Origin of the sequence: Aurantibacter sp., from assembly GCF_039941195.1 — a bacterium.
Classification (GTDB): domain Bacteria; phylum Bacteroidota; class Bacteroidia; order Flavobacteriales; family Flavobacteriaceae; genus Aurantibacter_A.
Map to the genome: position 1 here is coordinate 1 of NZ_JBDVFA010000013.1, position 57,671 is coordinate 57,671.

A 57,671-nucleotide genomic window follows, 5' to 3' on the forward strand; every position below is an offset into this window, starting at 1 on the left:
CCTTTTGAAGCATATTCTTTAAAGCTATCGGAAGCTATTATTTCAGCTTCCGTTTTACGAAGTAATTTCAAATTATTATCATAGACTTCTGAATAAACTTCCATGCGCCTGGCATCCAAAAGGGGAATAACAAAATCCACCTCATTGGCCACACATTGCTGTGCCATACTTTCTAAAGTGGCAATACTAATTAGTGGAACATCTAATGCAAAACAAAGTCCCTTAGCCGCCGAAACTCCAATTCTTAATCCTGTATACGACCCAGGGCCTTTACTAACAGCTACAGCATCTATATCATCTAATGAAAGTTTAGCTTCTTTAATTACCTCATCAACAAATAAGTGCAGTTGCTCTGAATGAGAATAGCTAGGCGTATCGTGTTCTTTTAGGGCAATTAGTTTACCATAATGAGAGACACTAACCGAACAGTTAGTTGTTGCAGTTTCGATATTTAAAATTGTTGCCATTGTTTGCAAAGATACTGCCAAATAAAAAAACCTGCTAGTTTCTATAGAAGTCTAGCAGGTTAATATTTAAGTTGCTTTGTTTAATTTAAACTAAGGGGAATACCAAAGTAAAATTCTAATACTTTAAGTCTAAAGATATAATCATATTTTGTGCGCACGGCATCTGCTTCTGCATTATCAACTCGAGATTGCGCTTGACTAAAATCAAAGGCGTTCATTAAGCCTACATCAAATTTTTCTTTTGAATAATTATAAGCCAATCGTGTAGCTTCTAATGTTTTCTGTGCTGCTTCATAAGCTTTTGCAAAACTTTTTACATCAACATAAGCTTGGTTAATATTGGTTTCAAGGTCCAATTTATCTTGCTCAAATTGTAATTCTGCTTTTTGAACATTAATCTCCGAACGCCTGATATTATTTTTATTTACAAATCGACTAAAAATAGGAACGTTTAATTGCAATCCATAAGAAATACCATCATTCATCCATAACTGATCTTTAAAACTATCCGTTTCAAGCAAGCCCGTTATATTATTAAAATTTTCCTGGTCAGAATAACGCGTATTATAGTTAAAAAAAGCACCCAAGGTTGGCAATAATGCACCTTTAGAGATTTTTAAATCTTGTTCAGCAAGTTCCACATTGCTTTCAGAAAATTTAATATCGTTTCGAAAAGTAAGTGCCGTTGCAAAAATCTCTTTTGGAGATTTATTTAATACTTCAGAAGGTGGAACTTCGATATCAACTTCAGCTACATCAAAATTTTCATAATCTGTTAGTTGTAGCAATTGTGCCAAATTTATTCTTGAAATCAGTACTAAATTTTCAGTATTTACAATTTGCTGTTCTTGACTGGCCGCAGTTGCTTCAATCTCTAACAAATCTCCTCTTGGAATTACACCAGCTTCAACCAACTCGGCGCTCCTTTTTAAATCTTGATCTGTAACCGCATATTGAGCCTTTAGAGTAACTAATGTTTCTTTATTTGAAATAATATTTAAGTATGCATCAGCAACTCCTAAACGGATGTCATCTTTCAAATCATCTAAACGATATTGATTCGCCATCGAATTCATTCTTGCTCTGCGAAGCCGATTAATATTACGCATTCCATTAAAAATACTAACACTAGAAGTAAAACCTCCACTTGCTGATATAATGGTAGTTGTTACGGGTTGATTATTTGTTGGATCAAATGACAGACCTGTACTTGCTTGAGAATTTAAACTTACACTAGCATCAGGCAGAAAATTACCAAAAGCATCAGACTCGTCAATTATTGTGCTTTCCAAATCGAGTTCATATTGTGCTATAGAAATATTATTTTCCTCGGCGTATAAAATACACTCTTCTAGTGTCCATTTCTTTTCTTGGGCAAAAATTACACCCACAGTGAACACTAGCAGTATTGCTGTTAGTTTAAGTTTCATTTTTTTTGATTTTATATTTTTGATTGATGATTACTATTCTTCTGCCCCATCTTCTTCATCCTCTTCCTCTCCTATTTTAATAGGCTCAGTTTTATTCCATTGTTTTACCAAATCCTCTTCAGAAAGTCCTGAAAGAATTTCAACATTAACCCCATCAGAAATTCCAATTTCAATATTCTTTCGTTCAAATTTTTGTTCTTCAACATTACCAACTGCTACTTCAACAAAAGGCTTATCTGTTTTCTTATCAAATTGTAGCAATGCCTCAGAAATAGCTAATACGCTATCTTTCTTTTCTAGTATCATTGATGCATTTGCACTATAACCTGCCCTGATAAAAATACTATCATTAGTTTCTACTTCACCTTCTATTTTAAACTGTACTGCACCTGTTTCCTCAATACCTTTTGGAGCAATAAATCTTAACTTCGCATTTAACTCTTGCCCCTCAATAGCTCCAAGGCTAATTTTTAAAGGTGTACCCACTTTTAATTTACCAACTTCTCCTTCATCTACTTTGCCTTCAAAAATCATACTACCTAAGTCGGCAATAGTTGCAATTGTAGTACCATCATTAAAATTATTACTTTGAATCACTTGATCACCAACCTCTACTGGTATTTCAAGAATTGTTCCGTCTACAGTCGCTCTAATATTCGTATTTGCAGAAGCAGAACCTCCAGATGACCCTTTTCGAATTATTTGGTAATCAGCTTGTGCATTTTGCAATTCTTGCTTTGCTTGATCAAACTGCAATTGCAAACCATTAAAATCTTGACTTGATATCACACCCTTTTCAAATAAAGTCTTATTCCTATTATATTCAGTGGTTATATTATTTAAACCAATTTCTGCATTTTTCACTCTACCTCTTGCTTGGTTTAATGATTGCTCATTAGGTACAACTTTTATTATTGCTATTAAATCACCTGCCTTTACTTTTACACCTTCTTCTAAAAATATCTCTTGAATAATTCCGGAAATTTGCGGCTTTATTTCAACTTCATCTTCAGGCACAACTTTTCCAGTTGCCACTGTCTTCTTTTCAATATTTGTAACAAAAGGGGCTTGGGTATTATAAGTAGTTGAGGACTTGCTATTCGATTTTATAAAAAATGCCGTCGCCCAAAGAGCTCCCAATATTAAAAGGCCAATCAATGAATACTTTAAAATCTTGTTCATTTTAAGTTTAATTAAGTGTTTACTGTCTTTTATTCTTCTCTTAGTGCATCTATTGGTCGAATACTCACCGCTCTTTGAGCTGGAATCAACCCTATTAATGTACCTAGTACTACCATAATTACCAAGGCGCCTAAAACATAAGGAATAGGCACTGTTGGGTTCGTATATGGAAAATCAATATCCTTTGTTAATGAATTTATTAATGAAAGCAACCCTGCACCCAAAATAATTCCAATGATACCTGCTAAAACTGTTAAAAAAATAGATTCGAGAATTATTTGATTACGTACTTCTGCAGGGGTGGCTCCTAATGCTCTACGAACACCCAACTCCTTTGTTCGCTCTTTTACTGAAATTAAAAGTATGTTTCCAATACCTATAACACCTGCCAAAATTGTCGCTATACCCACTATTAATGACAGAAAAGTTAATCCGTTCGCGAACCCAGCTACTCTAGTGAATTGTTCCCCAAGATTAAAACCTCCAATTGCTCGTTCATCTTTAGGGTTTATTCTATGAATGTTTTTTAACAGGGCTCGTATGTCTTTTTCAACTTGAACAACGTCAACATCATCATAGGCAGCAATACATAAATAACCCACATTATCACCTGAGTTATATAATTTTTGAAATGTTGTAAATGGAATAAAAATAGAATCATCACTATCAAAACTTACTCCTTGTGCCACTTTATGAACACCAACTACCTGAAAATACACATCTCCAATTCGAACATATTGACCAATTGGATTTTCATCTTTATCAAAAAGCTCTTGAAGGTTACGTTCACCAATAACGCAAACCTTCCTAGCTTGTTCAATATCTTCCTCATTAATAAATCTACCGCCATCAAATATTTTTTTTGTAGCAATTTTCGTGTAAACCGGGTAATCTCCATTTACAGGATATGTTCCAGACTTTTGACCACGAACAATATAAACAGGCTCACTTCCAAAGCTACCAAGATTAATACGTGGTGCAATATGTTGAATTTCCGATATTCTATTTTTTAAAGTTGTAACATCTTTTAATTTCAACTGTACAGGCTTACCAGTTTTAAAACCTTCATAAGGCATACTTGTACTTTGACCCCATACAAACATACTATTCATAGATACCGTTTTAAACACTTTCTCAAAACCATTATCCATACCTTTTGCCGCACCCGAAAGACCTATATAAACAAAAATACCCCAGAGAACCCCAATCATTGTTATTATCGTTCGGGTCTTATTCTTACTGATTGAACCAAAAATCTCTTGCCAGGTATTGCTATTGAATATAAATCTCATACTATTCGTCTCTTAAGGCTACAATTGGTTTAATTTTAGACGCACGTTTTGCCGGAATATAGCCTGCAATTGCACCGAATAAAATCAATATAAAAGTTGCAAAAAATGCTAAACCGATATTAATATATGGATCTGTAATAAAGAAATCTTTTAACTTTTCACCCAACGAACTTAAGATTGCAATACCAATCACCATACCAATAACTCCTGAAATTGTAGTTATAAAAACTGATTCTAATAAAATAGAACTAATAACCGCTCTAGGAGTCGCTCCTAATGCCTTTCTTATCCCCAATTCTTTGGTTCGTTCTTTTACAACAAAAACCATAATGTTACTAATTCCAATAATGCCTGCCAGTATGGTTCCGAACGCAATAAACCCAGCTATATAAGCCAACACACTTGCAAATTGTTGATTTTGTTTAAACTGATCTGCTACATTTCTAATATAGATTCCGTTTTGATCCGCTGGACTGATATACTTTTTATCTCTTAAAAACTTATTTAAACTAGACTCAAAAGCCATAGCTCCAACATACCCTATTTCTGGCTTAAAACCGATTATTAATATATCAACTTTGTCTGTATTTTTTTCAATCAATTGCCTAGTTGTATACGGTATATAAATCTGTCTTTCCTCATCGTCACCCCCTTCATCTTGGAAGACTCCTACCACCTTAAAAACACTACCAGCAATATCTATGTATGCTCCAATTGCATTTTCAGAACCAAACAAATCCTGCTCCACAAGCCTTCCAATAACAGCAAACTTGGTCTTCTGTCGAATATCCTCCTTATTCAAGTATCTTCCTTTCATAATTAAGGTGTTCGCCGCAAATTGAAAAGATTCACTTACTCCTCTTATATTGTAATTATTAAACTCACTCTTATATTTAACAACCCCTCCCCTATCAATTCTTGGGGTAATATATTCAGTCATCAATGAGAAATTCTTTTCAATATCTTTTATATCACTAACATCAAATTCTATTTGACGACCACTCTTATAACCCTTATATGGTACTGATGTCCTCCCAGGAAATAAATAGAGCATATTGTTTGAATTGTTGCTAAAAAACTCGTTAAAAGTATTTTGAAGTCCATTTGTTAAGCCCACTAATGAAACAAAAATCAGTATACCTAATGCAACCGTAAACCCCGATAAAAATGTACGTAGTTTATTTTTTTGAATGGTTTCAAATATCTCATGCCAAGTGTCTCTACTAAACATACTGCGACGCTCTTACTTGATCTACTTTTTTATCTTCAACAATCACCCCATCTTTTAAATGCACAATACGTTTACACATATCAGCAATATCAGGCTCATGGGTAACTACCAAAATGGTATTTCCGTCATCATTTATTTTCTGAATAAGATCCATTACCTCATAGGAAGTTTTACTATCTAAAGCCCCTGTAGGCTCATCAGCCATTAATACTTTAGGCTCTGCAGCTAATGCTCTTGCAATGGCAACTCTTTGTTTTTGCCCACCAGATAATTCACTTGGCAAATGACCTGCCCATTCTTTTAAACCTACTTGCTCTAAATACTTTAATGCTTTTTCTTGGCGTTCTTTTCTTCCTACCCCTTGATAATACAGTGGGAGTGCAACATTTTCTACGGCTGTCTTATAATTTATAAGGTTAAATGATTGAAATATAAATCCTAAAAATTTATTTCGATATTGTGCGGCTTTCGTTTCGTTTAGATTTTTGATTGGTACACCATCTAGTGTATAACTACCCTCATCCAATTCATCCAGCATTCCCAGAATATTCAGCAATGTTGATTTTCCTGAACCAGAAGAACCCATAATTGCTACAAGTTCGCCTTCTTCTATGTTAAAATTTAGTCCTTTTAAAACATGTAGCGAATTGCTTCCCATTTTATAAGACTTGTGAAGATCTTTTATCTCAATCATTTTGTTAGTGTTAGTTGTTTCTTGGATTTAGAATCCATAAATAAGACATTTAAGTTCTAATTTTGTTACAAGAACTTGTACAATATTTTGTTAAATTAGGTTATCCACCGAATTCTTCTTTTTTCAAAGCATTCCACACTTTGATTTTATCTTCAGATTTTATACCTGATTTTACTTCAACATGAATACCATCGCTAATACCCAAAACAATATCGCGTCGCTCAAATTCTTGATCACCAGTCGCGACCTCTACATAGGGTGCTTTGGTTGTAGAATCGAATTGTACAAGTGCTTCTTTTACGGAGAGAACACTATCTGCCTTCCCTAGAATTATTGATGCATTCGCACTCAAACCGGCACGAATAAATGTTGTGTCACTCTTTTTCAAAGTTCCTTTAATTTCAAATTGTATGGCTCCGTTTTCAGCATTGCCCTTTGGTGCTATATAATCTAAAACAGCATCAAAAACCGTATTTTCAATTGCCCCTACAGTAATTTCTAATGGCAAATCTTCTTTGATTTTTCCAACTTCGGACTCATCTACCTTTCCCTCAAAAATCATTTTCTCAACATCAGCAATAGCTGCAATAGTAGTACCTTCATTAAAATTATTACTTTCAATAACTTGGTTACCAACTTCTACTGGTACTTCCAAAATCATTCCGGTAACTGTAGATTTTATCAACGTATTTGCCGAACCACTAAGCCCAGATGTTGTTCCAGTTTTTACAATATCGTATCGCTTATGCGCTGCTCCATACGCTTGTTTCGCTTGATTAAAACCAACTTCCGCCCGCTCCATATCTACCTTTGAAATAACACCTTTATCAAATAAAATTTGCTGACGGTCTAAATTTCTTTTTTGATCGTCTAATGCAATTTTGGCTTCATCAATATTATTTCGGGCATCATTTAATGCATTTAAATTTGGAACTACTTTTATCTTAGCCAACAAATCACCCGATTTAATGTAGTCTCCACCTTCTACATAAATTTCTTCAATAACTCCCGAAATATTAGGCTTTATCAACACCTCCTCAAGCGGCAAAATACTACCTGTTGCAACAGTCTTTTTAACTATATTTTGCTTGGATGGTTGCTCTGTTTCATAAACTACAGGATCCTCCGCGTTCTTTTGATATAAGTAATACATTGCGGCACCGAAGGATACTATTATGAGTAATAAGATGATTACTGTTATTCTCTTTTTCATTTTTGTTCGTTTGATTGATTGATGATTTTTCTATTCTGTTCGTAATGCCTCTATCGGTCTTACTCTTATAGCACTATTTGCAGGGATGAAACCTGCAAACAATCCCGTAATTATTAAAATGATTAATGCTATGGAAACAACACCTAAGTTTACACTTGGATTAGCAAACATGGGCACTGGACCATTTGAATCTAAAATAAAATTGACTCCATAAATTGTTAAGGCACCCATTACAATTCCCGCCATTCCTGATATAATGGTCAAGAAAATAGACTCCATTAAAATCTGCTTTTTAATAGACCACGGACTCTCGCCTAATGCCCTTCGAATTCCTATTTCTTTAGTGCGTTCTTTTACCACTATGAGCATTATATTACTCACCCCTATTACTCCAGAAAGCAATACCAAAATACCTACAAAGTATCCTATAAAACGTAAGGCACCGAACAATCGCTGTACACGACTAAACTCCTCAAATAAATCGAAATGCCCAATAGCTCTTGCATCTTCAGGGTGAATGCGATGACGTTCTTTTAATAGTGCAAATATTTGTTCTTTAATATCCGTAATTGGAGTGCCATCTACAGCTGTTATGGCCATCCACCCAATATTATTACCACGATTAAAAACCTGAGAAAAAGTTGTAAAAGGCGTATAAATCTCTTTTTGCGCCTGATTATTCCCGTTATTCTCATTCTTTTTATAGGTGCCAATTACCATAAAATTGACATTGTTAATCTTTATATAAGTACCTAAAACTTCTTCATCTTTTTCATATAGACTATTGCGAACATCAATACCTATTATAGCAACTTTTCGTTTTTGTTCAATATCCAATTGATTGATAAACCTACCGGAAGTAATATCCATAGGTTGTTGTTTAATAATTTCAGGATAATCGCCATAAATGCTAAACGCACCAGTTTTTAATCCTCTAACAACATTTCCCCCTCCATTAAAACCACCAGATTGATTTCTTGGTGAAACAAACCTTAGACCGTCTATATTATTCCAAAGTGCAGGCACATCATCAGTATCATAATAATATATTCGATCTTTCGGTAAACCTTTGTATGCTTTCGTGGCTTTCTGAGTCCATGTAAACATCGTGTTCGTTGCAATGTCCCCGAAATTTGAGCGTATTCCGTTTTCCAAACCTTTTCCTGCAGACAATAAGAGAATAAGTATGAAGATTCCCCAGAATACCCCAAACGCAGTTAAAATAGTTCTAAACCAATTTGTGGTTAGCACTTGAAGTATCTCTTTCCAACGATCTTGATTAAACATAATTTATTTTTATTCGTCTCGTAAGGCCTCAATAGGTTTTATACTTGCGGCTCGCCACGCAGGAAAAAATCCTGCTACAGCACCGGCCACAATTAATAAGAAAACGGTTGTTATTGCCACACTAAAATTTATTGAGGGATTTAATATATAGTCTACCTCCACATTGGGACCAACAAGTTCGAGTAAACCCATACTTAATATTAAACCTGCAAAACCCGATACGGCTGTCACAAATACAGCTTCATGAAGTATCATTGCAATTATGGACCAAGGCTTAGCTCCTAAAGCCTTTCGCACACCAATCTCTCTCGTTCGTTCTTTTACAATGATTAACATAATATTGCTAACCCCAACTATGCCTGCGATAATTGTGCAAATACCAACAAACCAAAAAAACATTTTTATGCCATAATTTAAATTATGAAAACGTTGTACTCGCTCTAAAGTATTGAATGAATTAATTGCACTTGCATCATCTGGTGCTACCGTATGGGCCTGTTGAAGGTAGCTTTTCATCTCTGCAGAAAATTGCTCAGAATCGGCCAAAGACTCCTCAAAGGTTGCCGCTGGTTTTAAAGTAAAAAATACCATATTTAAACTATCACCTCCATTAAAAACAACCTGGGAGGTAGTTACCGGCATAAAAATTTTCTCTTCCTCACGCTCACCTCCAGCATCACTATAAACACCAACAATTTTAAAACTTAAATCGTCAATCTCGATTTGTCTACCAACAGGGTTTTCAACATTATCCATCAATTCACGATGAATCTTATTACTAATGACAACAACTTTTGATTTCTGTTGTTCGTCATAATAATTTAAAAATCGACCATAAGACATGGAGGCATTTTCAATATGCTGAAAATCTGGCGAAGTACCCCAGACCATATAAGCACCGGATTCCTTACCATAATTAACTGATGTATTAAATACTCTATATTGAGGAGATTTATATTCTAGCTTTTCATCATACAACTTCTCAAGCATGTCATAATTCTCGCGACGAAGATGAATTCTTCTACCAGGATTTAATCCTTTGTATTCTTTTGTAGTTACCTGAGTCCAAACACCAATTAAATTACTGGCATCACTCTCAAATTCTTTCGCAATACCATTTTGCATGCCCTGACCAAAACCGAGAAGAATTACTAAAATGAAGATTCCTGAGGCAACAGAAATACCAGTAAGAAATGTTCGTAATTTATTTTTACGAATGGTATCAAAAATCTCTTGCCAGCGTTCGATATCGAACATAAGTTACATTTAGGTTGGTTGAAATGAAATACGCTTGTATTACATTAAGACTACCACAAATGAACTTTGTTACAGTTATAAATATAAAATATTGTTAAAGTAAATCTTGTAGTTGTTAAGAAGTCATCTTCTTATAAACAAAATAAAAAAGAACCCCAACTAATATATAAGGAATAGCCATCAGGTAGACTATGCCATTATTAACACCTTCGGCAATAGCAATATTCTCTTCACTATCAAGCACTGCCCTGCACATGGCGCATTGTGCTTGTGTATACTGCGAAGACAAGAACAACCACACGAACAATAAATAATTCAACCTTTTATAACCAAATATAAAATGGACTGCATTCGGACAATTTTGTTTGACCAACGTATTGAACTTTCTCATATTTGCTAAAAGCCTATACATAATAAGGAGATATCATTACATAAACAATTACACCTGTTACGGCTACATATAACCAAATTGGAAAAGTAATTCTTGCTAATTTTCTATGTTTCTCAAACTGCTTTAAATAAGCTCTCGCATAGGTCTTAAGCACCAGAGGAATTATTACAATTGAAAGAATTATATGTGTAATTAAAATGAATAAATAGATATACTTTATAGCACCCGTACCACCAAAGGAAGTAGATTCAGAGGTCATATGATATGCAATATACATCAGTAAAAATGCTAATGACAATGCAATACAAGCGGTCATTAGTTTCTGATGCAATGCTCTTTTTCCATTTTTAATAGCCCATACTGCCGCAACTAATAAAATAGCAGTAATTCCATTTACTGTAGCGTAAATCGGTGGAAGAAAACTCAGTGGTTGTACATTAGGAATTCTCACTACAAATAGTAATGCCACAGCAATGGGAACAACAATTGAAACTATCGTTATTAACTTATTAAATTTCTTTTCTTTTTGTGCCAATACATCCATCCTATTCTTCTAATAATTTTTTAATATCGGTTCTTAAAATTGATATTTGCTCAGTTTCCCCCGTACTATTTTCACCCTTTTCTTCCAATATCATACCACGATAATAAATAATAGGATTTCCAAACTTATCCATTCTAGAACGCAAATAGCCTCTTTTATCCACCAAAGCAAATAATCCTGAATGCTCAAAACCTCCAGGTGCATCAGAAGCTTCAGCTGCAAAAATATTGAATCCAGTATTAGCTAATTCATAAATAGCTTCGTGCTCACCGGTCATTAAATGCCAATCAAGGTCATTTATAGCATATTTATCCGCATATTCTTTTAGCACATGCGGAGTATCATATCTTGGATTGATACTAAAAGAAGCAATACCAAAATTTTCTTCATCTTTAAACTCTTCTTGTAAAGTAACAAGATTTTTTGTCATTACAGGGCATATAGAAGGACAAGTGGTAAAAAAGAATTCCACCACATATACCTTACCTAAATAATCTTTATCGGTTATTATAAGACTATCTTGATTAAGAAAAGTAAATTCAGGTACACGACGTTTTTGACCATTTAAAGTAATGAATGCAAGCTCCTCGTTACCACTCTTTACATTCATGCGGTCCGTTTTCACAATGGTGCCATCCTTTACACGGTCAACTATTCTAGGAATAAAAATAATACCGAACACCAATACTACTAACGAAACCCAAACGTAACTATACTTGTTCTGTTTCATTTCCCTCTATTAGCGTTATTTTTCTTTAATGCCATTCTGTATTCCGCTAAAATTATTTTAACATCATCTTCCATCTTATTATTCAAATCTGCCACCGAGGTAGTATTAAAACCATATTTAACACCTTCATCTTCGTCATCATCCCTTCCACGTAGATTGCCATCCTTATCTATTATAAAAACAAATGGTGAACCTAAATCATCATCAAGTTCCAAATCTGTATTAAGACTATTGAACACATTCTTAATATCTTGTTCCTCTGAAAATATAAAATTCCATTTTTTGATATCAACTAGGTGACCTAATTCTTTTTTTAATTCGGCAACTTTATTTTCGGAACCTTTAGGTACCATCATTACAAATTGAAAATCATTGAACTTATAAAACCGCTTATAAATTTTTTGATTTAGATTAAATGCATTGCCTTTTTTATTTTCAATAGCATTTCCTAAAAAACCAAGAATCGTAATTTTATTATCAAAACTAACTTTTGAATCTTTAGTGTTAATAGAGGCAATATCAGTAGTTAAAACTGGTAGTTTACCAAAATTATAAACCCCTGAGGCAAAGAACATATAGATTACCACAGGCAGTACAAATAGGCTTACTAAAACGAAGGTCTTTTTCATAATAAATGGATTTTGCAAAGATACAACATCGCAAAAAAAAGACGGCTTATAGCCGTCTTAAAATACTTTGAATTGTTAGGTCTTTTCTTAGAAATTCCAAGTTATAAATCCATCATGGTAAACCTCATAAATATAATCAGCTTCCACAAGAAGAATAAATAGCAAATAAAATACCAAGAAAATAGGAGTCCAAACTACAGCTCTACGTAATGAACTTTTTTCATCACGCATGTGCATAAAATCCCATGTAATATAGTATGCTTTTACTAATGTAAGTATGATAAATATCCAATTGAGAATTTTCATTCCCAAAACATAATTATGAGTTAAAAATTCTGGCTTAGCAATACCTAATGCAACTTCTATTGCTGTAATAATTGACAAAAATATAAGTACACCCCAAATCTTTTGTGTATTAGATTTGAACTTAACTAAACCTCTAAAAATTTCTAATTTATGTGCGTGCGCCATGCTTCAATACTATTAAATAATGTTCCATACATTAGGAACGATAATGAAAATTATACCAAATAAAAGAATGTAAATACAAACACCCATACTAAATCTACAAAGTGCCAGTATAAACCAACTTTCTCCACCATTTCGTAATGGCCTCTTTTCTCATAAGTACCTAAAATCACATTGAAAAATATGATTAAATTGAAAATTACTCCTGAAAATACGTGGAAGCCGTGAAAACCAGTTATAAAGAAAAAGAAATCTGCAAACAACCTATTCCCATATTCGTTGTGAATTAGGTTTGCCCCTTCAACCACATATTTACCATCTTTTATTTTTTCCAGTGACGCCTCACGTGAAAGCACCGTTTTATGCCCCATGCGCTCACCTTCTTGATGTATATCTTCTGTACGGACAACTATGTTTGAATGCTCTTTAAGACCTGCCTCAACCTCAGCTAAGCTATAACTAGGCATATACCCTTCATCGCTAAACCATAAGCCATTTTTATTCTCGTGTTGCGTTCTAGTAGTTGGTAATGTTTTAGCAAAATCTGCTAAAGATGCTCTCTCCCCCGTATCAGCATTAACGAATTGTAAAATACGACCACTTCTTGTTTCTACAGCACCATGGTCACCATTAATAAATGTAGCCCATTCCCAAGCCTGCGACCCAACGAATATAGCACCACCAATTACAGTTAAAAACAAATACCAGATTACTGCATTCTTCTTCATTTTATGACCTGCATCAACAGCAAGCACCATTGTTACCGAAGACATAATTAATATAAACGTCATAAATGCAACGTAATACATTGGGAAGTTGCCATGAAAAAACGGAATATGCGTAAACACCTCATCGGCAATTGGCCAACTTTCTATAAACTTAAACCTTGAAAAGCCGTATGCAGCTAAAAATCCTGAAAATGTAAGGGCATCAGAAACGAGAAAAAACCACATCATCAATTTACCATAGCTGGCATTGAGAGGTTGATTTCCGCCTCCCCAAACTTTTTCATTCGTACCCGTTGTTACCGTAGAATCCATATAAAAAGTATCTGGTCAATTATTTGTTCGCAAATTTACATCTTTTTCATTTATTTGAAATTTTAATTCCTATATAAACTCAAATAAATAGTATTTTTTTTGACGTGTTTGCTACTCTTTTGTTTTAATTATCTGTTTTACACTAAATATTGACAAATAGTTTGCTTTAATTTAAACTATTTATCCTCGAATTTATTACTTAAAAAATCTTAGAATTTACTTTACAAAAGTCATAAATACTACCAAGTATAGCCAAAGTAAATCTAAAAAATGCCAAAATGTTGCTCCCAATGATAATCCTAGGTATTCAGAAGCTGTGTATTTTCCTTTTATATGTTTATATAGAACAATTAAAAGAGAAATAATACCGGCAACCACGTGAACAATATGGGCGCCTGCCATTACGTAGATATAAGAAGATTTTATTGTACTTGTTGGTCCAGTAAAATAATCACCTTGAGAAACTAGTTGAGCAAAGCCATTAAATTGCATGATTATAAAAAGCACCCCTAAACCTAATGTAAGCATCAACCAATATAAACTAGCCTTAGGCTTATTTACTTCAATCGACTTCTTAGCCATTATATAAGTAATACTGCTTACCATAATAACAATCGCACTAATGTAAAACATCGTAGGCAATTCTAGTTCAGCAGACCAATCATCACGAGAACTACTCACAATATATGCACTGGTAAGACCAGCAAAAACCATTAAAAGACTTGCTAAACCAAACCAGAGCATCATTTTCTTAGCTCTATCGTTTTTTTCCTTTAAACTCAATACTGTTACATCTTTCACCACATCCGTAAATTTAAAATAATGGACTAATATATTTATCAGCTACATAAACCAATTGCATTAAAGTAATATAACTAACACTTGCTAACATTAATTTTCGAGCTGATATATTATCTCGTTTATTATATAATTGAAAAGCAAAAAATAACATCCCCAATCCCATTACAAATACTATAATCGCTGCTACTATAGACAATTGCAATCTACCAGTAATACCTAAAACAGGGACTACAGATATAATAATCATCCAAATGGTATACATTACAATTTGCAAGGCTGTTCCGGTATCCTTCTTACCTGTAGGCAGCATTTTAAAACCTCCTTTTTTATAATCATCATCAAGCATCCAACCCAAAGCCCAAAAATGAGGAAATTGCCAAAAAAATTGAATCATAAATAAGGTTCCGGGTTCTATCCCAAACTCATTAGTAGCAGCCACCCACCCAAGCATAAATGGTATAGCCCCAGGAAATGCACCTACGAAAACCGATAAGGGTGTTTTAGTCTTTAACGGTGTATATATACTCGTGTAAAGAAATATAGAAATCGCCCCAAACATCGCAGTTTTTGGATTCAATATATATAAAGAAACAATTCCAATAATCGTGAGAATTACAGCAATAGTCAAAGCTTTATTGACTGACATTCGCCCTGCTGGTATAGGCCGATTCTTTGTTCGACTCATTAAGGCATCTAAATCTTTTTCGATTATCTGATTAAAGGCGTTGGATGCACCCACCATACAATAACCACCAAAAGCTAGCAACAAAATTGAATACAATTCTATTACTTCTGCTCCCAAAAAATATCCAGCAATAGATGAAAACACCACGCTAACGGCTAGTCGCGCTTTGGTAATTTCCTTAAAATCAGAAAAAACTAACGACAAAGTGTTTGTTTTTGCTGAATTGACCGCAGTCTTCATCTTCAAATTTTAGTAGACGCAAAGATACGGTCCTATTGAATTTATTGCAACCAAATACAAATGTTTATCTCCAACTATCTGATTAGGACAAAATTCAAATCAAAACATATTAAACAAAAAAACCGATGTAAAAACATCGGGTTTTAAAATATATTTTGGATAGCCTGCTACATGCAGTATATGCCTTATTGTAATTTAAATGTAATTGGAATACTAAAAGGAACACGTACCGCACGTCCTCTTTGTTTACCAGGAGTCATTTTTGGAAGCTTTCCAATAATTCTAGCGGCTTCCTTTTCTAAGTTCTTATCCGGTCCACGCATTCTTACGTTTCCAATGCTACCATCTTTTTGTATGGTAAACATTACGCTTACTCTACCTTGAACACCCATTTCTTGAGCGATTTCTGGGTAACGGAAGTTTTTACCAATATGCTTTTGCATCATTTTCTGGAAACAAGCTCTTTTATCAGATTCACCTTCACAACCTGGAAAAATTGGAACATCTTCAATTACTGCAAAAGGAACATCTACATCTTCCTCAATTTCTTCAACTTCAACATCTTCAACTTCAACAATTTCTTCTTCTTGACTAGTTTCAGTAGATTCAATTACAGTTTCTTCTACCTCAACCTCATCTTCTACAACCTCGATTATTTCAGGTGCAGCTGGTGGTGGTGGAGGTGGTGGAGTTTTAATTTGTTCTGTCATAGGAACCTCTTCATCCAAATCATCATCAACATTCATAGAAATGTCATACTCATTGGTTTCATCGTAAGTTTTCCATTCTAAAGCTCTCCATGTAATTAACATTACAACGGCTAAGCCTATAACAAAGTACAAACTACTATTTTTAGTAAGGTCTGCTTGCGGGTTCTTTTTTGGTTCCATTTTCTATTGAATTTAGTATTCGCTAATTTAATTAATAATTCGATTTATGCAAAAATTAATAAGAGCTATTTAAATTTGTTTATCCCTCCATTGCATAAAACCCTTTCTCGAAAATATGTACTTGCATGTTAAAACACCAATAAAGCCACCAAAACTATTGGCTAGACCATCTAATACATCACCTTCTCTATCAACTGTATAACTATATTGTAATACCTCAATAATTATACCATATATTACTGCAAAGCAAAACATTAACATAAGAGCTTTTGTCAGCGAAATATCCCACTTTTTATGTTCCCATATAAAGAAAACACCCAAAATTGCCGTATTAAAATAGAATACAAAATGCACTATTTTATCTACATTGGGAATATTAAAGCTAAAAGAACTGGTATCTACACCCGAAAAAGAAGTTAAACTTGTATAACTTACAAAGACAAGCCAAGCTATAAAAGCACTAGTGAAAAAAGGTTTTTTAGGCACCAATTAATTCTTTGTATGCCTCGGCGCTCATCAATTCTTCAACTTCAGCCGGGTTGCTGATTTTAATTTTAACCATCCATCCATCGCCATAAGGGTCTGAATTCACTTTTTCTGGCTCATCCTCTAAAGACTCATTGAAAGCAACAATTTCTCCAGTTAATGGTTGAAATAAATCAGAAACGGTTTTTACAGCTTCTACAGTGCCAAAAACTTCTTCACGATCTAATGTTTCATCTAAAGTTTCTACTTCTACATACACAATATCACCTAATTCACTTTGTGCAAAATCGGTAATTCCGACAGTTGCCACATCACCGTCAATTTTAATCCACTCGTGGTCTTTTGTATATTTAAGTTCAGCGGGTATATTCATCGTAATTTTTGTTTGAAACAAATGTAAAGGATTCTAATAAATAAGTGGTAAGTCTTAAGTATTAAGTATTGAAAAAATACAAAAATTAAGTTCAAGAATCAGATGCAAGTTCAATGGTGTATGGTAAAGAAAACAATCAACAAATAAAAGAATCATCAAATTTTAGATAATTCTTCAAACTTCTAGTTACCGAAGTTATACCTTAATGTAAAGCCAGTATTGATTGTAGTTTGAGGAAAAGCAGTAGAAACGGCAAACTTTGAAAAAGAATGATCATAGAAGAACAACGCATTCAAATTCTTGCTTAAAGCATAATCCGCTGTAAATTTTATAGAAAATAAATTCTGACCCGATGTTATTTGATTATTATCAATATCAAAATTTCTAATGATAGTGATGTTGTTTCGCATTGTCATATCAGCTTTTAAATTTAAATCGCCCTTAAGTCGTGTTTTATTTCCACCTATATTAGTAACCATTTGTACATCTTTAATACGGTAACCAAGACCTAAAGTATATTCTTTACCAGTATTTTCCGTTAATAAGTTATTGTCAAAACTCAAAGACAACATTCTATCTGAACGCACTTCGGCTAATACACTAACAGAGTTTTGCATTTCGAAATCTAACCGAACTAATGGATTAAACATATCCATCATCGTAACATTACCTATTATATTATCTGGTAATACATCGCCTGTTTCTAAATCAATATCACCATTTTGCTTTTCTAAATTCGACTGATATGAAGTTATACTGTATACCGCTTTATAACCATGACTTAAAGAAAAACGCTTGAATTTCTTTTTAAACCATTTGTTTTTCATTAAACCAGTATACTTTACATTCCAGTTTGGTATGGGGATTTGTTTAAAAGAATCCATATTTACACCACTAGCATCTTGGCCTGAATACGCCGCAAAGAAAGCAGGCAATAAAACTTCTTGCTGAGTCTTACCAAAGAGTTGTGGATAACCATCTTCATCAACATCCCCAGCACTAGGATTACCTCTGTCAGCTTCGAGCCTATTTGCTATTATAATTCTATTTTCTTTGAACTTGTCAAAATTTTCAGAAGTAAATTCATCACTCTTAGAAAAGAATGTACCAATCATCATTGTAGATATACTAAAATTACCTAACTCATTAATTAAAGAGTTTTGACCATTACTCCATGCATCTACATCATACGTTTCCTGGTAACTATTAGAATATTGACGATTTGCTGTAATATCAATAGTTAAATCCTTCATCGGCTGTGCCGTTGCCGTTATATCTAATTGTCTATTTGTAGTTTGCAAATATTGCTCGTTAAAATCTTCATAACCAGTCAACCAACCTCTTTTTGCCGCTTCAAAGCGAACATCGGCCTGACTACCAAAAACAAATCCTGTAGAAGGCTTTAGCGTACCCAAAAAGCCAACCGACTGCGTATACCCAGGAAGCACTTTACCACTATTCTCATTATAATTAATATTCAAACGCTTCACCATCGTTAGAACATCAACTGCAGTATTAAACAAGCCACTTGTTTTACTCTTAGATTTATCTTTCGATTTATCTGCATTTGCCTTACCAGCTGGTGCTTTCTTTGTAGTAGATTTACCCGTTCGTTTTTTCAATCCTAATAAATCATAAAACTTTTGCATGGTTAGAGCAGCCGTTAGATTATGGGTACTTGCATTTTGAACTGTATTAATATTTTCACCAGCCACCTCATATAAAGCATCACCGCCGCGTTGCCAGTCGAAATTACTCGTATAGGTGTATTGTGCATTAATAAAATCAAGCGCTGGTATTTTAGCAAAAGGAATCTCATAATTCAGCTGCATTTGCTGCGCATGCCTATTTGGCTCACCTATATCAAAAAACCCATCCCATAGCCCCAACGTATTATCAATATCTGAAGTTGGATCTCCAGGATCAGAAAAATAGTTTCTAATAATATTGTTATTAGAACCCGTAAGTTGTAATCGTAAAGACTTTGTTAAGGTATAATTAATGTTATACTGCCAATCGAACATATAATTACGTTGCTGTAAAAATGGAAGATCTAAGGTCTCAACACCTGGTTCAAAAACTTCTCTAAACTGTTGTTGATTGAATTGCCTATTTATATTTGAATTCAATGACACACTTGCTGGCAACAGATTTAAGTTAATCTCTTTTAACCATTGCCAGTATTTACCCGTTAACATCGAATCTTTTTTAGCAAACGGCGCTATTTCTAAAGGCTTAAAATTATGACTATAAACAAAACCAGTCGCTACTTCCTGATCACGTAAATTGGCAATCTCAAAATCACGATGCTCAATTTCATTATAAGAATAGTTAAAGGTGAAATTCTCAATATCATAGAAATTTGCTTCAGCTTCTTCACCCCTATCTTTACGAACTCCTATTAAATTAATACTTGTTCTTTTCGTATAATCTTCAGCTTGTTCGCGCACTCGCTCTGCATCTTCTTCGGTTTCGGCGGTAGCGATTAAGTCGTCCAATTTTAAATCGTCGTAAACTGGATCAAATTCTGGCGTGATTAATTCTTCTGAGATACCATAGTTAAACGGTAATTGTATTCCCCATTTCGGAGGAAGTAAATGTCCAACATTAACATTGGTTACCAAATCATATGAAGTTGCATCTTCTCTAGCTCGCTCATTTGGCATTTGATCAATTGAACCAAAGCCCGAGGTGCTTTTTGAGCCCGTTGCCGTGAAATTTGCAAAATCAGCAATATTACCATCTACAGCAACAATTGCAGCCCAACCTCCATTATTATCTAAACCAGCTAATCGCAATTCATTAAACCATACTTCACCTCTAGCAGGTAAATCATCGGTATTCTTTACACCAACCATCATACTTCGAATACTACCTAAAGAAGGATTACCTTTTAATCCGATACGCATACTACCTTCGGGTCGTGGATCAAATTCATTTACTTGCATTATCGCTCCATCGATAACATCGTAAAATTCAACATCTGTTAATGGTGAAGTATCTCTGTTATTTATTCGTGTCGATTTTACCGTATTTAAGTGAGCGAGCTCAATATTCAACTCATTTACCTCTGGCCAAATATCGGTGTCTGTTAGTGTTCCATTGTGATCTGTAAATTCTAATGGTATTTCTATTTGATAATAGTTTTGCGAAAAATCTGTACCAATTCTTAAAAAACCAACTATTGGCTTTTCGCCATCAGGATAATCAGTATCAACTATTTCTTCTGCATGAATGAACATTTTCAGTTTTTCGTACTGACGAATATCTATATCTAGATTCTTAAAAACACCTCGCGAATCTTGAGATTCTAAATTGCTAAAGTTAAAAGATAACGACTGTTCGTTCTGTCGAATAATAGTGTTATTGTTATTTAACTGTTCGCGAACAACTCCTGGAGGCAATACATACGGAACTGGGCTTCGATTACTATTTTCTTCAATATTTACAGTATTTACATCAACTATAGTTCCATCGTCTGTAGGATCTGTATCAATAGCATCTTCTTGTAAGTTTTTTGTATATGTTCTCCAATCACCACGAACTAAATCTAGTGTAGCAAAACGCAAAACCACATCACTATTAAACCCTGTTAGGTACATACGCATAAAGCTCATTGATCGAAAATCTGTAATACCACCTACAGCATCGGAGAAATCACTTAAAGGAATTTTGTATTGAATCCATCTTCTTCTAATAGTTCTTTCATTGGGTAATGTTGGCGTATCACTTTCTTCAAGAATATCAGTTACATATTTATCCAGCTCTGTTGTACCGGGTTTTATTGGAATTCGATATTCGTAATAACTATTTACCGTATTCATAGTTAAATCGCGATCCAAATCTTCAACATCAGGCAAGGTCGTAGACCCTCTATTCGTGTTACTAACTGCTACAGGAGAGTTGCCATCTGGATTATTAAAATCGAGATAACGCTCTAAAATACCACCTTCTCTATTAAGGTAATATTGATAATTATCTAAAGCCGGATCATCGCCATTATCACCATATACAGCTCTTTCCTCATCATCACTTAAACCATCATACCCAACATCTTGCAATGCTCGATTAGTTTCGTCTGCGTCAAAAGCATATACTAAAGCTTGGGTTTGCGGCACTTGACCCCAAGAAGTTGGCGCCGAAGCTTCCGTAGCATCAGCATCTGGCAATCCATTCTCGTATTGCTTTTTACCATCTTTAAGAATATCTTCAGAAATATTACCAAGATTAAGCACCAATTCTCCTGGACTTGTTGAAATACCATCTACATATGGATCTAAAACCCAAAATTGAATGAATTCTACATTCGATTGTTCAAAATCGGTACTACTCAACGAGCGCATAATACCGCCCCACTTATCGCTAGGTAAAGCTGTGTCAAAATTGTCATTTGTATTATATGGACCCTTATTGTTTGGATAGTATGCTAAATCTAAAGTACTCTGAACCGTAGTCTGTCCCTGAGCAATATCATTATTAGGAAAAACTTCGTCTATATAAATACGACGGGTTTCGTTTGTAGAAATATCATTATCGGTAATTTCATCTGGACGCTGATTAGTATAAAAGATAGGATCAATTGTGTACCAAGCCATTTTTGCTCTCCCATATCCATTTTCAAGATTTTGAGCAGAAGTAGGCGAATCTCCTTTTAAACTGCCGTCAACAAATTCTAATGGCGTACTGGCTAAACTCCACCCTAAAGAAGCTCGAATATCAATTAAGGCTTGAGCCCCTTCAAAATCATCGAGATAAGTAGTTGTTTCCCCTTCAAAATCAGCATTCTTCGGTGAATTTGGCTTTAATGCCGCAATTTCTCCACGAATAGAAATATTAGATGGAACATCCGTATCAATATTAGGTAGTTTGTTTACCAAACGCGTTAAAAACGGAACTTCGGTTGAGAAGTTACCATTCATACCATATATTGTATTATTAACTGGTTCTACACCATAATTAGATTTTTGTGTAAGTGGGCGCTCATTTAAATTTAATAATGTACCTCCTAAGACAAAGTTTTTACTGAATTGATGTTCAACGTTAACACCCGTAAATCGACGAGTTTGTTGCCCAAAAACTGCATTATTTTCAACAGAAATATTAATCGGAGTATTTGAAGCTTCTAAACTTGGGTCCAAAATCTGAACAGTACCTGCTTGATAATTAACTGTATAATCTATACCCTCCTGCAATTGACGTCCACCAGCGGTTACAGTTACCGAACCTCGTGGCACATTAAAGGCCCCAATAGAAATACCATTATTGCCTTCCGATTTATAAGTACCTTTTAATTGAAATTTATTCTTTTCTTGCTCTTCCTGCGCTGCCGCCTTTGTCAGCTCATACATTTCCCTAAAAACGTACTTCGCCTGGTTATCATTATACGTTGTAATATTATCATATGTATTACCTCCACCAAGTTTATTATATAGGTATTCACCAAATGGTTCTACGGTAGTAAATATTATTTCACCACCGTCACTATTAATGGTTAAACCTTCAACAAAATCAAAGAAACCATCACCACCTCGTTGGATATCATTATAAACATTAAGTCGATCCAGATTAAATACTTCTAATAATATATCTTCTTCCAAACCAGTTGGCCAAGTTGCTTCGGCAACAGGAGTTATATAGTTCCGTGGTGTAGGATCTTCATAAAGAATGTTCAATTTAAAATCATCCTGACTCAAACGAAATGCACCAGTAGCATAAATATTTTTCATCATCAAATCCCAAATAGGATCTGTAATATTGGTAATGTTACTTTTTAATAGCTTCAATACTAATGTATTGTTTTCAATTATCGGATTTTCATCTGTAGATAAAGTAGTGGCATCAATACCTCCGTTTGCAAATTCACCTACCTGATAAACTTGTCCATTATAGGTATATTGAAAAGCAACACCTAAAACCTCATCATTACTTAAACGTTGATTTAACGAGATATAACCCAATTGAGAATTAAAAGTATAATCACGACTTTGATCTAACTTTCTAGCATTTTCTAAAATAGCATAATCAAAACCTTGATTAGCTACGAAGCCTCCTGTAAAATTGAATCCACTTTCTACCGTAGCAATATCTCTAATGTTCTCATTTAACATTCCGCCAGCACCAATTTTTGTTGGATCAAAATCGTTACTCGCATTTCGCGGTAATGCTGTTGGTAAATCATTAAAGAAACCAGCAGGATCACCATTAGCAATACCAATTCTTGTTTTTTCGGGATTTGGCTCCCCTAAATCTTGGATTGCAACTATGTTACGAACATTAAGCGTTTGTTGAGATCTATTGGTTATCCAAACTTCCAAACGAGTAATTTGAACCTGACTTTTAATAAATGGATAATTCTCTAACGCCCCATCATAGGCATCGCGGAAATATTGCGAAAGAAAGAAGTGCTTATTCTCATCATAATCTGCTGCATATAAAGAAAAGTCATTTAGGGTTCCTCCTCCTTGCGCAACTACTGTATTATTCTGCGAACGTTGTTCTGAAAACACTGCAGTTACTTTTGTTTTACCAAATTGCAATTGCGTTTTTACACCAAAGAGACTTTGCGCGCCTTGAATTAAAGAACTATTCAGAGGCATATTTACATTACCAACTTCTATACTTTGGATAATATCATCTTCCGTTGGAGTATAATCCAACTTTACTATATTTTGAAAATCGAAGGTTGCTTCGGTATCGTAGTTTGCAGTTACTTGCAAACGCTCACCAATTTTACCCAGCATACTTAAACTAATTCGCTGATCAAAATCAAATGACAAATTGGTCCTGTTTCTTGGCGACAAAGATGGGTTATCGTTTTTCTGCCATATAACACCTAAATCCATAGCCACAGAACCCTGTGGAATAACCTCAATGGTATTTCCGCCGAAAACAGATTCAAAGAAACTATTATTTACGTAGAAATTAGGAAGGAGGTTTTTTCTTGCCTCTTCACTACCTTCTTTTTTACCAGAAAATGCATCAGATTTTTCTTTAAAATAGTCTTTTATCCCTTCCTGACGAACCATTTCATAATACTGCGCCGGAGTCAAAATTATAGGATATCCAATATTAAAATCACCTACTTTTTCAGAATAAACATAGGCATCCAATGTAGGATCATATATATATTTGGAGACAATACTCTCGGGGTTATTAAGTTTTAAACGCCCAAGTGCGAATCCTGTTTTTACAGAATCTATTTCTTCTTCAACCTCATCTGTATCTTCGGTTTCTTGTGAATAAGAAATACCATTAACCATTAAAAAAATGGTAGATAGGAAGATAAGCTTAAATGTAAATTTAAGTTGGTTTTTTGCCCCTTTTTTCAAACTTGCTACAAATTTTTGAGCGCCTGTTTTATAGTCTCTTCGACACTTAGCGCAGGATCTTGACCTAGTACTTTGTCAACAGCCTTTTCAGCCTGCTTTCTTACAAAGCCGAGAACCTCTAAAGCAGATAACGCTTCATCTCTATTTGTATTGTTCGATGAAAGGGAAACTTCATCGATGTTGTATATTTTTAAAATCTTGTCTTTAAGATCCAAGATTACCCTTTGTGCAGTCTTAGCTCCTATACCTTTGATACTTTGTATAGTAGGAACATCGCCTGTGGCTATTGCATCTCGTATTTGAATTGGAGTCAATGAAGATAACATTGTACGGGCTGTACTAGAACCAATTCCAGAAACCGACAATAGTAATCGAAAAATCTCACGCTCGCTCTTTTCCGCAAATCCGAATAAAGAATGTGAATCTTCTTTTACTTGTAAATGTGTATAAATTTGAACATTCTCTGCATCTGGAACTTTAGAAAAAGTATTCAAAGAAATATTAACGAAATAACCTACACCTGCACATTCCACAATCAAATGCGTAGGATTTTTCTCAATTAATTTTCCTTTTAAATGATGAATCATCGTCTCCTTATTATCAATAAAACCGGGTAAATGGTAAAATAAAAAAACACTAATTTGTATTTCACACTTTACTCACTACTTTATATTATTCACCTATTACTAGGCATTATCTAATTCTTTTTACTTTTCGCTTTTTTTCTTTTTTCTCGTTCTTGAGAATCGATAACTGCAATTGCAGCCATATTAACAATCTCATCTACACTAGCACCTAATTGCATTACATGCACCGCTTTTTTAAGACCAACCATAATTGGACCTATGGAAGCTGAACCATTAAGTTCTTTCAATAATTTATAGGTAATATTTGCTGATTCTAGATTTGGAAAAACCAAAGCATTTACACGTTTTCCAGCCAGTTTCGAAAATGGAAAACGACTTTTATGTAAATCTTGATTCAAAGCAAAATCTATTTGTACTTCACCATCTACTACTAAATCGGGATTTTTTTCGTGTAAAATTCGAACAGCTTCTCTTACCTTTTTAGCATTCGGATGTGAAGATGAACCAAAGTTAGCGTAAGAAGCTAAAGCCATCACTGGATCAAAGCCAAAGGTTGAAGCAACATTTGCTGTCATCTGAGCTATCTCGGCAATTTCTTCTGCATTAGGATCAATATTTATAGAAGTATCTGCTAAAAATAATGGTCCTCTTTGGGTATTCATTATATTTACTGTGGCCACTCTTTTTACACCTGCAGCGCGTCCGATAACTTCAAATACCGGTGTCACTACTTTCGGATATGCTTTTGAATAACCTGATATCATTCCATCGGCATCACCTTCAGCTACCATCATGGCTCCAAAATAATTACGATCTCGCATTTGCGATTTAGCACTATACAAAGTTACGCCTTGTCGCTTTCTAGCCTGCCAATGCTTTTGAGCATATTGATTACGTTTGTCTAAAGAATCACTTAACTGTAAATCAATTATTTGAACATCAGCATTGAATTCTAGATCCTCTTTTAAATCTAGAATAGTTTCACTATTCCCTAAAAGTATAGGAACAGCAATACCTTCTTCATGAACTATTTGTGCAGCTCTAAGAACATCCATCTGATCTGCTTCGGCGAACACAATTTTCTTAGGATTAGATTTTGCTCTGTTGTGCAACATGCGCACTACTTTATTATCGTTACCTGAACGCAACCATAATTCTTCTTTATATTTATCCCAATCTTCAATAGGGTTTTTAGCTACTCCACTTTCAATTGCGGCTTTTGCAACTGCTGGTGGAATATCAATAATAAGTCTTGGGTCAAAAGGTTTTGGAATAATATACTCTTGGCCAAAAGATAATCGAGTCTCGCCATATGCAATATTCACTTGCTCAGGTACAGATTCCTTTGCCAGTTTTGCAATTGCAATAACGGCTGCTTTTTTCATTTCTTCATTTATCGAGGTAGCTCTTACATCTAATGCACCTCTAAAAATGTATGGAAATCCTAAAACATTATTAACCTGATTAGGATTATCTGATCTACCAGTAGCCATGATGACATCGGGTCTAGTTTTTACAGCCAATTCATAACCAATTTCAGGATCCGGATTCGCCATGGCAAATACAATGGGATTCTTTGCCATCGATTTCAACATTTCTGGTGAAACGACATTAGCAATAGATAATCCAATGAAAACATCTGCATCCTTCATCGCCTCACTTAAAGTATCTATCTTTCTATCGGTACTGAATTCTGCTTTTTCAACCGAAAGACTTTGACGATCACTTCGAATAACACCCTTACTATCGAGCATTACTATATTTTTATCACTAGCCCCAAAACTTTTATAGAGTCTAGTACAAGAAACGGCAGCAGCACCTGCTCCACTTACAACAATTTTTACTTCCTCAATTTTCTTTCCTGCAATTTCTAATGCATTAATAAGTGCAGCCGCAGAAATAATTGCCGTACCATGTTGATCATCGTGCATTACCGGAATATCCAATTCTGCTTTTAATCTTCTTTCAATTTCAAAGGCTTCTGGCGCACTAATATCTTCCAAATTAATTCCACCAAAAGTTGGTGCAATCATCTTTACGGTTTCAATAAATTTATCGGGATTTTTAGTATCCACTTCGATGTCAATTCCATCAATATCAGAGAATATCTTAAACAACAATGCCTTTCCTTCCATAACTGGCTTAGAAGCTTCAGGTCCAATATCACCCAAACCTAATACAGCCGTCCCATTTGAAATAATTGCCACCATATTACCCTTTGAAGTATACCGATAAGCAAGTTCTTTGTCTTTATGAATCTCTAAACATGGCTCTGCTACACCAGGTGAATATGCTAAAGCAAGATCTCTTTGTGTTGTATAAGGTTTGGTAGGAACTATTTTTATTTTACCTGGTTGCGGTTTTGCATGATAGACTAATGCTTCTCTCCGCAGCTTTTGATTCGCCATGTTTCTAGAATTTGATTGACAAAGTTAGAACAATACATTCAATAATAAATGCGTCAAAACAATCTTAAATGAATCTTTATAAACACTTTTTAATTATAACTTTCGTAATGGTCTAGCAATTATTATGATTCTGCATCAAGTACCGCTTCATTAATATTTAATCGCATGGCTAAGGCAGAAGCTATTACGAAAAACACCCCGCCGAATAACATAGCATTAATCGCATTTGCACCCAGAAAATTTTTAAAAATAGGACCAAAGGTTAAGGTCTCAATACCCATAGGAATTACAATCATCATATTCAAAATACCCATATAAACACCTCGTCTTTCTTGTGGGATAATTTTGGAAACCATCGTGTACGGTATACCCATTATTGCTGCCCATCCTATACCAAAAAGCACCATAGGAATTAGTGCAAGCATTGGATTTGATATAAAAGGTATGCTCAACATGGTTAGACCAGAACCAAATAGACTTAAAGCATAAACTTTTTTACTCCCAAATTTAATAGACAACGGAACTAAAGCCAAAGCAACAACCACAGTTGCTATATTATAAGCAGTACTCATTTTAGCCGCTTGCGCAAATGCAGCAGACAAATCAAGCATCATAGTTTTCTGAATCATTGGTGTAATAAACTGCCAATACACAAATAATGCATACCATTGAAAAAGATAAACTCCGGCAAGTTTCCACATAAAATTAGGCATCTCTTTTACAGCTTTATAAATTTCTTCCAATGGCATTTTGAGCCTTTCCAAAAAGGGTAAGGATTTATGTGCTATTATTTCGTTAAGTTCTTCTTCAGAAGGTGGAATTTCAGGCGTTTTTAAAACAGACCATAAAATCGTTACAACTGATAAAATTGCCCCTAAAAAGAAAGAATAATACAACCATTTTGGAATACTACCAGCTATTTCTTCAACACCCCCAAACCAATCTTGAAACAAGAAGATAGATGCGTTTGCCAGAACAATACCTGCTCCCACAAATAGACTTTGCATTTGGAAGCCCATACTCAACTGCTTTTTAGGCAATTTATCACCAACAAAAGCCCGATAGGGTTCCATTGCCATATTGTTACCAACATCTAAAATCCAAAGTAAACCTACGGCAAACCATAAAACCGGACTTTGTGGAAAAGCAAACAAACACAAACTACCTAAAATGGCACCGATTAAGAAGAAAGGTTTTCTTCTTCCCCATTTTGGTGACCACGTTTTATCTGAAATTGCCCCTATAATTGGTTGAACTATTAAACCTGTGATGGGGCCGGCAATATTTAATATGGGTAACAACTCTTCTTCTGCACCTAAAAATAGAAATATTGGATTAATAGCACTTTGCTGTAAACCAAAACTAAATTGAATGCCAAGAAAGCCAACATTCATATTAAAAATTTGCCAAAAACTTAATTTGGGTTTTTCAATCGTGTTCATTTCTGGACTGGTTTGGTTAATTATTACATTTCTAACAAGATAGCTTTTTTTTATAGCCACTTTTTCAGATAATTCTAATTGAGCGCATTCCCTTCAAAAAAGATAACTTACGGTACCGTCAATTTGAGTATAGCTAATAGTCATCTTGGCTGTTGCCAATTCGATATTCAAAGTTGCCCATGCATCCATATTTTTCCACTTTAAATGAAGTACATCTTGGCTTGTATTTACAATTTCAAATTCCCCATTAAAAGCAATATGAGAGTTTCTGAAAAGCATTAATTTTTTCATTCTTAAAAACAAATCAGATTTCAAAATAGATTTAATTTCACCTTTTGTAAAATAGTGTCGGTTGATATCACGACCCACATTTGTTTCTGATAGCAGCTGCATATCATTTTTTCCCGCAAATAATCCCACATAATATACTTGAGGAATCCCAGGGACAAAAAACTGTATGGCACGTGCCATTAGATATTGATTATCATCTTGCCCTAAAGCATCATAATATGTGCAGTTAACTTGATATAAATCTAAATTACTGGCCGCAGCACCGGTTGCCCTTTTACTCGTATTTTTACTATTAACATGAATTCTTTCTACAATTTCATTTAAATCTTCATCATTAATTAATCCAGCAACCTCATTTTCTGATGCAACATCAACAATACCAATTCCATCATGTGTATCTAATACGGTAATTACATTTCTTGGCGCTACAGCGACCCATTTTTTAAGGTTATTGGCATTTTTATTAAAAAGACAATCTAAAACCAAAACTGGCAATGCAAAGTCATAGACAAAATCTACACGCTTGGCAATTTGAATTTGTGTTTTATAAAAAGAATGAATTTCTACTAATACTTCTATGCCTCTTTTTCTTGCCTTATGAGTAAGATTTGCGATAAATTCATATGTCTCATCAATCATAAAACAAGATGTGCCTGGCTTTTTAATTGCGTAACCAGCAGCATCTAAACGTATCATTGTAATACCCGCCTTATAAAAAGTATCTAATATACTTTCAAGATATTCCTGACCCATTTGCGATAGTACATCAATATCGATTTGATTTGCTGTAAAAGTTGTCCAAACGGACACTACTGAACCATCATTTAGTTTAAATTCTGTAAAAGGAAGTCCGGGCCGAGGTCTATATATTTTAGCAATTTTAGAAGGATCAACCCCAGTTGAGAAAACTTTGTCTTTTGTTAAAATCAAATCAGCAAATTCTGATTGCTTACCCTTTTCAAGAAAGTCTTTAAATTGTTTTGATTCTGCCGAAATATGATTGACAATTAAATCGGACATTACATCTACATTACTAGTCAATTCTTTTATGTTTTCCCAATCACCAATACGCGGATCTATTTGTGTGTGATCTATGGGATCAAAACCAGCGTCCGCACCATCTATTGGATTAAAAAAAGGCAATATATGCACACCTCCAAACAGACCATTAAACTCATTTTTCACCAACGAATTTAACTCACTAATATTAGCACAACCTATGCGATTTACATAGGTGATTAATTGTATTTTATTTTTCATTAGGCCTTTTTCAATCCTCCATATTAAGAAAAATAATGGGGTTAATTTTCTTATTATTCAAAAAATATAAACTACAACCTTATAGTAATGAAGAATAAATTTCAGTTAATCTAATTAGACCTAAAAAGTATTCATTTTTGAATTTCGAATGCAGAAAAATTAAGCCTATTTTAAGAAACTAATGTTCCGTTTTAGCCCTGAAAATTTTGTTCTTTTTACGGCAGATTTTTGAAATACTTTTTTAAAAACTTCTTCCGTAATTTCTTCCCAATCTTTTTTTGTCATGGATAATAACTCTGGATGGGGATTAAAGAGTGGCTCTTGATGTGGTTTTGAAAAACGATTCCATGGGCATACATCCTGACATACATCACAACCAAAAATCCAATCATCAAATTGCCCCTGTACCGAAGTGGGAATCTCATTTTTTAATTCAATTGTAAAGTAAGAAATACACTTACTACCATCAACGACGTAAGGTTCAACAATGGCTTCAGTAGGGCAAGCATCTATACATGCAGTACAGGTACCACAATGATCTGTGACGGGAGTATCATAAGCCAATTCTAAATCAACAATTAATTCTGCAATAAAATAAAAAGAACCTACTTGTTGCGTTAACAAATTACTGTGCTTGCCAATCCAACCTAGTCCGCTTTTTGCAGCCCAAGCTTTATCTAATACCGGCGCAGAATCTACAAATGCGCGACCCCCAACCTCACCAATTTCATTCGAAATAAATTCTTGGAGTTCCTTTAATTTTGATTTTATTACATGATGATAATCATGCCCATAAGCATATTTGGATATCTTAAACGTGTTTTCAACTTGTTCCTCTTGTGGATAGTAATTAAGAATTAGTGAAATAACAGACTTTGCATCGTCTACAAGTTTAGTAGGATCTAATCGTTTGTCGAAATGGTTTTGCATATAACCCATTTCGCCATTCATATTTTTGTTTAACCAGCTCTCTAAACGCGGTGCTTCTTCTTCTAAGAATTCAGCTTTTGAAATACCACAAGATAAAAAACCAAGACGCTTGGCTTCGGCTTTAATTAATATAGCAGATTTTAATTTAGACTTCACGAGTATAAAAATAAGACAATATCACAGAGCACAAGCAACTAAGATATGTACTTGTAAAATCAATCCTATTTTGTTCACAAAACAATCACTTAATATATTATTTGATACGTATTAATTGAGAGGCCATCATCAAAGGACTCACTTTCAACTAACTTTAATTGATATTGCTTATTTGATGAACCAAACAACCGAATACCATCACCCAAAATAAGTGGATTCAATTTTATTTTTACAATATCAATCTGTTCATTTTCTAACAGCCAACCTGCAAACTTTCCTCCCCCACACATATAAATATCAGTCTTGGACTTTTCCCTTAGGTCTTTAATGATATTGTCATCTAACTTGCAAACTTGTACTTGTTCGCTTTGGTTTTCAAATTGCAACCCAAATGAAAAAATATAATGTTGCATGTGTGGATAAGCGGGCTGTCCTGGAACCAAACCATATTTATAACCAAACTCATAGGTTTTACGACCCATGATTATGGTGTCAAAATCTTTTAAATCTTCAAGATATTTGTTCACGCCATCACCAGCAGCGGTAAAACCACTGATATCTTCATTAGGTCCAGAAATAAAACCATCGATCGAAGTAGCTACGTAGTAGACAATATTTTTCATAACGAGTACATTTTGGTTTGATGATCTATTTCCCCTTCTTCAAAGTAATAAAATTAAACTAGTTATTGCTGATATTACCATTTTATCTAACTATAAATAATTTCCTACTTCATCTAACTTTATATTCTTTTTACTTAAGCCATTCCCAATCCTAACCTTATACATTTTTTTCACTTCTTTGTTATGTGTATAATCTATTATGTATATGTTATTTAACATATACCAACCCGGGTATTCTTTATAAATTGCTTTTTGCACTGACTTCGGAAAAATGACATTTTCGAATCGTTCATATGAATTTAAGAGCTTTCCATTCCTATCGAAATTGGCGACAATTTTCCCTTTCTCCCTCTTAAATGTTATGTAACATTTCTTGCTTTTATATAAGCTAGATTCCAATGGATTAAATTGTGCAACAGTATTCTGCAAACTAATCACCCTCGATGCAATCTCACCTACTTTTACCTTATTTAAATAATTCTCATTTACAGGAGATAAATTGACATTCTCACATTTAATCTCAATATTTTCCCAACTCGAATTTTGTGAATGAATTGAGTTGACAATACCTAAAAATACAATACTTACTATTAATTTTCTCATGACTACATGTTTTAAAGATTACTACAAAACAAAGTTTCTTTAAAAATATAGATGACACTAAACAGCTATGTTGCGGTTAATTCAAAGTTTTTTTTGAAATGATTAAAACAAGATTTAATGTGTTTAAATTATGTTGCAAAAAAAGGTGTCACACCAATAAAACATTGAATAAATTAAAAATTCAATTATAGCCTTCTAAATTCATTTCTTCCAATATTGCTAAAAATCGGGGCTCCGCATGAAGGTCCTTTAAAAACGGATTATATTTAATTTCATATAAATAGCTGCAATGATTATCCAATGCCGTTTCTAAATATTTCAATGCATTTTTGGTATCACCAATACTGCCATAACTTTGAGCATCTGCAATCAGCGTAAAGTCGTTAAAATTTGAAAGTTCACGAAAAGTCTTAATATTATTTTGGAAGAAAAATTCATATACTCCGTTTAAACCTTTTAATTGGTAAAAACTCATTAATTCATCAAAAGAAATATTTTCAGAAGGCACTTTTCTAAAATATGTTTCCAATTCAGCAATCGCCTTATTTTTTGCTCCTAAGGCTTCATATGCTTTAAATTCTATCCAATAAGCGAACATATTATGCTCGTTTATTTCTTTTAGTTTCGCTGTTTCTTCAAAAGTTTTATCAAAATTATCATCGAACAAATAAAATTGAGCACTTTTTAAATTTGCCACATAGGAAAGTGGATCCAATAGTAATCCTTTATTTAGTATTTTTCTCGCGTAATTAAAATCTCCCTTTACACTATATAAAAATTGAGAATAATAAATATACGCATTAGAGTTATTTGGATTGAGTTTAATAGCCCTTTCAAATTCTTTTTCAGCTTTATTCCAATCCCATTTATACTGACATTCCAAAACCCCTAAAACAACATGAGCTTCTGATATAGAACTATCTAACTCAATGGCCTTAAGTGCCAAATTTGTAACATATTCCAGTGTATTATTTAAAAATAGATTCTCATCTGAAAATAGATAGGTGTTGGCAAGGGCAGCATAGGCTAAGGCAAAATTAGGATCTTTCTCTATGGCCTGTTTAAAATAACTTGTACTCAAATGACTTGTTGCATGCGAATGGTTTTTAACATTAAAAAAATGTTTCCCTTTTTGGTATAAATTATAAGCCTCAATATTATGTGTTGGTTTTTTATCTATCTGTTTAATTTGAGTTGGAGAAAGAACGATTTCTAATTCTCTAGCAATCTGCTTTGAAATATCTGACTGAATACTAAAAATATCAACCATTTCACGATCATATATGTCCGACCATATTTGTTGATCCTTACTTGCATCTATCAACTTTACTATTACTCTTACTTTATCATCATATTCTTGCACACTGGCTTCAAGCAAATGCGAAACATTGAGTTCTGCAGCTATTTCAGGACTAGTTTTGGTAGTTTCAATATATTTTGCCGCGCTTGTTTCTGAAATTATTTTAAGCCCTGATAATTCATTTAAATGATTTTGAATGGACTGTGCGACTCCAGTAGCAAAGTACTCGCTTTCTTTATCAGCACTTAAATTTTTAAACGGAAGAATGGCTATCGAACTTGATCTAGTATTTTTAATTGCGGAAACGGAATTACTTTCAGTTTTCGATTCGCTTTTTACAGCATTAAAACCAATAAATAATAACCCTATAAAAGCGATTACAAATAGTCCAACCTTTCTCGTAGGAAACTCATATATTCTCCCATTACTTTTCTTTACTTCTAAAGTACTATCAATTGAGATTAAAGGGTTTTCATTTTTGTGCTTTACCTCACCGGGTGGATATCCATAGTAATCCTTAAAGCAAGTATTAAAATAAGTTGAACTACTAAAACCGACTCGGTAAGCGATTTCAGAAACGTTTGCCACATTATCTTTCAACATATCCATCGCTCTATTTAGTCTAAATTCACGAATATATTGACTAGTAGATTTTCCTTTAATGGCATTCAATTTTCTATGCAGTTGTGAACGACTAACTCCAAACTTAACAGCTAATTCGTTAACTCCGAAATTTTCATTCTCCAGATTATTCTTAATAATGTCATCTAATTTATTCATAAATGACTCTTCCATTGATAACTCCTTGCCCATTTAGAATTGTTTTATTAAAATATTGAGTTTACATTTATCTCATCCACCAGCCATGAAATTGGTAATTGTACTAAGAAATAAATCACCTAATTCTGTTCCAAATTGGGGTATAGAATGACCGAACTTTGGAATGATCCATAAATTAGAATTAGGAATTGACTCATGTAAAACCATTGGAATCTCCATAGGGCAGATTATATCTTGATCACCATTAATTATCAAAGTAGAACAACTTATTGTGGATAAATAAGGTGGCGTAAAATTCATATCATTATAGTTACTTGCACCATCAGTATAGACTTTCAAGAGCCGCCTAATTTGTTTTTCACCACCAGGTTGAAAATTTCTCATATATTCCATCCAATCCTTATTATTTACCGTCACATATTCATAGGTAAGTTTTTGCATATATTCCCTTGTTTCTTCTGTAAAGTATGGTGCGGCTCCTATTAAAACTAGTGATTGAATTCGATTGGTCTGCATGGTAGCCATATTAATTAAGGTCATACCCCCTGAACTAAAACCCATAGCGCTGAATTTTTCAATTTCTAATTCTTCGAGTAAACCATAAATATCTAAGGCATGTTCTCTGTGGGAAATTATGTCTGTTGGATTCGTAGATTTACCATGACCCCTTAAATCAACAGTTATAACTTTATTAGATTTTGATAAATCATCAAGCCAGGGTTTCCACATATCGATTGTCATCGTATTTCCATGCAGTAATACTAATGGCTCTCCTTCTCCCTGAATTTCATAATACAATTTCACGCCATTTACCTCTGCATAATTACCTTCTTGAGCTAGTAGCTCCTGAAATAAAAAAATTGATATTACTAGAATGACTAATCTTTTCATAACACTTGATTTATAATTACTTACTTCTTACTAAAGGTTTTATACTTCAATTAATTACATGCGATTACGCTACTTTTGAGAGCCAATTTCTCGCCTTCCTTTTTCTTTAACTTTTTATTTTTCAACATGTGTCGTTTTAAAGCTTGTATTTCAGTAATCTTAAATTATTTTCTATCTAGAAAGTCCAATACCATTGAATTAAATTCTATTGGATTTTCACCCTGTAACCCATGTGATGCTTTTGGTAAAATCTTAATTTCATTAATAGGCAATAGCGCATCTAAAGTGTCTATTATTTTACCAAATAATCTTGGTGAATTTTCACCACTCACCAATAAAGTGGGAATTCTTAATTGTTTGACCTCAGTGGTTGAAATAGGCGTCATACTATTCCTTGTAATGAAACCACCTTCAGATTCCGTGGTATTTTGCAACCATCGTTTTCTAAATTTTTCTGGAACGGCACCATAGAAATCTGCACTACCCATTACCCCGGCCACAAAACTGGCTACGGCTGAATCCTTTTGTTGTTGAGCAAAGTATTTTGCGGCAGGTCGAACAACTGTATTATTAAAATCCGAAATCAACGAATCGCCTTCTTTTGAACCCATAATCAATGGTTGCGCTGCAGGTTCGCCAAGCACCATGCTTTTAACTAGTTCTGGATTATCAATCGCTGTTATCAAAACAGTATACCCACCCCAAGAATGACCAACAAGATGCGCCGGATCTAAATCTAACGTTTTTAAAAGTTGAGCAAGATCTTTTGCATGCTGCCCAGCAGAATAGTCAAGAGTATCTGACAATGGTTGGGCGTTTGGCCATGCGTAACGCCTACTATATGCAATAACTCGATACTTGCTTGCGAACGTATCAACTTGGTCTTGCCAAGCTCTATAATCCCCAATACTGCCGTGTACAAAAACCACTGGCTCTCCTTTTCCAATATCTAGATAATTAAATTTGTAATCATTTATTACTACAGACTTTAATTCTGTACCAGTTCCAACAGGTTCTTCATTCTTCTTTTGATTATGCTTCTCTTTACACGAATTAAGACAAATAAAGAATGCCACAAAACCCATTAGCAACGATTTTTTCAATCCTCCGAATTTACATTTCTGTATCATCATAACTTATCATGTTTACTTAATTGTGATTGGAATTATTATATTCACTCAGAATTAGAGTAACTTCACTTTTACTCTTTTTTAAATGTGAGATAGGTATCAAAAAAAGGAAGCATATCATTTAACACCCGCCCATCTTCAGTCCAAATTTTATTTCCGTGTGTACCAATATACTCCTCGGCTAAATGTTCAATACCTAAATTTTCCAATTTTTGACTAAAGGTTTTGCAGCCCATTATAACAAAATCGAATTCATCGTTTCGACCCCAATCTATTTTTATGGCCTTTAACTTTTTAAGGTTCTCTATGTATTCGTCGGCCATTACATGCAACATATGCTTGTTCCACAAATCCTTGGTATCATAATCAATGATTAGACTATCTGCTTCATATGAATAAGGTAGATTAGCAAAAAAAGGCGGTTTGTTAGGATTTGGAGAAAAAGCACGTCCTACCGCGACAAAGAAGTTGGGCACAAATTCATTGTAAGCATCAACTAATTCTTCTCTTGTAGAGATTTCTTGGATGCGCTTGAAAGCTTGCCCTTTAGCACCCATTTCTTTTACTAAATCAAAAGCTCCTGACATAGAATACACTAAACTAAAAACCTCTGGATGTAACATTCCAATTTTAATTGCTCCATACCCGCCCATTGAATAACCAACAATACCTCTACTTTTAGCATCCTTTATAGTTCTATAATTTTCATCGATAAAAGTCACCACATCTTTTGCAGTAAAATCTGACCAATTTCCAGTGAGTGATGAATTGGTATACAAACTACCTCTAAATAGGGTGTATTGATTAGACATCACGACTATGACAGGTTTAATCTTACCCGTAGCTATCGCTTTATCCATTAGCTTATCAAAATGGTGATATGCTATAGCACGTTCGCCGGTTCCAGTAAAACCATTCAAATAATAAAGTACAGGATAATTTTTGTTTCTATTCTCATAGCCTGGAGGAAGATAAATAGTTAATTTACGGGTAGGGTCTTCTCCTCCAGGATTTTCCAATGCCGCAGAATATAATTGACTAAACACTACCTTTCCTTTTGATTCTTGACTTAATCCAAAATTGAAAGTTGCAATGAATAATACTCCTAAAAATAACTTTTTCATTTTATAGAATTTATGTGTTGTTATATTACGGGGAGCTAATTTTTTAAGTAACAATATTCACATCCTATCACGCTCTTCTTGAGAGCCAGTTTTTCTATTCCTTTTTTCCTTAATTTTTTGGTTACCAAAAGGAAAGGAGTAGGTTAACTGAAATACGCGTTCTGAAAAATCGTTGTCGCCGTAGGTTTTAATACTAAGTTCTGGTTGATGGTACTCCCATTCATCTTTACCACTTGTTGCGGTTGCATCTTGAACACTAAAAGTTAGAGTGCTTTCGTTGTTGAATCGTTTACTGATTCCAAAATTCATATAATGGTATTGAAACTGAATTTGGTCACCTGAAATAAACGGACTCATATATCTGCCATCGATATTGGCCGTCCATGAGTTGCCCAATTCAAAAACATTATTGAGTTGAGCAGTAACAGTAAACAGGCCTTTTTCAAACGGCAACGGGCGGTTAGAGGTATCTTTTACCTTTTTATAAGCGCCATCAAGATTCCAGTTCATTTTCCAAAAATTACTCAACTTAATGGGAAAACTAGTTGTTAGCAAGTAACCGTTCATACGATCAAAATTGATTGGCGTACTGGTTTGCAACCCCATTTCCTTATCCACGGTATTGTAAAAGGAAATTGCCCCTTTGGTTCTGTTGATTTCAATAGCGACCAAAAACGAGCCTTGATTATAAGCTAGCCGTACAGCATCTGCAAAGGCAGGTCTGAGTCTAGTATTTGATGACACATACAAGCTTGGATCAATTAACAGGTAGAAGGCGGCCAAATGAAAAAAGGCAGGTCGTTCAATACGGCGATTATATGAAAGGGTCATTGTCTGTATAGAATCGATGGAGTAGGTGGTTCTGGCAACCGGAAAAAGATTGGTATAGTCGGTTGAAAAGTCATTACCATTTACAACGTCATCAAGTTCGTACTTATAATTTTCAAGGCGTGCGCCAACACTGCTTTCCCATAGATCATTCCATTTTTTTTGATATGATCCGTAAACAGCTAAAATGGTTTCGCTAATCTGATCATCTCTACGAAAAGTTTCATCTTCTGACCAAGCACCATCAATTCTATTGCGATTCTGCAACGCACTGCGCGAATTGTTGAAAGTACCTTTAAGACCTGTTTCAAGTTTGGAATCGTTTTCCATTTCCCATTCAAAATCCCCCTTTAATGTATAAATTTCAAATTTTGAATTACGATCAGCCTCTAGCATATCTAATTCTTCGGGTGGGTTAACAAAAGAAAGACCTGAAAAATTTTGAACGTCAAGCGCCACTCTATCCACATCTATATTTATAGATTTAGTATCGCTCAGATGTGAATAATAGTTAAGATTAACAAACGTATTGCGATTCGGATTGTCGATGTCAAGCAAATATTGTGAATTCGTATTTTGAATATTGTTGATTGTTCCTTCAGAGACACTGGTATAATCATAGCCAGACATATTGCTTTTCGTGTACCCAAACAGGGCGCCGATAGTGCTTTTTGTATTTATTTCAACGTCTGCACCCAATGTTAACCCTAATGAGTGGTCTCGTGGGTTGGTAAACACTAGTTGATTGCCATAAAAGTATTGATCCCCTTGATATTCGTACTCCCTAAAATGATTGACTTCCCACATTGGAGATTTACTGCTAAACCCGGTAGCATTGGCATAGAGATTCAATTTACCTTTACGATAGTTCAAATCAAGACTACCATTGAACTTTTCCTTTTGCCCAATTCCTGCCATTAGACTCATATTACCATTTAGACCGTTCATGGTATTTTCTTTTAAAACAATATGAATGATACCCGCTGAATTATTAGAATCATATTTTGCAGAAGGCTGATGGATCAGTTCAATCCGTTCTATATTTTCAGCTCGCATACCTTTAAGTTGTTGCATAAGTGCTGCCTGAGGTATTCGCGAAATTCGATTATTTATCATTATCAATACTTCACCCTTATTATTAAGTGAAATACTATTCGAATTTTCTTTTACAATTACGCCCGGTGCTTTTTGTAAAACTTGTAAGCCATTATTGCCACTGAAAGTAGTTAGCGCTCCAACATTTAATATTAACCGATCACTTTTTTGTTGGTAAAGCGCTTTTCGCCCCATAACCTGAACGCCATCTAACTCTTCATTTTGAATAGACAACTCAATTTTCCCTATTGATATAGAAACAGTACCCATTGATAACTCTTTGATGAAATCTCGAAAACCTAGAAGGGATATTTTTAAAAGATAATTTCCATGGTCTACATCATCCATTAAAAAGTTTCCACCTTCATTTGTGATAACACCTTTTACAATTGTAGAATCATTAGGCCTAAGTAAAAGAACGTTAGCAAATATCAAAGCTTCACCATTAGTATCAAAAACACTTCCGGTAATACTATTTTCTTGACCAAAAGAAAAACCACAGCTAAAAACTGCAATAACAAACAAATAGTTTCTAAAATATGAACTCACAACTTTCTATTTTTTTTCTATGGAATTCAAACACAATTAATCTTTGCTTAAAAAGCAGATATAAATAAAATTAGGCTACTACTCTTTTTGAATAAATACTCTAATTTCATTAGCCATTTTACATAGACAACACCTCTTTCACTTATGATTTTCGATTGCAACCAACAGCAATGCATACAATTCATTTTCAATAATTTAAGCAACAATACACATGAACAACATAAAAAATGTACTCAACATTAGAACTAATGTATCACTGGCACTAATCCTATTATGAATTCAAAAAAACCAAACAAAAACCTCTTTTAAAAAAACTCCGATGGCCATTAAAAGCACCAACCAACCAAACCCTCTTTTTAGTTTGGTTCCTTTAACAAATGAAGACAGATATATTCCAAGAAATATCCCGAAAATAGCTATCATAGTAAACAACAATAGGAATGTCCAATTAATTTTCAGATACCCAACATCCCCTGTAAAACCGATTAATGATTTTAAAGCTATAATAAAAAGTGAAGTTGCTACCGCATTTTTCATCGGCAATTTCACAAACAACACTAAAACAGGAATAATTATAAATCCTCCTCCTATACCAACAAGTCCTGTAAGTATTCCTATTAATGTTGCTCCGAAAATCAATACAATAAAATTGCATGATAACTGATTATTACTTCTTTTTAAACTTTGCTTTTCGCTTAACATTGACAGTGCTGCCGCCAACATTAATGCAGAAAAAAGCAGCATTATTCCCATATTTTTAGTGAAAACAAAATTGCCAATATTAAAGAGCTCATCAGGAATAATGGGCAACAAAAATTTTCGAGCCACATAAACTCCAAATAAAGCTGGCACTGCAAAAATAAAGGCAACTTTAAAATCGATTAGCCCCTTGTTAAAGTTCTTAAATGCCCCAACCGATGCGGAAGCCCCCACTACAAACAACGAATATGCTGTTGTTGTAATGGGACTAATTTGGAATAAGTAAGTAAATATTGGAACAGCCATTATTGAACCACCACTCCCCATTAACCCCAATACTAGACCAATCATTAGGGCCCCTACATATCCCAAAATATGAATAGCTTCCATATTGTTTAGAAATTACATTTATAATAAAGGCTCTTATTTACCTTCCTTTATATACCCCCAACCCAATTGTTGCTTTGCTATAATCTCATAAATACCATCGGGTACGGTGGTAACCCCAGGAATTAAATCATCCTTTCCCTTTTTGTTTCTTTTCAAGGTATTTTCACAAACAACGATCGAAACATTATCATTATTTATAATCTTACGAAGTGTTTCGCCTGCTGCAGAAGAATTATTATCTACCATACTATAGGCACTACTATAAATGACCATTTCAAATTCTGATTCAGGATAACTTTCAGACATTAATCGTAAATGTCGAGCTGCCGATTTATGTACATCGGTATTGCCACTGGTCACATCAAAAACAACCTTTATTGGTTTCTCTTGTGCATAACTAATGTTTGTAATTAAAAGAGTTAACCCTACTACTATTAGATTTTTCATCGCTATAATTTTTAGTTATTAATTACCTGCAAAAATGTAACCGCAGCCATTTTCTTGTGCTCTTCCTAATGCCCATACACCGGAAGGAACAACATGAATACCTGGTTGCACTGCATCTATCCACTCTTGATATACCGCTTTAGGGTCTAATCCCATTTTTTGAGCGACTGCCCCGCTATAGACTGAAATTGCCAAGTTGCATACGCAAAACATAGCACCCCTATCTTGCATATCTTTTATTCCTTGAATAACTGGCATGGGAAAATCTCCTTCTTGCGGCTCGTAATACAGGTTACGCAAAGAAGGTGCTTTTGTACTGTTATCTGTTACGCCAAAAACTTCACCAAGGTTATACTTTTTCCAAACTTCAGTTTTTAATGCAAAAGGAATTGCATTGTGTCTTAAAACAGTCATGGCAGTAATATCATCATCGGCCGATCCTGTTTCATTATTACTTAAATAGAAAGCCCAGTTCCAAATAATTGGAAAACCGTCATGAGGCGTAGAACCATCATACACTATTCTATGTTTACCTTTTATATTTTTAAACCAATCGTCTGCTGCTGCCATTTTTTCATCATCAAATGATGTAGTGCTAGCTAATACAGGATTTGTAATTACCGAAAGGGTGCTTGCAGTAGCTCCCATTAAAACTGCTCCCATAAAATTTCTTCTAGAATTTTTACTCCTTGTTTTCATAATAGTCTATTTAGATTTAACAATATTGTGCTCATTTTTATAGTATTCCATGATGGGTAAGAAAGGCCCCAATTGATGTTGTTTAATTGAAAATGTGTCAATAAACGGAGGATATGGCGTTGAAACTGGCTTTTTCTTTAAATCAGGAAAATCTCTTTCTTTATTAGCCTTTTCTGGTCTAAGTTGATGGTTGATATAGCCTGCAACATCATAGGCTTCTTCATCTGATAAAACTGGATTTTTATACGTTGTACCAAAAGGCATATTTGCTTTTATAAATTGTGCCGCGGTAATTACCCGTGTCATTCCTGCTCCATTGTTATATGAATCTTTACCCCATAATGGTGGATATTCATAAGAGCTATTATCTTCATGCCATTTACCTTGTCCATTTTTCTGATGACAAATAGCACAATTCACTGTAAATACAGCTTTGCCTTTCTCTAAATCCACGGCTCGGTTCGGCACATTAATTTTAACAAAGCCCTGCCCCTTAATTTTCCCATCTTTTGATGCGAAGCGACTTAACCAATTTAAATATGCGATTAGGGCATTCATTTCTTTCCCATTTTTTGGTATTGTATCACCGTTCATACTGCGCTCCATACAGCCATTTATTCGTTCTTTAATAGTTCCCATTTTATTTTCCCTGCCTCTATATTGGGGGAATCTCTGGATAATGCCAATTAATGGAGCCGCAAAGGGTTTTGTCCCTGAACCTAAATGACAATTGGTACACGACAGATTATTACCAGCATAACGATGCTCATCATTTTTTGATTTTGGTCCAATAAGTTTTGATGAATTTTGAAAAATTTCATAACCATATTTTATTATCTCATTCTCTTTAGAATTTTTCAATTGTGAAACATCATAATTCCTGGTATAAATAAGGTCCAGTGGCTGATCTTCTACAATTTGTTTTGAATTGGCATGTAAGCAATTCCATAGTAAAAAAGCCGATATCACTAATATTCCTGTAAGGAGCACTATAAGCTTACTTGCTAATACTTTACCAGCTTTATGAATCTTATTTTTCTCTACAGCGCTCATAATTCCAATTTCAATTCTTAGAAAAAACAACCATTTATTGTCCTTTCAATAACAGAGATAATAACCTAACAGTTTCTTGAATTAAAGATGTTAAAAATGCGAACACACCACATAACAACCACGTTGTAAGCCTGTTAAACTTTAGCACAATCAATTAAATTATGGTGCATAAGGTTTAAATTATGTTGAAGTGAAACTATTCACTATTGTTAGCGTACAACAAAAATTCACTACAATTTAAAGGAGTAAAAAGCGAAAAGCTGTTACTATTTCAGCAACTACTTTAACTATATTGGAAAGTTGAATAATATATAGGACTATTTGTGCATATAGATGACACATACATCTTTAATGTTCTGATTTACAATTATTTACCAATTGCACTTGGAGTAAATCCGAATTCCTCTTTAAATGCACGACTAAACCAAGATGGATCATTAAACCCGACACTATATGCAACTTGCGATACCGATTTATCACCTATATGAAGTATTTCTTTTGCTTTTTGCAAGCGAACAGATCGTATAAAAACTGCAGTAGATTTATCCGAAACAGATTTCAATTTTCTATATGTCTGAGATTCGCTTAAATTTAATTTAAATGCCAATTGCTTTGGTCCAAAATTAGAATTCTCTATTTGTTCATGAATAATTTCTATTGCCTCTTTAATAAATATAGCACTAGGATTATCGGGCTTAACTTCTAGAATTGCTGACAGATTATTTCCTTCAAATTTTTCAATTATTTTCTTCCGAAGTAATACAAGTTGGTCTAATCTTGTAAATAATTCGGCTTTTTCAAAAGGCTTTGCTAAATAGGCATCAGCACCAAAAGCAAGACCCGCCAACCGGTCTTTCTGAGTTACTTTAGCGGTCAACATAATTATAGGAATATGGTCGGTTCTCTTATCGGTCTTCAAGGTTTTTAACACAGCATAACCATCCATAACGGGCATCATAACATCACAAATAATAACATCGGGCATTATAGATAATGCTTTTTCTACACCAACACTTCCATTTTCAGCATGATGTATTTGATATTTATCTTTTAATGAAATTTTTAAAAAATAAGCTACATCAGCATTGTCTTCTATAATTAATGCGATTGGTAAATCACTATTAACAAAAATTGGTGTTTCAACACTCTCATTTAATTCACTATTTATGTTAGCTGGAATTCCCAATTGTGTATGAGTAGAATCAACTTGTGTAGCAGCTGTAGTTATAGGTAAATTAATCACAAACTCTGTACCTTGACCTAGAACACTTTTAGGAATAACACTCCCCCCCATTAATTCAACGAAATTCTTAACCAATGAAAGTCCAATACCAGTACCTTCACCAGTTCTTGATATTGTCGCATCTGCTTGATAAAATCTATTAAACACATGTGGTATGGCATCCTTAGCAATACCAATACCATTGTCTTTTACCTTTATGATAAGTCTTTCTTTTCCCTCCGTTGAAATTTTGTTAAGATGCACTATAATTTTATCGCCTTTACCTAAAAACTTGATTGCATTTGAAAGTAAATTTGAAATAACACCTTGTATCTTTTGTTCATCAATATCCATTACCAAACTATCTAATTCTGAATACAACACTAAATTGACATCCAATTCTTTGGCGTACGATTGAAAACTTTCACATATATATTTAATAAGCGGCACCACATCTGTTCTCACCAATTGCAATTCCATATTCCCACTTTCCAATTTCGCAAGATCTAACATTTCATTTACCAATTGAAGTAGATTTCCGCCATTACGTTCAATCATTTCAAGTGGCTTTTCAATCGATTTTAAATCTTCGACTTTCAATTTATCTTTAATCGTTCCAGCCATTCCAAGAATTACAGTTAATGGCGTTCTAAATTCATGGGTAATATTGGTATACAGACTATTTTTTAATTGATTTATTTCTTTGAGTCTTTTGCTTTCTGCAAAGGCTAATTTTCTAGATACTTGAAAACGATAAAAGAAAAATGCTAAGGCTAGACCTAAAATTAAATATGAAGTATAAGCCCACCAAGTAGCCCACCAAGGTGGAAGAATCGTCAAATTCATTTTCAATGGTTCTTGATTCCATTCTAAACCTCTTGAAAATCCATTAATAACTAAAGTATGTTTTCCTGAAGGAAGATTTAAAAACTGAACCTCAGGATCCTTAATTTTATTCCACTCTTGATTCCCAGGCAACAGTTTATATCCATATTCCACCTGTTTGCTTAAACGAAAATCAATAGATGAAAATTGAAGATAAAAAGGAAATTGATTTTGACTAAACTCCAATTCGTTCGTATTAAGTATGTTTTTCTTAAGGATTGAATTGTTGGACTCTGGGCTTAAAACTTTGTCTTTAACCTTAAGTTCTGTAAAATAAAGTGGCTTACCTACATCTATTCCTTCAAAATCTTTTGGATTAAAATAAGTTACTCCTCCAATACCTCCTAAGTATAGCGTACCATCTTTATCTCTGAATTTAGCATGAATATCAAACTCTTTACTTTGAATACCATCAGCTACATTGTATTGTTGAAATTCATTCTCATTAGGATTAAACATTACGAGACCATCATTAGTTCCTATCCATAGATTACCATTTAAATCATCTTGTATGGTATACACTATGGCATCTGTAAATTGCGGTTGTTCGGTCCAAGATTGAAACTTATTATTTTGCAGTAATAAATTAAAACCATAACGCGTACCCGCCCAGACTCTTTCTTCACTATCAATTAAAATATCATACACCGAATTATGCGATAAGGATGTACTGTCTTTTACATCGTGAGAATAATTGGTAAAAATTGGGGTTTTATAGTATTCGTCCTTAAATTCTAAAAGTGATAATCCTCCTTGTGTTCCAATCCATATTCTATTAGCGTCATCAACCCTTATACAATGAACAAAATCATCTGGGAGGGAATTTTGATTTTTCTTATCATTTTGATATCTCACAATTCTATACTCATCCTTGCTTACAAATTCTAAACGGAAAATACCCTGCCCATAGGTAACACCCCAAACGTTGTTCTTTTCATCCAGCACCAAGTCTTTCATAAAATTCCCACTTATTGAATTGTTGTTTTCTGGATTAAAAAAGAATGAAACAAACTCGGGATTCTCAGGGTCAAAAGTTTTGAGATTAATTAAATTTAAACCTCGAGTTGTTGCCAACCATAACCTGTCATTAGTACTATCATGGGCTATTGCTCTAATTACGGACCCAGATATACTATTGGTTTCATTTTGATTATCCTTAAAATAATACGATTTACCATTTCTAATTAAATTAAGACCCCCATCTGAGGTACCCACCCATAAGTCGTTCTTATTTTTTAATATTGAAAAAATAACATTATCGTTAAGTACATGTGAGCCGCGTAAGTTTTTAGATAAATTTTGAAAATATGGCTTCGAAAAATCTAATAGGTTTAGAAAATTAGCTGTTCCCACAAATATTTTGTTGTCCGAAATTCGTAACAATGATTGCACGGTATTATTACTAATACCATTATCACCCTCGTTCAAAATTCTAGAAATTACTTTTTCTTCTTTCCAATCAAAAAGATAAAGCCCACTACCAGTACCTACCCATACACTATGTTCATCTTGTTTTAAAAAGGAAACTACATGTCGTGTCGGAGAACTTTCTATTGCTCCCAAATTAAAAGATTTTACTTCTTTTTTTTCTAGATTGTATATAAAAAGACCATAGTCACTCCCAATTAAAAGCGATTTCTCTGTATGATAGAACGCCTGTAAATGACCTACCGCTTTTACAAATGGCGTTTCTTGTTCATGAATTTCCTCTCCAAGATCAAATTGATATATTTCACCTTTGGGAGTCCCAACCCACAAATTTTGTTTGCTATCCAATGAAAGAGCACTAATCGGCTTATTCTCAAAATAATTGTCTTGAAAAAAGGAATCATCATTTGCTCTAGTCAATTTATGTAATCCACTAATGCGTGATGCAGCCCAAATAGCTCCGCTGGAATCATTTACTAAAGCCGAAATAACTTCTGAATTGCTATCTGAATTTTCGAGCCTTATCCTTTCAAAATTATCTAAATTCGGGTTATAGTAACTAAGCCCATTACCAATAGTACCAACCCAAATATTGCCGGCAGTATCCTGCACCAATTTATTGGTAAGATTACCTGAAATGGTGGTGGTATCAGATTCTTTATATCTGTAGTGTCTAAATTCTTGGCCATCGAAGCGATTTACTCCATTTTGAGTGGCGATCCAAACAAACCCAAGACTATCTTGTAACATATCATTTATTGACACTTGAGATAATCCATCATCTAGCGAATAATATTTTATGCGTAGATTTTCTTGAGCGAAAAGAATTTGACTTGGAAGTATAATTGCAACAAAAAGCAGGATAACCTTTACAACATCTTTTGTATAAAGAAGAGTACAAAACTCATATTTAGATATTGAACCCATAAATGCTTTCGTTTTTTAACATGAATCGAAAAGCACATTTGTGCTAGCATATAGGGGAATCAGCATAAATACGGCATAAATCGCATGTATGGGTTTAATGTAATAAAAGTTAATTAATTTACACAACAGCTGTGTAAATTATTTTATTTCAACAGATGATAAAGCAGTTAGTTAGAAGTTTGCTTAAAAAAGACCTGGTTGCGTACCTCCTTTAACTCTACCCAAATGTTTGTAAGCTAACTCGGTAACTTCTCTTCCACGTGGCGTACGCATAATAAAACCTTGCTGAATTAAAAATGGTTCGTAAACCTCCTCTATCGTTTCTGCACTTTCAGAGACCGCAGTTGCCAATGTAGTAATACCAACTGGACCGCCTTTAAACTTATCGATAATAGTAATTAATATCTTATTATCCATTTCGTCTAATCCATGTGCGTCTACATTTAAAGCTTTTAGGCTATATTTTGAGATTTCCATATCAATATCACCATTGCCCTTTATTTGGGCAAAATCTCTTACGCGCCTTAAAAGTGCATTACATATTCTTGGAGTTCCTCTACTGCGACCTGCAATTTCTATGGAGGCTTCATTAGTAATTGGAACATTTAAAATATCGGAACTTCGTTGTACTATGGTTGAAAGTAATTCGGTATCGTAATATTGCAACCTACTTTGTATTCCGAAACGCGCACGCATTGGAGCAGTTAAAAGTCCCGATCTTGTGGTGGCTCCAATTAAAGTGAACGGATTTAAATTTATTTGTACAGAACGTGCATTAGGCCCTGTCTCAATCATTATATCAATTTTATAATCCTCCATAGCTGAATACAAATACTCCTCTACTATGGGGCTTAAACGATGAATCTCGTCAATAAAAAGAACATCTCTATCATCTAAATTCGTCAAGAGCCCAGCCAAATCACCAGGTTTATCCAATACAGGACCCGAAGTTACTTTTATGCCTACCCCGAGTTCATTGGCTAAAATATGAGCTAAAGTGGTTTTTCCCAAACCTGGAGGACCATGAAATAAGGTATGATCCAAAGCTTCATTACGTTGGTTTGCCGCGGCTACAAATACCTTAAGATTTTCAAGTACTTGAGCCTGTCCTGTAAAGTCATCAAAAGAAACCGGACGTAATGCTCTTTCAACATCAAGTTCTGCTTGTGAAAAATTATCGCTCGAAGGATCTAAATTCTCATTCATATTCTCAAAGATAATTAAACGACCTTAAACTACTTTCAATCCCATTATCACTTCGGTAAATTTTCATTAGAAATTCGTAATTTCAGCTTATGCAAAATACAAAATATACCTCTGGAGTTCTTCAATACATCCCTTTCTTCTATGTAATATGGTCTGACAACTTAGTAACAACCTCTGAATTAAATGTAGTTGAAAAAGCTATTTCAGATGATGACAGCCTTTTGAAAGAAGATAAAAAACAGCTGTTATCATGGTTAAACCCTAACAAACCGCCTATTGATGATGAATTGAAGAATTGGAATCATATTGTTTCTAATTCTAATGTAAAACTTATTGAAAATGAAACATATCCATTAACTACATTCAGCCAAAAGGTAGTTTGCGAATATCATCAGAGTTGTCCATTTAATGATAGTTTAAAAGACATAGAAATTAATTTAGGGATTCAACCTAATCATTATAATCACCTTTTTGATGTGGAAGTTATTCATGAAAGCACTTCGGATTTTTACGATGCTAATGAAATTGACATTTTATTAAAAGGAAAACATGCAAAGGTGGTCGATGAATTTAGAGCAGTGTTAAAAGATGATATTTTTAATTGGGAAGTATATCGTAACAAAGAAGAGTTTCGAGAAGTAGTTTTAAACCAGGTTAAATTTTTAGCTTCTAAAGGCTATGGTGCTATGGCCTACCCAAAGGAATATGGCGGCAGTGGTGATATGGAAGGCTACGCATATATGTTTGAAAATATGATGTATGTAGACGGAAGTCTTACAATTAAATTTGGGGTACAAGTCGGACTATTTGGAGGGAGTATTCAGAAATTAGGAACAAAAAAACATCATGATTTATACTTATCGGATGCTGGCACAGCAGCATTATTAGGCTGTTTTGCAATGACAGAAACAGGACATGGATCTAATGTTCGTGGTATAAAGACTACAGCAACTTACGATAAGGCTACCGACAGTATCATCATACATACTCCAGGAAAAAATGATAATAAAGAATATATCGGCAATGCTTTACATTCAAAAATGGCTTCAGTATTTGCGCAACTAATTGTAGATGGTAAAAATGAAGGTGTACATGCTATTTTAGTTCCGTTACGAGATGAAAACCATAATGTGCTGCCGGGAATAACTATTGAAGATAATGGATACAAATTAGGTTTAAACGGAGTTGATAATGGCAAAATTTGGTTTAACCAAGTAGTTGTACCTCGTGAAAATCTACTAAATAAGTATGGTGATATTAAATCTGATGGTAGTTATTTTTCAGAAATTAAAAATCCAAACAAGCGATTTTTTACTATGCTTGGGACCTTGGTAGGTGGAAGAATCTGTGTCGCAAGAGCAGGATTAGGCGGAGCAAAAATGGCTTTAGCTATTGCGGTAAAACATGCACTTAAAAGAAGACAATTTAATGACAGTATTAAAATTCAAGAAGATTTATTGATGGATTATCCATCACATCAATTACGATTAACACCACTAGTTGCAAGCGCTTATGTTTATCATTTTAGTTTAGATAAAATGATGGCCATTTATTGTGATGATACACAGCCAGATAAACGCAAAGTTGAAACGCAAGTTGCAGGACTAAAATCTATTATTACGTGGTACGCCAATGATGCTATACAAGAATGTAGAGAAGCATGTGGCGGGAAAGGCTATTTAATTGAAAATAGAATAGCCGACTTGAAAGGTGATGTAGATATTTTTACCACATTTGAAGGGGATAATACTGTTTTATTACAATTGGCAGCTAAAGGCGTATTATCCGATTTTAAATCAGAATTTAATAGCGCTGGTTTTACATCAGTATTGAAAATATTAGGAATACAGATTGGAGATAAATTAACAACAATAAATCCTGTTTATACTAATAAAGTAGATAAAGATCATTTGTATAATCTTAAATTTCACAAGCATGCATTTAATTTCAGAACAAAAAGATTGACCTATACCTTAGCCATGAGGATTAGAGGGTACATAAAAAAAGGTGTGCCGTCTTATCAGGCCTTTATGAAAGTACAAACACATGTTATTGCATTAGGCAAAGCCTACAGTACTGAACTCGCTTACAATACTTATTGCGACTATGTAGACACAATTGAAGACTCAAAAAATAAAGCACTGTTTATAAAATTAGGGACCTTGTTTGCATTACAAGAAATACGAAATGATTCAGAATGGTTCTTAGAACAAGGATATTTAGGAGGTACTAAATCAAAAGCTATTCGACAAAGAGTTGAACGTCTGTGTACTGAATTAAGACCGCATATAGGTGTATTAGTCGATGGTTTCGGCATACCGGATCATTGTATGAGTGCGCCTATTGCTAACTAATTAAAAACTGAATACATTTAATTTTCCTTATGTAATTGCGACTTATCGAGAAACTGCACGATTGATATCGTTGAATTTCCATATAAATGAGTTTTTGCAGTACCACGTGAATTCAACTCAAAAGTGGACATAGCATTAATATCAGCATTTGTTGAACTCTCCAAATTTAAAACAACATCAGATGCCTCCAGTCGCGAACCCTTAAAATTAGCATTATCAAAAAGGTTCACATTAAGCATATCCGAACTGCCCTCCATACGAACAGAAGCATTCTTACGCATCTCAATTAAATTAGTTTCAGTTACTGCATAAATGCGTGCATCTATCCTATCTTTTAGATTTATATTAATTGAATCCGCTTCAATATTTAATTCAGCAGAACTATTACCTTCCATATTAATATCCACTACAGCTGCACTGGCAAGCATTTCTAATTTTGAGGAATTGTATGTTTCTAGTTGCAAATCATCAGGAACGGTAATCTTCTCTTTTATCACAAGTTTTCCCTCACGTAACGTTATTCCATTTAAATCACGAAATCGAATAATGATATTAAACTTTTTACTAGCAGTAACTTTGTAAAAACAACTTATTTCAAGTGTATTTCCGGTAACCTTAAATTTCAAAATATCAATAAGGTTATCATCTGCTTCTATAAAATAACCTGGCTCGTCGGATTGTTCTAAAGAAATATCAAGATCATCTTTTAATTCAACAGCACTAAAATCTGGTAATACATCTTCAACTATTACCACATTACGATTACCCTTTATTTTTGGTTTTCGTTGTGAAAAGCCTTGGAAACAAAAAACTAGGGAAACTAATATTATGAGATTTTTCATTTTTGTGTTCTTTCTTTTTTAAAGATATCATAAAAAGTGACATAACACCAACCTACTAAAATTATGCCATAAAAAAACCCTGAATCTTTTATCGAGAGTCAGGGTTCAATAGTATTATTTTATTATTTAATGATGCAGCTGTTCTTCACCATCCTTCATTGGAACCGTTTGTGGTACAAAATCTTGACCTGGAATAATATATTCTCCATTGTCATCGGTTTTACTATAGTCATAAGACCAACGATGTACATGTGGTATTGGACCATCCCAGTTGCCATGAATATGTTTTAATTCAGTTGTCCATTCTAAAGTAGTTGCTTTCCATGGATTCTTAGGTCCTACTTTTCCGTAGAATATACTACGTACAAAGTTGAAAGCGAAAATAAGCTGAGCTCCTGCAGTAATTAAAGCAAAAACGGTCATTAAAACCTGAACATCAGTCAACTCATCAAACATTGGAAAAGCTGTATTTTCATAATATCTACGTGGTACACCTGCCATACCAACAAAATGCATTGGGAAGAATATACCGTAAGAACCTACTGCGGTAATCCAAAAATGAATATACCCCATATTTTTATTCATCATTTTACCTTCAAACATTTTTGGGTACCAATGATAAATACCGGCAAACATACCATAAAGTGCAGAAATACCCATTACTAAGTGGAAGTGAGCCACAACGAAATATGTATCATGAACATTTATATCCAAAGTACTATCTCCTAGAATTATACCTGTTAGTCCTCCAGTAATAAATGTGGAAACCATGCCTATTGAAAATAACATTGCTGGATTAAGTTGCAAGTTACCCTTCCATAAAGTCGTTATCCAGTTAAAAGATTTTACTGCAGATGGTATTGCTATAAGTAAAGTAGTAAAAGTAAATACTGAACCTAAAAATGGATTCATACCTGAAAGGAACATATGGTGTCCCCAAACTATGGTTGATAAAAAGGCAATAGCTAATATTGAAGCAATCATTGCGCGGTAACCAAAAATTGGTTTACGTGCATTAACAGCCATTACTTCAGAAACTATACCCATTGCAGGTAGAATAACAATATAAACTTCAGGGTGTCCTAAAAACCAAAATAAGTGTTCATATAAAACTGGAGAACCGCCCTGATAATGTAATACCTCACCTTGTATAAAAATATCTGACAAGAAAAAAGAAGTACCAAAGCTTCTATCCATCAATAACAACAAACCAGCAGAAAGAAGTACTGGGAATGATATAATACCTATTATCGCAGTTACAAAAAATGCCCATATCGTTAAAGGCAATCTAGTCATGGTCATTCCTTTTGTACGCAGGTTTAATACTGTTACAACGTAATTCAATGAACCTAATAACGAAGATGCAATAAAAATAGTCATCGAAACTAACCAAAGGGTCATTCCTAGTCCTGATCCTGCTTGTGCCATTGGAAGTGCACTAAGCGGAGGATAAACCGTCCATCCAGCTGCGGCAGGTCCCGACTCTACAAATAATGAAGAAATCATTATTACGGATGACAAAAAGAACAACCAATATGAAACCATGTTCATAAATCCTGAAGCCATATCTCTGGCTCCAATCTGCAACGGAATTAATAAGTTACTAAAAGTACCACTCAATCCTTGAGTAAGTACAAAAAATACCATTAGTGTACCATGTATCGTTACCAACGCTAAATAAACATCCGCATCCATAACACCATCAGGCGCCCATTTCCCCAATACAGCCTCGAAAATTCCAAAAGTTTCCCCCGGCCATGCTAGTTGCATTCTAAATAACAATGACATGCTAATACCAATGAAACCCATGATAAGGCCAGTAATCAAATACTGCTTAGAGATCATCTTATGATCCTGAGTAAAGATGTATTTGGTTATAAAGGTCTGTTTATGGTGATGTCCGTGATCATCTCCATGTTCGTCCTCGTGTCCGTGTCCTAATTCTGACATAATCAGTTATTTATAATTTTTTGTCTTAATGTTTTTTATTAATTAGCCGCCATACTTTGACCAAATGTCTTTTGATCGGCTAACCACTTATTGAAATCTTCTTCAGATTCAACAATGATTTTCATTTGCATATTGTAATGTGATTTACCACAAATTTTATTGCAAATTAAAAGATAATCATACTCCCAAGGATCAGAATTGGGTACACCATTAGCAGCTTTCTCAGCTCTAATTTTATTGGTTCTTTTTACTTTTTCTACAACGTCTGGATCTTGTCTCATTTCCGCTGTAGTTTTTATTGGTGTAAAAGAAAATTCTGTAATCATACCTGGCACGCAATTCATTTGTGCTCTAAAATGTGGCATATATGCTGAATGTAAAACATCTTGCGAACGCATTTTAAAGTTCACCTTACGACCTACAGGTAGATGTAATTCTTTAACAATTACATCATCGCTTCCATAAGTATCCCCTTCATCAATACCCAATATATTAGCTTTATCAATGTCAATCAGTCTAACATTGGAATCACCTAATACATTATCATCACCTGCATAACGTGCCGTCCAATTAAACTGCTGTGCATATAATTCAACTATAAGCGGATCATCTTCATCATTTATATCAGTAATTACTGTCCATGTATAAAGACCCCAAATAATTAATCCAGCTAAAACTATCGTTGGAATAATTGTCCAAATAAATTCCAGTTTGTCGTTATCAGCAAAATATAATGCCTTCTTACCTTCTTCGCCTCTATACTTGTACGCAAAATAGTGTAATAAAGCTTGGGTTATCGTTTGCACAATAAAAATTAAAACGAACGAAATTAGCATTAACAAATCGTATTCGCCTCCATGTGCTGAAGCCGCCTCTGGTAAAAGCATTTTGGAATACTTCCAAAAACTGAAAATTGTGATACCGTAAATAAATATCAAAAAGGCAAACATCAAATACCCATTGTATTTGTTGTCTTTGTCAGTAGCAACTTCACTATTACTTGAATTGGTTTGTGAAAGCTCAAATATTTTGGCCATTTGCCAAACAGCAATAGCTACTAAAACCAAAACAATTAAAATCAAAAATGTATTCATCGTATGACCTAATTATATCTTAAAAACTAATAATGAAAATGTCTACTTTCCTCAATAAACGGATTGCGCTTAGGTTGCAATGGAGCGTTTGTAAGTGCTCTAAATACCCAGAATAAAAACAATCCAGCAAAAAATAATATACCTCCTAATTCTGGGATACCAATTCCCCAATGTACTCCCACAGTAGCAGGCATAATAGCGTTGTAAATATCCATATAATGACCTGCTAAAATAACGATACCCGTCATACACACGAACCAATTCATTCGCTTAAAATCACTATTCATTAGCAATAATACAGGGAACAAGAAGTTCATTGCAATCATACCGAAAAAAGGTAATTTGTAATTTTCTATTCTAGTAACGTAGTATGTTACTTCTTCAGGAATATTAGCGTACCAGATTAACATAAACTGTGAAAACCAAAGGTATGTCCAAAAAATACTGATACCGAACATGAATTTTGCTAAATCGTGAATATGGCTATCATTTACATCTGGCAAATATCCTCTAGACTTTAAATAAACTGTTACCATTGCTATTGTAGTAATACCCGACACAAACATACTTGCAAAAATGTACCAGCCAAATAAAGTACTAAACCAGTGCGGATCAACACTCATAATCCAATCCCAAGACATCATTGATTCTGACACTAAATAGAAAACTAGAAATCCAGCAGACCATCTAAAATTCAATTTAAAATTAGAATCATCATCTGATTCATCTTGACGTAAAGATAATTTTCTAGAATATTCTCGATAAAAAATCCAACCACCCAAGAATATCGCTGCTCTAAGCAGGAAGAAATAAGGGTTTAAGAACCCAGATTTACCTTGTAGTAATTCATCATGTGCAACCACTTCTGGATCCATCCAAACAAATAGATGATTCATGTGCGCAACAGACATTGCTAATATCACAAATACGATTATTCCCCCAGGCACCAAATATGAAGTCACACCCTCCATTACTCTGAACAATAAGGGCGACCAACCAGCCTGTGCTGCTCGTTGTATAGCATAAAAAGCCAATGCACCCAAAGCTATCATAAAGAAAAAGAACGCCGCCACATACAATGCTGACCATGGTCTATTCTTTAATTGTGCTAATGTATGTTCATCATGAGCTGAATCGTGATGAGCCGTTTCGCCATGACCTTCAGCAGCATGAGCTACTTCTTCACCATGTGCTGAACCATCACCATCATCATGACTTGCAACAATAGCCTTAGCTTCTTCAACTGTACTAGGCGCAGAAAGAAAACCTGTTATTATGAATAAAGCCCCAACAGCCATCATAATAAAAGAACCTATTTTTAATCGATTTGAAAATGTGTACATATCTTGTATGCTAATGTATTATTTTGTTAAATCTTGTTTCAGTTTCACTACATATTCTGAAACTTGCCACATTTCTTTTGTATTCATTTGTGCGGCATAAGAACCCATTGAGTTCAATCCGTAATGAATAGTATGATAACTTGTACCTACTGTAATATTTCTGGCGGCATCTGCATAACTAGGCACACCTAATATTTTCTCGCGTTTCACAAGATTACCTTGCCCATCACCTTTATTACCATGACAAATCGCACAATAAATAGCATATAACTTTTGACCCTCTGCAAGATTTTCATCCATTTTTAAAGAATCTAAAGGACTTTCCATTAATCTAGCTATCTCTTTTCCTTCCGGGGTATTCTCATTACCATATGGCAACCAACCTCTTGAAATTGTATTGGCTGGTGGAACCATTGCTTCTTGTCCATTTGGTAAAATACCGGCCTCACCGTATGCCTCATAGCCCACGGGAACATA

45 protein-coding genes (1 of these 45 running past the window's edge) are annotated in these 57,671 nt (G+C 34.2%); 1 reads left to right on the forward strand and 44 read right to left on the reverse strand.

All coding sequences use genetic code 11. The features are described from left to right. The 39 genes from tsaB to ruvB form a co-directional block, all read right to left on the reverse strand. On the reverse strand, positions 1 to 467 hold a 467-nt coding region (tsaB, locus tag ABJF52_RS02285; RefSeq protein WP_348145699.1), incomplete at its 3' end, for a tRNA (adenosine(37)-N6)-threonylcarbamoyltransferase complex dimerization subunit type 1 TsaB. Between the two features lie 80 nt (positions 468 to 547). After that, the gene (locus tag ABJF52_RS02290; RefSeq protein ID WP_348145702.1) at positions 548 to 1,897 is read right to left on the reverse strand and encodes a TolC family protein; all 1,350 of its coding nucleotides are present in this window, start codon (positions 1,895 to 1,897) and stop codon (positions 548 to 550) included. A 33-nt stretch (positions 1,898 to 1,930) separates the two neighbouring features. After that, positions 1,931 to 3,079, reverse strand: coding sequence for an efflux RND transporter periplasmic adaptor subunit (locus ABJF52_RS02295; RefSeq protein WP_348145705.1), 1,149 nt, complete (start codon positions 3,077 to 3,079; stop codon positions 1,931 to 1,933). A 29-nt stretch (positions 3,080 to 3,108) separates the two neighbouring features. Continuing rightward, positions 3,109 to 4,371 (reverse strand): ABC transporter permease, encoded by a 1,263-nt coding sequence (locus ABJF52_RS02300; protein WP_348145707.1) that lies wholly within the window; start codon positions 4,369 to 4,371, stop codon positions 3,109 to 3,111. A 1-nt stretch (position 4,372) separates the two neighbouring features. After that, positions 4,373 to 5,602: an ABC transporter permease gene (locus tag ABJF52_RS02305; RefSeq protein WP_348145710.1), complete on the reverse strand. Its 1,230-nt coding sequence runs from the start codon at positions 5,600 to 5,602 to the stop codon at positions 4,373 to 4,375. Beyond that, positions 5,595 to 6,296, reverse strand: a complete 702-nt coding sequence (locus ABJF52_RS02310; protein WP_348145713.1) for an ABC transporter ATP-binding protein — start codon at positions 6,294 to 6,296, stop codon at positions 5,595 to 5,597. Before ABJF52_RS02310 ends, ABJF52_RS02305 begins: the two co-directional genes overlap by 8 nt. Before the next feature lie 100 nt (positions 6,297 to 6,396). Next, the gene (locus ABJF52_RS02315) at positions 6,397 to 7,509 is read right to left on the reverse strand and encodes an efflux RND transporter periplasmic adaptor subunit (protein ID WP_348145715.1); all 1,113 of its coding nucleotides are present in this window, start codon (positions 7,507 to 7,509) and stop codon (positions 6,397 to 6,399) included. Between the two features lie 30 nt (positions 7,510 to 7,539). Then, positions 7,540 to 8,796: an ABC transporter permease gene (locus ABJF52_RS02320; RefSeq protein WP_348145718.1), complete on the reverse strand. Its 1,257-nt coding sequence runs from the start codon at positions 8,794 to 8,796 to the stop codon at positions 7,540 to 7,542. A gap of 9 nt (positions 8,797 to 8,805) precedes the next feature. Further along, complete coding sequence (locus ABJF52_RS02325; RefSeq protein WP_348145721.1) at positions 8,806 to 10,053, reverse strand: ABC transporter permease; 1,248 nt, start codon at positions 10,051 to 10,053, stop codon at positions 8,806 to 8,808. Positions 10,054 to 10,168: 115 nt separating this feature from the next. Beyond that, positions 10,169 to 10,372: a hypothetical protein gene (locus ABJF52_RS02330; protein WP_348145867.1), complete on the reverse strand. Its 204-nt coding sequence runs from the start codon at positions 10,370 to 10,372 to the stop codon at positions 10,169 to 10,171. 85 nt (positions 10,373 to 10,457) lie between these two features. Next, positions 10,458 to 10,988: a DUF420 domain-containing protein gene (locus ABJF52_RS02335; RefSeq protein WP_348145724.1), complete on the reverse strand. Its 531-nt coding sequence runs from the start codon at positions 10,986 to 10,988 to the stop codon at positions 10,458 to 10,460. Between the two features lies 1 nt (position 10,989). Then, on the reverse strand, positions 10,990 to 11,718 hold the full coding sequence (locus ABJF52_RS02340; protein ID WP_348145727.1) for an SCO family protein: 729 nt from the start codon (positions 11,716 to 11,718) through the stop codon (positions 10,990 to 10,992). Continuing rightward, complete coding sequence (locus ABJF52_RS02345) at positions 11,715 to 12,347, reverse strand: hypothetical protein (protein ID WP_348145730.1); 633 nt, start codon at positions 12,345 to 12,347, stop codon at positions 11,715 to 11,717. The genes ABJF52_RS02340 and ABJF52_RS02345 overlap by 4 nt, the downstream gene beginning before the upstream one ends. An 87-nt stretch (positions 12,348 to 12,434) precedes the next feature. Further along, on the reverse strand, positions 12,435 to 12,818 hold the full coding sequence (locus ABJF52_RS02350; RefSeq protein ID WP_348145732.1) for a cytochrome C oxidase subunit IV family protein: 384 nt from the start codon (positions 12,816 to 12,818) through the stop codon (positions 12,435 to 12,437). Positions 12,819 to 12,868: 50 nt separating this feature from the next. Further along, positions 12,869 to 13,855, reverse strand: coding sequence for a cytochrome c oxidase subunit 3 (locus ABJF52_RS02355; RefSeq protein ID WP_348145735.1), 987 nt, complete (start codon positions 13,853 to 13,855; stop codon positions 12,869 to 12,871). 216 nt (positions 13,856 to 14,071) lie between these two features. After that, complete coding sequence (locus ABJF52_RS02360; protein ID WP_348145738.1) at positions 14,072 to 14,659, reverse strand: cytochrome c oxidase subunit 3; 588 nt, start codon at positions 14,657 to 14,659, stop codon at positions 14,072 to 14,074. Between the two features lie 10 nt (positions 14,660 to 14,669). Beyond that, on the reverse strand, positions 14,670 to 15,581 hold the full coding sequence (cyoE, locus tag ABJF52_RS02365; RefSeq protein ID WP_348145741.1) for a heme o synthase: 912 nt from the start codon (positions 15,579 to 15,581) through the stop codon (positions 14,670 to 14,672). A gap of 185 nt (positions 15,582 to 15,766) precedes the next feature. Beyond that, positions 15,767 to 16,471, reverse strand: coding sequence for an energy transducer TonB (locus ABJF52_RS02370; RefSeq protein ID WP_348145744.1), 705 nt, complete (start codon positions 16,469 to 16,471; stop codon positions 15,767 to 15,769). Positions 16,472 to 16,540: 69 nt separating this feature from the next. Then, positions 16,541 to 16,957 (reverse strand): VanZ family protein, encoded by a 417-nt coding sequence (locus tag ABJF52_RS02375; RefSeq protein ID WP_348145747.1) that lies wholly within the window; start codon positions 16,955 to 16,957, stop codon positions 16,541 to 16,543. Further along, positions 16,950 to 17,330: a glycine cleavage system protein GcvH gene (gcvH, locus tag ABJF52_RS02380; RefSeq protein ID WP_348145750.1), complete on the reverse strand. Its 381-nt coding sequence runs from the start codon at positions 17,328 to 17,330 to the stop codon at positions 16,950 to 16,952. Before gcvH ends, ABJF52_RS02375 begins: the two co-directional genes overlap by 8 nt. 182 nt (positions 17,331 to 17,512) lie before the next feature. Next, positions 17,513 to 24,658, reverse strand: coding sequence for a cell surface protein SprA (gene sprA / locus ABJF52_RS02385; protein WP_348145751.1), 7,146 nt, complete (start codon positions 24,656 to 24,658; stop codon positions 17,513 to 17,515). Between the two features lie 5 nt (positions 24,659 to 24,663). Then, the gene (gene ruvA / locus ABJF52_RS02390; RefSeq protein ID WP_348145754.1) at positions 24,664 to 25,245 is read right to left on the reverse strand and encodes a Holliday junction branch migration protein RuvA; all 582 of its coding nucleotides are present in this window, start codon (positions 25,243 to 25,245) and stop codon (positions 24,664 to 24,666) included. 110 nt (positions 25,246 to 25,355) lie between these two features. Further along, a complete protein-coding gene (locus ABJF52_RS02395) occupies positions 25,356 to 27,653 on the reverse strand; it encodes an NADP-dependent malic enzyme (RefSeq protein WP_348145757.1) in 2,298 nt (765 codons plus the stop codon). Positions 27,654 to 27,775: 122 nt separating this feature from the next. Further along, entirely contained in the window at positions 27,776 to 29,095 is a 1,320-nt protein-coding gene (locus tag ABJF52_RS02400; RefSeq protein ID WP_348145760.1) for an MFS transporter, read from the reverse strand. A 93-nt stretch (positions 29,096 to 29,188) separates the two neighbouring features. Then, the gene (gtfA, locus tag ABJF52_RS02405) at positions 29,189 to 30,646 is read right to left on the reverse strand and encodes a sucrose phosphorylase (protein ID WP_348145763.1); all 1,458 of its coding nucleotides are present in this window, start codon (positions 30,644 to 30,646) and stop codon (positions 29,189 to 29,191) included. A gap of 165 nt (positions 30,647 to 30,811) precedes the next feature. Then, positions 30,812 to 31,732 (reverse strand): tRNA epoxyqueuosine(34) reductase QueG, encoded by a 921-nt coding sequence (gene queG / locus ABJF52_RS02410; protein ID WP_348145766.1) that lies wholly within the window; start codon positions 31,730 to 31,732, stop codon positions 30,812 to 30,814. Positions 31,733 to 31,821: 89 nt separating this feature from the next. Further along, on the reverse strand, positions 31,822 to 32,355 hold the full coding sequence (locus ABJF52_RS02415) for a dihydrofolate reductase family protein (RefSeq protein ID WP_348145769.1): 534 nt from the start codon (positions 32,353 to 32,355) through the stop codon (positions 31,822 to 31,824). Positions 32,356 to 32,445: 90 nt separating this feature from the next. After that, entirely contained in the window at positions 32,446 to 32,958 is a 513-nt protein-coding gene (locus tag ABJF52_RS02420) for a hypothetical protein (RefSeq protein WP_348145772.1), read from the reverse strand. Positions 32,959 to 33,139: 181 nt separating this feature from the next. Beyond that, on the reverse strand, positions 33,140 to 35,071 hold the full coding sequence (locus ABJF52_RS02425; protein WP_348145774.1) for a helix-turn-helix domain-containing protein: 1,932 nt from the start codon (positions 35,069 to 35,071) through the stop codon (positions 33,140 to 33,142). Positions 35,072 to 35,110: 39 nt separating this feature from the next. Beyond that, entirely contained in the window at positions 35,111 to 35,929 is an 819-nt protein-coding gene (locus ABJF52_RS02430) for an alpha/beta hydrolase (protein ID WP_348145777.1), read from the reverse strand. A gap of 164 nt (positions 35,930 to 36,093) precedes the next feature. After that, complete coding sequence (locus ABJF52_RS02435) at positions 36,094 to 37,062, reverse strand: alpha/beta hydrolase (protein WP_348145780.1); 969 nt, start codon at positions 37,060 to 37,062, stop codon at positions 36,094 to 36,096. 68 nt (positions 37,063 to 37,130) lie between these two features. Then, a complete protein-coding gene (locus ABJF52_RS02440; protein ID WP_348145783.1) occupies positions 37,131 to 38,183 on the reverse strand; it encodes an alpha/beta hydrolase-fold protein in 1,053 nt (350 codons plus the stop codon). 57 nt (positions 38,184 to 38,240) lie between these two features. Then, positions 38,241 to 40,655, reverse strand: coding sequence for an outer membrane beta-barrel family protein (locus ABJF52_RS02445; RefSeq protein ID WP_348145786.1), 2,415 nt, complete (start codon positions 40,653 to 40,655; stop codon positions 38,241 to 38,243). 279 nt (positions 40,656 to 40,934) lie between these two features. Continuing rightward, positions 40,935 to 41,744, reverse strand: coding sequence for a sulfite exporter TauE/SafE family protein (locus ABJF52_RS02450; RefSeq protein ID WP_348145789.1), 810 nt, complete (start codon positions 41,742 to 41,744; stop codon positions 40,935 to 40,937). Positions 41,745 to 41,777: 33 nt separating this feature from the next. Further along, entirely contained in the window at positions 41,778 to 42,191 is a 414-nt protein-coding gene (locus ABJF52_RS02455; RefSeq protein ID WP_348145792.1) for a hypothetical protein, read from the reverse strand. Between the two features lie 18 nt (positions 42,192 to 42,209). Beyond that, on the reverse strand, positions 42,210 to 42,890 hold the full coding sequence (locus ABJF52_RS02460; RefSeq protein WP_348145795.1) for a Tat (twin-arginine translocation) pathway signal sequence containing protein: 681 nt from the start codon (positions 42,888 to 42,890) through the stop codon (positions 42,210 to 42,212). A 6-nt stretch (positions 42,891 to 42,896) separates the two neighbouring features. Beyond that, the gene (locus tag ABJF52_RS02465) at positions 42,897 to 43,943 is read right to left on the reverse strand and encodes a c-type cytochrome (RefSeq protein ID WP_348145798.1); all 1,047 of its coding nucleotides are present in this window, start codon (positions 43,941 to 43,943) and stop codon (positions 42,897 to 42,899) included. A gap of 367 nt (positions 43,944 to 44,310) precedes the next feature. Then, a complete protein-coding gene (locus tag ABJF52_RS02470) occupies positions 44,311 to 48,405 on the reverse strand; it encodes a two-component regulator propeller domain-containing protein (protein ID WP_348145800.1) in 4,095 nt (1,364 codons plus the stop codon). Positions 48,406 to 48,588: 183 nt separating this feature from the next. Beyond that, positions 48,589 to 49,611, reverse strand: coding sequence for a Holliday junction branch migration DNA helicase RuvB (gene ruvB / locus ABJF52_RS02475; RefSeq protein ID WP_348145802.1), 1,023 nt, complete (start codon positions 49,609 to 49,611; stop codon positions 48,589 to 48,591). An 89-nt stretch (positions 49,612 to 49,700) separates the two neighbouring features. On the opposite strand from ruvB, the gene ABJF52_RS02480 reads away from it, so the two are divergent. Further along, positions 49,701 to 51,965, forward strand: coding sequence for an acyl-CoA dehydrogenase (locus tag ABJF52_RS02480; RefSeq protein ID WP_348145804.1), 2,265 nt, complete (start codon positions 49,701 to 49,703; stop codon positions 51,963 to 51,965). Positions 51,966 to 51,982: 17 nt separating this feature from the next. Here the strand turns inward: ABJF52_RS02480 and ABJF52_RS02485 are convergent, their stop codons facing one another. The 5 genes from ABJF52_RS02485 to ABJF52_RS02505 form a co-directional block, all read right to left on the reverse strand. Next, on the reverse strand, positions 51,983 to 52,807 hold the full coding sequence (locus ABJF52_RS02485; protein WP_348145807.1) for a DUF2807 domain-containing protein: 825 nt from the start codon (positions 52,805 to 52,807) through the stop codon (positions 51,983 to 51,985). Between the two features lie 126 nt (positions 52,808 to 52,933). Next, the gene (locus tag ABJF52_RS02490; protein ID WP_348145810.1) at positions 52,934 to 54,757 is read right to left on the reverse strand and encodes a cbb3-type cytochrome c oxidase subunit I; all 1,824 of its coding nucleotides are present in this window, start codon (positions 54,755 to 54,757) and stop codon (positions 52,934 to 52,936) included. A gap of 38 nt (positions 54,758 to 54,795) precedes the next feature. Then, a complete protein-coding gene (locus ABJF52_RS02495; RefSeq protein WP_348145813.1) occupies positions 54,796 to 55,851 on the reverse strand; it encodes a cytochrome c oxidase subunit II in 1,056 nt (351 codons plus the stop codon). A 26-nt stretch (positions 55,852 to 55,877) separates the two neighbouring features. Next, the gene (locus ABJF52_RS02500) at positions 55,878 to 57,194 is read right to left on the reverse strand and encodes a quinol:cytochrome C oxidoreductase (RefSeq protein ID WP_348145816.1); all 1,317 of its coding nucleotides are present in this window, start codon (positions 57,192 to 57,194) and stop codon (positions 55,878 to 55,880) included. Between the two features lie 18 nt (positions 57,195 to 57,212). Further along, a protein-coding gene (locus tag ABJF52_RS02505) for a cytochrome c (protein WP_348145819.1) crosses the window boundary here: on the reverse strand, positions 57,213 to 57,671 show its 3' portion. The gene runs 102 nt beyond the window's last position; only the last 459 of its 561 coding nucleotides appear in the window; its start codon lies off the right edge, out of view; it ends in the stop codon at positions 57,213 to 57,215.

Bases quoted from the DNA above. Each gene is read 5' to 3' on its own strand.
- ABJF52_RS02290 (WP_348145702.1), bottom strand. From the start codon at position 1,897: ATGAAACTTAAACTAACAGCAATACTGCTAGTGTTCACTGTGGGTGTA.
- ABJF52_RS02295 (WP_348145705.1), bottom strand. From the start codon at position 3,079: ATGAACAAGATTTTAAAGTATTCATTGATTGGCCTTTTAATATTGGGA.
- ABJF52_RS02300 (WP_348145707.1), bottom strand. From the start codon at position 4,371: ATGAGATTTATATTCAATAGCAATACCTGGCAAGAGATTTTTGGTTCA.
- ABJF52_RS02305 (WP_348145710.1), bottom strand. From the start codon at position 5,602: ATGTTTAGTAGAGACACTTGGCATGAGATATTTGAAACCATTCAAAAA.
- ABJF52_RS02310 (WP_348145713.1), bottom strand. From the start codon at position 6,296: ATGATTGAGATAAAAGATCTTCACAAGTCTTATAAAATGGGAAGCAAT.
- ABJF52_RS02315 (WP_348145715.1), bottom strand. From the start codon at position 7,509: ATGAAAAAGAGAATAACAGTAATCATCTTATTACTCATAATAGTATCC.
- ABJF52_RS02320 (WP_348145718.1), bottom strand. From the start codon at position 8,796: ATGTTTAATCAAGATCGTTGGAAAGAGATACTTCAAGTGCTAACCACA.
- ABJF52_RS02325 (WP_348145721.1), bottom strand. From the start codon at position 10,053: ATGTTCGATATCGAACGCTGGCAAGAGATTTTTGATACCATTCGTAAA.
- ABJF52_RS02335 (WP_348145724.1), bottom strand. From the start codon at position 10,988: ATGGATGTATTGGCACAAAAAGAAAAGAAATTTAATAAGTTAATAACG.
- ABJF52_RS02340 (WP_348145727.1), bottom strand. From the start codon at position 11,718: ATGAAACAGAACAAGTATAGTTACGTTTGGGTTTCGTTAGTAGTATTG.
- ABJF52_RS02345 (WP_348145730.1), bottom strand. From the start codon at position 12,347: ATGAAAAAGACCTTCGTTTTAGTAAGCCTATTTGTACTGCCTGTGGTA.
- ABJF52_RS02350 (WP_348145732.1), bottom strand. From the start codon at position 12,818: ATGGCGCACGCACATAAATTAGAAATTTTTAGAGGTTTAGTTAAGTTC.
- ABJF52_RS02355 (WP_348145735.1), bottom strand. From the start codon at position 13,855: ATGGATTCTACGGTAACAACGGGTACGAATGAAAAAGTTTGGGGAGGC.
- cyoE (WP_348145741.1), bottom strand. From the start codon at position 15,581: ATGAAGACTGCGGTCAATTCAGCAAAAACAAACACTTTGTCGTTAGTT.
- ABJF52_RS02370 (WP_348145744.1), bottom strand. From the start codon at position 16,471: ATGGAACCAAAAAAGAACCCGCAAGCAGACCTTACTAAAAATAGTAGT.
- gcvH (WP_348145750.1), bottom strand. From the start codon at position 17,330: ATGAATATACCCGCTGAACTTAAATATACAAAAGACCACGAGTGGATT.
- ruvA (WP_348145754.1), bottom strand. From the start codon at position 25,245: ATGATTCATCATTTAAAAGGAAAATTAATTGAGAAAAATCCTACGCAT.
- ABJF52_RS02395 (WP_348145757.1), bottom strand. From the start codon at position 27,653: ATGGCGAATCAAAAGCTGCGGAGAGAAGCATTAGTCTATCATGCAAAA.
- ABJF52_RS02400 (WP_348145760.1), bottom strand. From the start codon at position 29,095: ATGAACACGATTGAAAAACCCAAATTAAGTTTTTGGCAAATTTTTAAT.
- gtfA (WP_348145763.1), bottom strand. From the start codon at position 30,646: ATGAAAAATAAAATACAATTAATCACCTATGTAAATCGCATAGGTTGT.
- ABJF52_RS02415 (WP_348145769.1), bottom strand. From the start codon at position 32,355: ATGAAAAATATTGTCTACTACGTAGCTACTTCGATCGATGGTTTTATT.
- ABJF52_RS02420 (WP_348145772.1), bottom strand. From the start codon at position 32,958: ATGAGAAAATTAATAGTAAGTATTGTATTTTTAGGTATTGTCAACTCA.
- ABJF52_RS02425 (WP_348145774.1), bottom strand. From the start codon at position 35,071: ATGGGCAAGGAGTTATCAATGGAAGAGTCATTTATGAATAAATTAGAT.
- ABJF52_RS02430 (WP_348145777.1), bottom strand. From the start codon at position 35,929: ATGAAAAGATTAGTCATTCTAGTAATATCAATTTTTTTATTTCAGGAG.
- ABJF52_RS02435 (WP_348145780.1), bottom strand. From the start codon at position 37,062: ATGATGATACAGAAATGTAAATTCGGAGGATTGAAAAAATCGTTGCTA.
- ABJF52_RS02440 (WP_348145783.1), bottom strand. From the start codon at position 38,183: ATGAAAAAGTTATTTTTAGGAGTATTATTCATTGCAACTTTCAATTTT.
- ABJF52_RS02450 (WP_348145789.1), bottom strand. From the start codon at position 41,744: ATGGAAGCTATTCATATTTTGGGATATGTAGGGGCCCTAATGATTGGT.
- ABJF52_RS02455 (WP_348145792.1), bottom strand. From the start codon at position 42,191: ATGAAAAATCTAATAGTAGTAGGGTTAACTCTTTTAATTACAAACATT.
- ABJF52_RS02460 (WP_348145795.1), bottom strand. From the start codon at position 42,890: ATGAAAACAAGGAGTAAAAATTCTAGAAGAAATTTTATGGGAGCAGTT.
- ABJF52_RS02465 (WP_348145798.1), bottom strand. From the start codon at position 43,943: ATGAGCGCTGTAGAGAAAAATAAGATTCATAAAGCTGGTAAAGTATTA.
- ABJF52_RS02470 (WP_348145800.1), bottom strand. From the start codon at position 48,405: ATGGGTTCAATATCTAAATATGAGTTTTGTACTCTTCTTTATACAAAA.
- ruvB (WP_348145802.1), bottom strand. From the start codon at position 49,611: ATGAATGAGAATTTAGATCCTTCGAGCGATAATTTTTCACAAGCAGAA.
- ABJF52_RS02480 (WP_348145804.1), top strand. From the start codon at position 49,701: ATGCAAAATACAAAATATACCTCTGGAGTTCTTCAATACATCCCTTTC.
- ABJF52_RS02485 (WP_348145807.1), bottom strand. From the start codon at position 52,807: ATGAAAAATCTCATAATATTAGTTTCCCTAGTTTTTTGTTTCCAAGGC.
- ABJF52_RS02490 (WP_348145810.1), bottom strand. From the start codon at position 54,757: ATGTCAGAATTAGGACACGGACACGAGGACGAACATGGAGATGATCAC.
- ABJF52_RS02495 (WP_348145813.1), bottom strand. From the start codon at position 55,851: ATGAATACATTTTTGATTTTAATTGTTTTGGTTTTAGTAGCTATTGCT.
- ABJF52_RS02500 (WP_348145816.1), bottom strand. From the start codon at position 57,194: ATGTACACATTTTCAAATCGATTAAAAATAGGTTCTTTTATTATGATG.